The following is a 56,616-nucleotide window of genomic DNA, read 5'->3' as shown; positions in this document are numbered from 1 at the left end:
GGAGCGCATCCTCGTCGACATCCGACACCCGCACGACCGGCTCGACGCCTGCCGCCCGAAGGATGCGGAGCCGGGCAGGGGAGGCCGAACCGAGTACGAAGATCGGGCCGGGAGTACCCGGCCCGATCTCGGATTCGGATGTCATCGTCAGTAACGCAGGTTGGTGAAGCTTCCCGGACCGCCCCACTGCGGACGCAGCCGGTCGATCGGGTGGCCCCAGTCGTTCCGGGTCTCGGGCTCGGCCGAACCGCCGCCCGAACCGGCGCCGGCGAGGACGGTCACCAGCACGGCGAGGTCCTCGTCGGTCGGATTGCCGCCGACGACCGTCAGGAACGGACGCTCGGACTTCGTGGAGTCTTCGCTCACGGAATTCTCGCTCTCGGAACTGACCGCTGGTGTCACAGGGGGATGTTGCCGTGCTTCTTGGGCGGCAGGTTGACCATCTTGCGCTCGAGCAGCTTGAGCGCGGTGGCGATCTGACCGCGGGTGTGGCTCGGCGGGATCACCGCGTCCACGTATCCGCGGGCGGCCGCGACATACGGGTTGACGAGGGTGTCCTCGTACTCCTCCTGCAGCTGCAGACGCAGTGCGTCGACGTCCTCACCCTTGGCGGCCGCGTCCTTGAGCTGGCTGCGGTAGACGAACCCGACCGCACCCGATGCGCCCATGACGGCGATCTGGGCGGTGGGCCACGCCAGGTTCACGTCGGCACCCATGTGCTTGGAGCCCATGACGTCGTACGCGCCGCCGTAGGCCTTCCGGGTGATGACGGTGATCTTGCCGACCGTCGCCTCGCCGTAGGCGTAGAGCAGCTTCGCGCCGCGACGGATGATGCCGCGGTACTCCTGATCGGTACCGGGAAGGAAGCCCGGGACGTCGACCAGGGTGACGATGGGGATGTTGAAGGCGTCGCAGGTGCGCACGAACCGGGCGGCCTTCTCCGAAGCGTCGATGTCGAGGCAGCCGGCGAACTGCGTCGGCTGGTTGGCGACGATGCCGACGCTGCGACCGTCCACCCGGCCGTAGCCGACGATGATGTTCGTCGCGTACTCGGCCTGCACCTCGAGGAACTCGTCGTCGTCGAGGATGCGACGGATGACCTCGTGCATGTCGTAGGGCTGGTTCGGCGAATCCGGGATCAGCGTGTCGAGCTCGAGGTCCTCTTCGGTGAGGGTGTCCTCGATGGAACCGGCGGCCGGCTGCGCGACGGGCAGACGCGGGGCATCGGCGCGGTTGTTGCTCGGCAGGTAGCTCAGGAGTTCCTTGACGTACTCCAGGGCGTCCTCTTCGTCGGAGGCGACGTAGTGCGCCGTGCCCGACTTCGACATGTGCGTGTGGGCACCGCCGAGCTCCTCCATCGTCACCTCTTCGCCGGTGACCGTCTTGATGACGTCCGGACCGGTGATGAACATCTGGCTGGTCTGGTCGACCATGACCACGAAGTCGGTGAGCGCGGGGGAGTACACGTGACCGCCGGCCGCGGCGCCCATGATCAGCGAGATCTGCGGGATGACACCGGAAGCACGCACGTTGCGGTGGAAGATCTCGCCGTAGAGGCCGAGCGAGACCACGCCCTCCTGGATGCGGGCCCCGGCGCCGTCGTTGATGCCGATCAGGGGGCGACCGGTCTTGATCGCGAGGTCCATGACCTTGACGATCTTCTCGCCGTAGACCTCGCCGAGGCTGCCGCCGAAGACGGTGGAATCCTGCGAGAAGACGCAGACCTCGCGACCGTCGATGGTGCCGTAACCCGAGACGACGCCGTCGCCGAGCGGGCGGCGCTCGGCGAGTCCGAAGTTGGTGCTGCGGTGCCGGGCGAGGGCGTCGAGTTCGACGAAGGAACCCTCGTCGAGCAGGTGGGTGATCCGTTCCCGCGCGGTGAGCTTGCCCTTGGCGTGGGTCTTCTCGACGGCGGCCTCACCCACCGGATGCTTGGTCTCCTCGAGACGATTGCGCAGATCGGCGAGCTTTCCCGCCGTCGTGTGGATGTCGGGAGCGGCGGCGTCGTCGCGCGAAGCAGTGGTCATGACTGACGATGCTAACTACCCGAGTGTGAGCCACGTCAACCGGATCAACGTGAGATATCCCTCAGGTTTACGAGCGATCGGTCGGTGGGCCGGCGGGTCGACCGTGAAACCGGTGGTATCCGTTCGTGCGGAGGCGGCGGCCAGTAGTTTCGTCAGGTATGAGTCTCGACGCCGATCTGCTCCGCACCCGTCTCACCGGCACCCGCTGGCACCGGATCGAGGTGGTCGAGGCGACCGGTTCGACCAATGCCGACCTCGTCTCGCGCGCCTCCGGCGAATCCGTCGGGGGCACCGTGCGGATCACCACCGACCAGACCGCCGGACGTGGCCGTCACGCCCGCACCTGGACCGCGCCGGCCGGCACGCAGCTGGCCATGTCGGCCGCGCTCGACGTCGCCGACCACACCGAGGACCTGGGCTGGCTGTCGCTGCTGGCCGGACTCGCCGCCGTGCAGGGTGTCGACGACGCGATGGGGATCCGTCCGACGCTCAAATGGCCGAACGACGTGCTGATCGACGGCAAGAAGGTCGCGGGCATCCTCTCGGAATACACCCGCAGCGACCATGCCGTAGGTGGCCCGGGAGGCGTGGCGGTGATCGGCACCGGGCTCAACACCACGATGGCGGAGGGCCAGCTGCCGGTCCCGACCGCCACCTCGCTCCGGCTCGCCACCGGCCGCGACGTCCCCCTGACCGAGCTCGCCGCGTCGTACCTGCGGGCGCTCTCCGAGCTGCTCGACCTGTGGCCGCACGACCTGGACGGGCTCGCGGCGCGGTACCGCGACGACAGCGACACCATCGGCCGTCGCGTACGGCTGGTCCTGCCCGGCGATCGTGAGGTCGTCGGCACCGCGACCGGTGTCGACTCCTCCGGCCGGATCGTCGTCGACGCCGACGGTGAGCAGGTGGTGGCCGCCGCGGGGGACGTCACCCACCTGCGGCCGGAGTGACTTCGACTCGGCTCGTCGCTCCGCTCCTCGCCGGCTCAGCCGGCGGGGAACACTCGGCTCGTCGCTCCGCTCCTCGCCGGCTCAGCCGGCGGGGCGCTGGACGCTCTTGCCGGCCATCGCCGGGATGATCGTCAGCGAGGGCAGACCGATCACCAGATGCACGATCGCGGTCTCGATGCCCACCGAGATCTGGTTGTAGGTCAGGATCGGGATCAGCACGGCCGCCACCAGCAGCAGGCCGACGATCCACCGGTAGAACTGATCGGGTGACGGCGTGACCAGGTGCAGCACGTACCAGAGCGCACCCGCGGCGAGCGCGCACAGGAAGCCGACGACGCCGAACCAGAGCTCGCTGGCGGCGACCGGGTTCCACACGCCGAACTTGCCCGACTCGTTCACCTTCTCCACGAATGCGGAGATGATCCAGGCGACGAGCCATGCCGCGAGACCGGTCACCACGCCGGTCATGACCACACCGCCGGCGAACGTGACGGGGTTGATGTCCGGGCCACGACGGGGCTTGGCGGGTTGGCCGGGCCGGCCGTAGGCGCCCTGGCCCCCGTACGGATCCCCCGCATAGGGATCGGCGGCGTACGGATCGCGCGCATACGGGTCGTTCTGGCTGCTGTAGGCACGCGACTCGGGTGTGTAACCGGACTCGTAGCGCGCGGTCCGCGGGTCGCGGGGATCCTGGTAGCTCATGGCGTTCTCCTCCCCGACCGGTCGTGGGAGCCGATGGTCGGATCTGGTGTCGGTCGGATCTGGTGTCAGGGCCCTGGCATGCTCACGGCACGAGGACGGCGGCGGTCGGCGTGATTGGCAGTCTACTGCGGCACCCGGCCGTTTATGCTGAGCCGCATGGCCTATCCGCGGGAGAATCTGGCGTCGGGGGAACGCGTCGTCCTCCATCGGCACCCGCACTGGAAATGCCTGCTCGGGCCGTTCCTGTTGTTCGGGCTCCTCACCGCCGCCGCCGGCGTACTCCTCGGCGTCATCACGTCGTCGGGGTTGCGGTCGACACCGCAGACCGTGCTGCTCATCGCGGTCGCGGCGGTCTGGGCCATCGGCTTCTGCTGGTACTTCGTCCGCCCGCTGATGTCCTGGAAGACAACGCATTTCGTGCTCACCGACCGGCGGGTGATGTTCCGCAACGGAATCATCACCCGGTCGGGCATCGACATCCCGATCCGCCGGATCAACACCGTCGAGTTCCGGCACGGCCTCGTCGACCGGATGCTGCGCACCGGCACGCTGGTCATCGAGTCGGCCTCCGACGAACCGCTGTCCTTCGACGACATCCCGCAGGTGGAGAGGGTGCACGCGCTGCTGTACCACGAGGTGCTCGACGTCCACGACGACGACGATCATCCGTGGGACGGACACCGGCGCGATTCCCACGACCAGCCCGCCGACGGTCCCGTGCACCCCGGTGACCGGGCGGAGAACCGAGGGGTCCGCGACCGATGACGACCGTGCTGCTCGCCGAGGACGACGCCGCGATCGCCGAACCGCTCGCGCGGGCGCTGTCGCGTGAGGGTTACGGCTGCGAGGTGGTCTCGACCGGGGCGGATGCCCTGGAGAAGGCCCTCGATACCCGCTATGAATTGATGATCCTCGACCTCGGGCTACCGGTGCTCGACGGTCTGGAGGTGTGCCGGCGGGTACGGGCCCAGCGACCCGCGCTCGCGGTGCTGATGCTGACCGCACGCACCGACGAGGTGGATTTCGTGGTCGGCCTCGACGCCGGCGCCGACGACTACGTCGGCAAGCCGTTCCGCCTGGCCGAGCTGCTGGCGCGGGTGCGTGCCCTCCTGCGGCGTCGCCAGCCCGGCGACGTCGTCCTCGAGGGCGGTGCCCTGCGCCTGGACGCGCGGGCACGCCGCGTCCTGGTGAACGGACACGACCTCACCCTGGCCAACCGCGAGTTCGACCTGCTGCGCTTCCTCATGGAACGCGCGGGCGAGGTGGTGACGCGCGAGGAGATCCTCACCGAGGTGTGGGGTTCGGCCGACCTACGGTCGTCGAAGACCCTGGACATGCACATCTCGTGGCTGCGCCGGAAGATCGGCGACGACCGCCACGACCGTCCCCGCCACATCGTGACCGTGCGCGGCGTCGGCTTCCGGTTCGACCCCTAGTCGTCTCATGCGCCGTCGCCTGCTCACGACCATGATCGCCGTCCTGCTGGCGGTCGGCGGGCTGCTGGGCATCCCGCTGAGTGTCGTCGCGTGGTGGTGGGTCGCCGACAACGCGCACCAGGACCTCGACAACCGGCTGAAGGTCATCGCAGATCAGCTGATCCGGCAGGAGGGGGCCGACGGCCGGATCCCGCCGGAGTCCCTCGACCGTGAGGCGTTCCAGCTGCTGCTGCCGCCGAACGGCAGCCTGATCGTCACCTTCCCCGACCCCACCGGCACCCTGCAGCGCACGGTGGTCGGGGCGGACATCAGCGAGCCCCGGCTCTCGGAGTCCATCGCGCTCGGCGCAGCCGGGACGCTGACCCTGTCCATCCCGCGCGACGAGGTACGCAACGACCAGTTCACCGCCGCCTCGATCGTGGCCGTCATCGTCGTCGCGTCCGTCATCGGCGGCACGCTGGTCGCCGCGGTCACCGCGGGTCGGATCGTCGATCCGCTGACCGATCTCGCCGATCGGGCCGCGACCATGGGCCGGGGCGACTTCCGGACCCAGTGGAAGATGTACGGCATCGCCGAACTCGATCGGGTGTCGCGTGCACTGGCCGACGCGAACGCCGAACTCGCCCTGCGCCTCGAGCGCGAGCGAGAGGTCGCCGGTGACGCCTCCCATCAGCTGCGCAGCCGCCTCACCGCGATCCAGCTGCGCCTGGAGGAACTCTCCCTGCACGACGACCCCGCGGTCGTCACCGAGGCCGAGGCCGCCCTCGATCAGATCGAGCGGCTCTCCGCCGAACTCGACGAGCTGGTCGAGGCGTCCCGGGCCGACGAACCCGCGCCCGAGTTCGTCGACGTGTCGGACATGCTGACGACGCTGGTCGGGGATTTCCGGCACGCCTTCGAGGCGAGGGGCCGCGAACTGCTGGCGACCTTCGACGGCGTCCCGCACGCGCTGACCGCGAACCCGGGTCGTCTCCGGGAGGCGGTCAGTGTGCTGGTCGACAACGCCCTGCAGCACGGCCGCGGGACCTGCCGGATCCACGTCGGCACCCTGCCCGCGGGGGATCTGGTGCGCATCACCGTCGCCGACGAGGGTGACGGGGTCGCCGACGAGATCGCCGCACACATCTTCCGTCGGGGTTTCTCGGCCGGGCGACGGCCCGGCGCGGGCCGGAGCGGGGTCGGCCTGTCACTCGCGCGGGCATTGATCGAATCCGACGGTGGCCGACTCGAACTGACCGTCCGGCGACCGCCGGTGTTCGCGATCGTCGTGCCCGCGCGGCTCGTCACCGGACGCGATCAGCTCGGCACCGACCGGGGCGACTCCGAACTCGCCGACGAGATCGACGAGAACTCCGGCCGGTCCCCGCGATCGGGCGTCAGGCGTGACCGAGTTCCTCATCGTTGAGCTCGGCGAGCGAGGGGTGCAGGTCGGTCGATCCGGCGTCCCCGCCGCGCAACTGTTCTTCGGGGAAGGCGAACTTGCGCAGTGCCCAGAACCGGAACGCCATCTGCATGAGGTTGCCGATGATGTAGCCGAGCACGAAGTCGATGACCACGATCTCGGACACGCTCAGGTTGGAGCGCATGTCGAAGATGTTGTTGGCGACGAACAGTGGAGCGGCCTGGAGGATGACGCCGATACCGCTGATGGCGAAGAACAGCATCGCCTCGTGGTGACGTTCGCGGCCGCCGCGGTTCTTGAACGCCCACTCGCGATTGAGGATGTAGCTCAGGATGGTGGCCAGGACGCCGGCGATGACCTTGGCGATGACCGGCTTGGTCTCCAGGACCGTGAGGCTCAGGCTGTAGAAGATGGCGAGGTCGAAGACGAAGGTGGTCCCGCCGACCATCGCGAACTTGATCAGTTCGTGGTGCCGCATCACGAGCCGACGGACCGGCGCTGGGAGGCGGGCGATCATCTCGTCGATCAATGGCACAAGATCCGAGTGTACGAAACGAAACCGCCGGGACACGTGCCGGGCGGTTGTGCGAATGATGCCGCATACATGCCACGATGGTGCGCGTGAATTCACGCGAGCAGGTCGGCGGGGCCGTGTCCCCGTCGTCGCAGGTGCCGCCGGTCCCTGAGTCGGGGCGCCCGGGCGGCCGGGCGTCGGGGATGCCGACCGTGACGATGATCGGCGGTGGCCAGCTCGCTCGGATGACCCACCAGGCCGCCATCGCGCTGGGTCAGTGCCTGCGGGTACTGGCGGCCTCGGAATCCGATCCGGCCGCCCAGGTCAGCGCCGACATCGTCCTGGGGTCGCACGACGACCTCGACGATCTGCGGCGCGCCGCGTCCGGGTCGGTCGCGGTGACCTTCGACCACGAGGGTGTCCCGCTGGCGCACCTGCAGGCACTCGAAGCCGACGGCGTCGCGGTGCTGCCGCCGTCGAAGGCGCTGCATTTCGCGCAGGACAAGCTCGCCATGCGGTTCCGGCTGGCCGAGCTCGGCCTGCCCGTGCCCGACTTCGCCGACCTGTCCGGGGACCGGGCCGCGGCCCGGTCTCGTCTGATCGAGTTCGGTGAGGCCAACGACTGGGCCATCGTCGTCAAGGCGGTCCGCGGCGGTTACGACGGCCGCGGGGTGTGGCTCGTCGACGGCGCGGACGACGCTCTCGCGGTCTTCGACGAGTACCCCGACGACGCACCGGCGCTGCTCGCCGAACAGAAGGTGCCGATGCGACGAGAGTTGTCGGCGATGATCGCGCGGTCGCCGTTCGGTCAGGGTGGGGCGTGGCCGGTGGTCGAGACCATCCAGCGCCACGGGCAGTGCGCGGTCGTCCTGGCACCGGCTCCCGGGCTCGACGACGAGGTCGCCGCGCACGCACAGCAGATGGCGTTGCGGCTGGCCGACGAGCTCGGTGTGGTCGGTGTGATGGCGATGGAACTCTTCGAGACCGTCGACGGCGAGCTGGTCGTCAACGAGCTGGCGATGCGTCCGCACAACAGCGGGCACTGGACGATGGACGGCGCGGTGACCTCGCAGTTCGAGCAGCACCTGCGCGCCGTCCTCGACTATCCGTTGGGCAGCACGGCACCGAGTGCGCCGGTGACGGTGATGGCCAACATCCTCGGTGCGGCGGACGCACCGGCGATGTCGATGGACGAGCGGCTGCACCACCTCATGGCCCGGATGCCCGAGGCCAAGGTGCATCTCTACGGCAAGGGCGAGCGGCCCGATCGCAAGATCGGGCATGTGAACATCGTCGGGCGCGAAGGGGATTCGCCGGAGTCGGTACGGGAGCGTGCCGAACGCGCGGCCCAGTGGATGTCGCGGGCGACGTGGACCGACGGATGGGATGAACATTCATGAGTGAGACGCACGGCCCGCGGGTGGGCCTGATCATGGGCAGTGATTCGGACTGGCCGACGATGAAGGCGGCCGCCGAGGCCCTCGCCGAGTTCGACGTGCCGTTCCAGGTGGGCGTCGTCTCGGCTCACCGCACACCGCAGCGCATGCTCGACTACGCGGCAGGGGCGGCGGGCCACGGCATCGAGGTGATCGTCGCGGGAGCCGGTGGCGCCGCGCATCTTCCGGGCATGGTCGCGTCGGCGACCCCGCTGCCGGTGATCGGGGTACCGGTCCCGCTGCGGCATCTCGACGGACTGGATTCGCTGCTGTCGATCGTGCAGATGCCCGCCGGGGTCCCGGTGGCCACGGTGTCGGTCGGCGGCGCCCGCAACGCCGGGCTGCTCGCGGTCCGCATCCTCGCCGCCGCCGACGCCGACCTGCGCGCCCGGATGGTCGAATTCCAGCAGGGGCTCGAACAGATGGTTCTCGACAAGGACGCGGCACTCCAGCAGGAACTGTTGGGGGAGTAGCACTTCCGCCGATCAGATCGTCGGCTGCAGGCCGAGCTTCGCGGTGAAGAAGTCGATGACCCGATCGTAGGCCTCGCGGGTCGGTTGCCCGGGCTCGTCGCGGAGGTCCTCGGTGAGCACCGAATGTGGCCGCGGCAGCATCGAATCCGGGTTCGCGGACTCGTCGGGTAGTTCGATGCCGATGAAGGCATCGCCGAGGAGCTCCCGCAGGTACGCGAATCGGGCTCCCGGCACGAGGCGGTCGCCCTGGAAACGCAGACCCATCACCTCGAGGCCGCGTGCGCACCGCGCTTGCACCAGAGCGAGATCCGACTCGCTCACGTCGATGGCCCGCGCGCGTCCCGGCAACACCGCGAACGGCAATGAGGGCTGGGACAGCACCGGGGCGAGCATCCGCTCGTCGGTGGCCATCGCGAGTGCGAACCCGCCGGTGAAACACATCCCGACGGCACCGACCCCGGGGCCGCCGCACCGGTCGTGTTCGCGGGCGGCCAACGCCCGCAGCCACGACGCGACCGGTGACGTCTTGCCGGTGGCCAGGATCGTGAACTCGCGGGTGATGCAGGCCCGGGCGATGGTGCCGAGCATGTTCGTCGCCGAGCCGACCGCGCCGAGGTTGTCCGGGCGAGGATCACGGCCGTCGACGCCGAACAGCGACGGCAGCACCGCGGTGGCGCCCGCCCCGGCCACCCGGCGCGCGACGTCGGCGACCTTGGGGCTGATCCCCGGCATCTCGGCGATGACGATGACGGCGGGACCACTGCCGAGGCGATGCACCCGGCGGGTGGTCCCGTACAGGGTCACGTCCTCGGCGACGAAGTCGTCGAGCGGGTCGTCGGCCATCAGATCACGCCGCGTGCAGTGTGCCGAGGAGCGCGGAGTCGAAGAGTCGCGCCGGGATGCGGGCACCCCGGGCGATGTCCGGCGAGTCCGACGGCACCACCCGCGGACCGGTCACCCGGTAGTGCCGGTTCTTGCGGATCAGGCCGAAGGTCCCGGCGGCCTGCACGTTGCGGACCCAATCGGTGTGCCGCCCGTACGTGAGGATGATGGTGAGACGATCGCCGTCGACCCACGCCATCACCGGGATGGAGTAGTGCTTGCCGGACTTGCGTCCGACGTGCTCGACCATCGCGTACGGAGCCAGTCTGGGCGCCCATTGTCGCTGGATGGGGTTGGTCACTCGCTTGTTCAGCCGGGCCACCACGCGGGGGATTCGCATGTCCCCACTGTGCCCGATCGGCGGCGTGCCCGCGGGGTTCACGACAGGATCAGGGTGGCCTTTTCCATCTCGGCGATCGCCGCGAGCCGTTCCGGTGAGGCCGCGGAGACGTGGACGAGGCTGCCGCCCGCCAGCAGAGGTGCCAGGAGGTGAGCGATCACCCGGTCGCCCGCGTACCACGGCCGGGTGGACACCACGCGGGCGCCCGGTCCGATTCCCTCGCGCTCAGCCGTCGCCCGGGCGTCGTCGAGCACCTCGCCGATGGGGGCGCCCTCCAGGGTGGCCGATGCAGGGTACCGAGACGAGAACTGATCGCCGTGGACGCGGACGACGCTGCCGTAGTCGCCGACGCCGGGCGGCAGGTCGCGCAGCGGCAGCGCGAACGGATCGAGCGAGGCGACCACGATCTCGTCGACGTCGGGATGGCTGTCCAGGCGATCACGGCTGGTGAACACGACCATCGGGTCTTCGGTGGAGTCGAAGTGCACCTCGGCGCCCGCCCAGAGCGCGCCCAGCAGGATGCCGGCCGTCTGCCAGTGCTCCGGGAGATCGACCCCGACGACATCGCCTTCGGCGACCCCGATCTCGTCGCGTAGGTAGTTCGCGGTCTTGGCCGCCCAGTTGCCGAGGGTCGCCGCCGAGAGCTCGGTGCGCTCGCCGGTCGCGTCGTCGTAGTAGGTCAGCAGCGGACGCGAATGATCGGCGACCGCGGCGAAGATCGCGTCGGTGAGAGTGTTCGGAGTCAGTTCACGCACATGGGCCCCTCGTTGCCCGCGGTGATCGGCGGGCGCTTGTTGCCGACGCGCTCGCTCGCCGGCGTGTTGTCGGTCTGGTCGCCGGTGTCGCTGATCGAGCCCGGACCGGCGTAGGTGTTGGTGAGCACCACCTTCAACTGATCGTCGCCGAGTGCGGGATCGGCGACGACCTGGGCGCCGCCGAGATCCTTGGCGAGGAGCCGAGCGGCGTCGCTCTTCTCCTTGGCGTACACGATCGAGTCCTTCGTGTCGGCCTTGCCGCTGGAGGTGGCTCCGACCCGGAAACCCTTGTTGGTCAAGATGTTCGCGACGTTCGAGGCGAGCCCGTCGATGGTGCCGGCGTTGACCACGTCGACCGTGTAGTCGCCGCGCTGGATGCCCTGCGTCTGCTTCGGTGCCAGCAGGTCACCGGTGAAGGCCTGGACCTCGCGCGGGTCCACCTGGACGACGCTCTGCTGACCGTCCTCGCTCCAGCCCTGCTCGGTCACGATCGGGATGGTCGCGAACTTCACCCGGCCGCCGCTGAGGTCCTTCAACTGTTCGGCGAACCGGATGATGTCCCAGTCGTCGTCGATGACCACCGACCGCGACACCGCGTCCTGCAGCTCCGACAGCTTGCCCGGATCGGTCAGGGTGTTCGCCGAGATGATCTTCTGCGTCAGCGACGCCATGAACGCCTGCTGACGGGTGATGCGGTCGAGATCGCCGCGGGGGAGGCCGTGGCGCTGGCGCACGAAGCTGAGCGCCTTGGGCCCGTCGAGAGTCTGACGGCCGGCGCGGAACCGCGCGCCCGTGAAGGGATCCCGGACCGCGTTGTTCAAGCAGACGTCGATGCCGCCGGCCGCGTTCGTCAGCAGCACGAACCCCAGCAGGCCCACCTCCGCGTAGTGGTCGACCTGCACGCCGGTCAGGTTGGCGACGGTGTCCACCAACGCCTTCCGGCCCGCCAGGGTGCCCTCGGACTCGGCCTCGCCCTCCGACTTGCCATCGGTGACCGCTTGCGCGCGAACGGTTTCGCGCGTCGTGCCGTAGGCGGCGTTGATCTTGCTCATCCCGACACCGGGTACGTCGACATACGAGTCGCGGGGGATCGAGATCGCGGTCGCCGACGAGCCGTCGTCGGGGATGCGGATCAGCAGGATGGTGTCGGTGTTGGTCGCGACCTCGTCGCCCGACCGCAGGAGTCGGAGTTCCTCCGGCGACAGCGGATTGCCCTTGGCGTCGGTCCGCGAATCGGTGCCCACGAGGAGGATGTCGACGGCCCCGTCTTCGGCGCCACCGCCGAGATCGAGTCCGCCGAGCTGGGTGATGCGGGTCTGCAGGTCCGACATGGTGTTCCAGGCGTATCCGGTGCACAACAGCACCGCCACCGAGGCGACCGCGATGAGCGCACGACCCCAGCCGGCCCCCGGGGTGCGGGCACCTTTGCGTCGGCTGTCGGCCGGCGGCTTCGACGGTGGTTCGGGTGCCGACGACGTCGCCGCCGTGCGCCGGTCGCCGGACTTCGGTCCGGCCGATTTCGGTCCGGTCTGTTTCGGTCCGGTCGGCTTCGGGTCGGTGGACTGACGTGCGGTCGGCTTCCGCGGGCTCGTCTTGGGGTCGCCTGGCTTCTGCTCGGACGTCCGCTTCGCGGCCGGGGCCGGGCGGGTGTGGATCTCGCCGGAGGTGCGTCGGACGGGCCGCGGCTCGCCGGGGCGGCGCTGCCGGGTCGGGGTGGGTTCCACGGCTTCTGGCGTGGCTCGTCGATCGCCGGGGTCGCGACGTTCGGAGTTACGGGGGTCGGCGGCCGGCCGACGCCGGGGGTCGCGGGGTTCGCGTGGATCGGCAGCGCGACGTCGCGGGTCCGGCGGGGGCTGGCGTCGCGCTCGGGGTGGGGGATTGCCCGGTTCACCGGGGAGCGGTGCCGCGCGGCGCGGGGATTCGCGCCCATCTGGTCCACCGTCGTACGGGGGCCGGGCCGGGCGCCTGCGCGCGCCGGGCTCCGGGGCGCGCCGATCGCCGGACATCGGCTGACGCCCGTCCGGACCCGGCCGTGCCGGACGGCGCGGCTGCGCGCGCCGACGCGGGCCGTCGGATGGTGAATCCACTGGTGAGCGGTCCCTTTCGAGGTCGGCACATCGGGTCCGGGGTCGACGCGGCGAGCGTTACGCCTGAGGATGTCGATGCTGATGTGCAAGGCGGGTCGGCTGTTGTGTGCTGTCGCCAGGCTACTGAAGTGATTCGCGAATTCGAGAACGCAACGCCGGTCGTGTGAGTAGCCGTCGTCACGTGTGCCGGCGAGCGCGTCGCCGCGTGGGTACCGCCGGACTCCGGCACGATGGTGCTCATGCGTGTGACGCCGAGCAACCCCACCGTGTACATCGTCGGCGCCGGCGGGCAGCTGGGAACTGCCCTGCAAGCACGGTCGACCGAGGTTCCCGACGTCGTCGTGCGGCCGCTCACCTCAGCCGACGTCGACATCGCCGACCCGACCTCGGTGGCCGCCGCGCTGGGCGACCTCGGCCCCGACGACATCGTGGTGAACTGCGCGGCCTACACCGACGTCGACGGAGCCGAGGCCGACTCGGAAGGCTCGCGGCGGGTCAACACCACCGGGCCCGAAGTGCTCGCGCGCCGGACCGCCGACGCCGGCGCGTGGTTCGTGCACGTGTCGACCGACTACGTGTTCCCCGGGGCCGCCGCGGAGGGTTCCCGGCCGGTCGAGCGGAACGGATACGAACCCGACGACGTGAGCGGAACGCCCGCGACCGTGTACGGCCGCACCAAGCTCGACGGCGAACGCGCCGCGCTGTCGGCGGACCCGCGGGCCACCGTCGTGCGGACGGCATGGGTCTACACCGGCGGACCCGACAGCCGCGACTTCGTCGGCACGATGCGGCGGCTCGAACAGTCACGGGAGACGGTGTCGGTCGTCGACGACCAACTCGGGTCCCCGACCTACTCGTACGACCTCGCCGACGGGCTCTGGGAACTCGTCGTCGCGGGCCCGCGCGAAGACGTGTGTGGCGCGGTTCTGCATGCGACGAACTCGGGCACCGCCACCTGGTTCGACGTCGCCCGCGGGGTCTTCGAAGAGGTCGGGGCGCAGCCCGACCGGGTCCTGCCCACGACGACCGCCGACTTCCCGCGCCCGGCCCCGCGGCCGGCGTTCTCGGTGCTCTCCGGCCACTCCTGGGAGGCCGCCGGCCTCACCCCGCTCCGGCCGTGGCGACCCGCGCTGCACGCGGCGATCGCCGCGTCGGACGCCGACCCCGGTTCGTTACCCTGAGCGGCGTGCCAGTTCAGCCAGCCGTGGTGACGGTGACCTATTTCTCCGGCGATCACCTCGTGACCTTCCTGCGCAGCCTCGACGCCGTCACCGACGTCATGCCGCAGGTCATCATCGCCGACAACGGGTCCGACGACGGCGCGCCCGAGCGGGCCGAGCAGGAGTACGACACGGTCACGCTGGTCCGCACCGGCGGCAACATCGGCTACGGCGGTGCGATGAACCGCGGTGTCGCCGAGCTCGACCCGGATGTCGAGTTCGTGCTCATCTCCAATCCGGATGTCGAATGGAAGCCCGGTGCCATCGACGAGCTGATGGCCGCCGCGCAGCGCTGGCCGCGAGCGGGTTCGCTCGGGCCGCTCATCCGCGAACCCGACGGCTCGATCTACCCCTCGGCGCGGCGCGTTCCCGACCTCGTGTCGGGCACCGGACACGCGATCCTCGGCACGGTGTGGAAGTCCAATCCGTGGACCGCGGCCTACCGCGCGGACGACGAGACACCGTCGGAACGTCCGGTGGGGTGGCTGTCGGGCTCCTGCCTGCTCGTGCGGCGCGAGGCCTTCGACGCCATCGGCGGCTTCGACGCCCGCTACTTCATGTACATGGAGGACGTCGATCTCGGCGACCGCCTCGGCAAGGCCGGGTGGCAGAACGTCTATGTGCCGAGCGCGGAGGTCGTGCACACCAAGGGGCACAGCGCCGGTCGGCATCCGGAGAGGATGCTGCCCGCCCACCACCGCAGTGCCTACCGGTTCCAGGCCGACCGCAATCCGGGACCGTGGCGGGCGCCGCTGCGCCTGGCGTTGCGCATCGGCCTGGAGGTCCGATCCCGGCTCGCCGTGCGCGCGGCGCGACGCGCGTCGGCGAGCGAGAACTCCCGATGAATGCTGAAGTGAACACCAGTCACCTCGAGGAAGGACCCGATCCAGTGGACAACTACACCGTGCGTGAGTCGGTGGAAAGACCGTCCGTGGGGGGATCGGACAACATCAGGGAGGACGTCGAGGCCGTCGTCCTCGTCGGCGGGAAGGGAACCCGCCTGCGCCCACTCACCCTGTCGGCGCCGAAACCGATGCTGCCCACCGCCGGGCTGCCGTTCCTGACCCATCTGCTGTCCCGCATCCGGGCGGCCGGTATCCGCGACATCGTGCTCAGCACCTCGTTCAAGGCCGAGGTCTTCAGCGAGTACTACGGCGACGGTTCGAAGCTGGGCCTGCGCATGCGCTACGTCACCGAAGACGAGCCGCTGGGCACCGGCGGCGGTATCCGCAACGTCCTCGACGAACTGACCGCGAGCACGATCGTGGTGTTCAACGGCGACGTCCTCGGTGGCACCGATGTCGGCGACGTCATCGACAGTCACCGCGCCGCCGACGCCGACGTCACCATCCACCTCGTGCGGGTCAGCGACCCCCGCGCGTTCGGCTGCGTCCCGACCGACGCCGACGGCCGGGTCACCGCGTTCCTGGAGAAGACCCAGGACCCGCCGACCGACCAGATCAATGCCGGCACCTATGTGTTCAAGCGCGAGGTCATCGAATCCATCCCGGCCGGCCTGCCGGTGTCGGTCGAGCGTGAGGTGTTCCCCCGGCTGCTCGTCGAGGGCAGTCACGTCCACGCACACGTCGATCACGCGTACTGGCGGGACATGGGTACGCCCGAGGACTTCGTCCGCGGCTCGGCCGACCTCGTCCGCGGGATCGCGCCGTCGCCCGCCCTGGGGGACCGTCGCGGCGAGTCCCTCGTGCACGAAGGCGCGGGAGTGGGCCCGGGTGCCCTTCTGATCGGCGGCACGGTGGTCGGCCGTGGCGCCGAGGTCGGCCCGCGCGCCCGTCTCGACGGCGCGGTCGTCTTCGACGGCGCCGTGATCGAGGCCGGCGCGGTCGTGGAACGGTCGATCATCGGCTTCGGTGCCCGCATCGGGCCGCGTGCGCTGGTCCGGGACACGGTCATCGGCGACGGTGCTGACATCGGCGCCCGTTGCGAGTTGCTGCGCGGCGCCCGGGTGTGGCCGGGAATCGAGATCCCCGACAACGGGATTCGATTCTCGACGGACGTCTAGTCCAGCAGGAGCGCGGCCGACTAGCGGATCTTCGCGGCGGCGAGCACGCCGGGCCCGAGCGGGATGACCACGGGAAGCAGCTGCTCGTCGTCGGCGATCAGCAGGGCCGCCTCGCGGGCCGCCGCCGTCGGCGGTTCGGTGCGGGCCGGGTCGCCGACCGTTCCGTGCGCGGTCGCGTTGTGGACGACCACGACACCTCCCGGTCGCAACATCCGGACGGCCTCACGCACGAACCGGGGCAGGTCCAGCAGTGGTCCGTCCACGAAGACCAGGTCATAGGACGCGTCGGACAACCGCGGCAGCACCTCGACCGGCGTGCCGTTGATCAGCCGGGTGCGGCCCGGGGCGATGTCGGCGCCGGCGAACGACGCCCGTGCGGCCCGGTGATGTTCGGGCTCGGGATCGATCGTGGTCAGCACGCCGTCGGCCGACATGCCGTTGAGCAGCCAGAGGCCGCTCACCCCGGTGCCGGTCCCGATCTCCACGACGGCCCGCGCATCGGCCGCGCGGGCCAGCAGAGCCAGTAGCGCGCCGACCGCCGGGCTGACCGGTGTCGCGCCGAGCTCCTCGGCGCGAGCGCGGGCGGCGATGACGGCGTCGTCCTCGACGATGGCCGACTCGGCGTAGGCGATCAGGTCGGGGCGTGTGGACGGCGTTGACTCGGTCACGCGTCGAGGTTAGTCCGGCCCCGCGGCGGAACCCGATCCGGCACGCCAGACCTGGGCGAATCCGCTCACGGCGAGACCGCCGACGCATCCTCAGGCAACACTCAGGCGCCTCATACGGCGGCCACACTCCGATAGGAGAGGGTGAGAGCTGTTCCGGTTGGGACAGGTCCCGGGAGGTCGGTGTGAACTCCCTGGCAGCTCGGGAATACCCAGCCGGAATCATCCGTTCGTCTTCGGTGAGTGCTTGGGTCACCGGGTGCGTGTTTCACGAGAGAGGAACCGACCACCGACCATGACCGATCCCCGCGATCCCGCCGACGCCGTGCCCGCCGTTCCGGCGGGCACCGCAGGTTTCGACGCCACCGGCGACGAACTGCTCATGCCGTCCTGGGACGACCTGGTCCGCGAACACGCTGACCGCGTCTACCGTCTGGCCTACCGTCTGTCGGGGAATCAGCACGACGCCGAGGACCTCACGCAGGAGACCTTCATCCGGGTCTTCCGCTCGTTGTCGAACTACCGTCCCGGCACCTTCGAGGGCTGGTTGCACCGCATCACCACCAACCTGTTCCTCGACATGGTCCGTCGCCGCAGCAAGATCCGGATGGAAGCCCTGCCCGAGGAGTACGACCGGGTGCCGGCCGACACCCCGGATCCGCAGCAGGTCTTCGACGCGACGAACCTCGACCCCGACCTGCAGCGCGCCCTGGACTCGCTGGCTCCCGACTTCCGCGCGGCCGTGGTGCTGTGTGACATCGAGGGCCTGTCCTACGAGGAGATCTCCGCCACCCTCGGTGTCAAGCTGGGTACCGTCCGCAGCCGCATCCATCGCGGTCGGCAGAGCATCCGCGACGCACTCGCGGCCCAAGGACACACCAGTAGCCGTTCGGTCGCGCTCGGCTCGCACGCCTGAGGTCGCTGCCGGGAACCCTGCTCCGCCGAGCATCGTTGAGAGTCTCGGATACGCTGAGACGTTGCCTGTGTCACGGGACACGATGCGATCGGAGGCCGCAGCCCGCGGACGCCCGCGCGTTCGGGGGACGGCATCGGATGCCGCCGGTCGGTACCGTGGCAGACAGCAGCAGAGCCCAGTGGCAACACAGGATTCATCGTGCGGCGGTTTCGTCGTGGAGAGGGGTGAACGACGATGATGGACGGCGATCGCGGGCGTCCGACCGGAAGTGGCGGTGTCGAACCGCCGACTCCCAACCTTCGTCGCCGGCGGTCCTCCTGGACCCCAGCCAGGTGGAATACGAACACCTGGAGTCCGGCTCCCTCGTCGTTCCTGCCCAACCGCGGCTACCGCGCGCCGGGTACGGCCGGCGGACGCGGCTTCGCACCCACCGAGCACCTGGCCCCCGAGGCGGTCGCCGCCTTCGTCGACGGCGAGCTCGGGATGTCCGCGCATGCGCGGGCCGCTCATCATCTGGCGCTGTGCCCCGAGTGCGTCACCGCGGTCGAGGCGCAGTCGTTGGCCCGCACCCGACTCCGCGAGTCCGGCCGCGTGTCGATCCCGGACTCCCTCCTCGGTCAGCTCTCCCAGATCCCCACGCGTGAGATCGATCTGAGCTCCGAGCCACCCCGCCCGGCAGGGTTCGGGCCGACCGTGTCGCCCGATGCGCCGACCGACGGCATCCCCGCGGCCCGCGGCCGCGCCTTCCGTCGCCGGGGCCGGTGACCGTGGCCCCCGACGCCGATTCTCCCGATACCGGTGACGCACAGTTCGCGCGGCGCGCCGAACCGCCCGAGTCGCAACGTCTGACGCCGTCGCGGACCCGGCACTCGCCCGTGTCGCCGTCCACCGCGCAGGTGTTCGGCCGCCCGTCGGGTGTGCGCGGCTCGTTCGCCACCTCAGACGGCGACAAGCGGCCGCCCGAGCCGCAGATCGCACCCCCGGACCCGGTGCTCGCCGAGGCCTTCAGCCGGCCGGCCGGATCGAGCGACACCCTGCAGCGGGATCCGCTCGCGACCTACGGCCACACCGAGCAGCCGCAGGCGCCGGACGACCCGTGGCGCGACCCGGAGAGCCCGGCGCGGCTGGACGCACCCGCGCTGGCGTCCGCATCGTCGGACATCCCGACCGAGACCGGCCCCAAGCTCGGTGTCCGCGACATCCTGCTCGGCAATCGCCTGAGCTGGGTCGCCCTGGCCACGCTCGCGGTGATCGCGTTGCTGATCGGGCTCGTCGGCGGGCTGATGGGCCGGTACACCGCCGAGGTGGCCGCGCCGCTCACCAGTGACACGGTCGAGTTGTCCACTGAGGACACCGGCGGCGACGCCGGACCGCGGTCGTCCGTGGCCGAGGTGGCCCGGGCGGTGGAGAAGTCGGTCGTCGCCATCGACGTCCGCGCGGCGGGCGCCTACGCCACCGGGTCGGGATTCGTCATCGACAAAGAGGGTTACATCCTCACCAACAACCACGTCATCTCGATGGCCGCGAACGACAAGAGCGCCAAACTGGAGGTCGTGTTCTTCGACCGTCAGCGGGTCCCGGCGCGCATCGTCGGTCGCGATCCCAAGACCGATCTCGCCGTGTTGAAGGTCAACAATGTCGAGAACCCGACGGTCTCGGTGCTCGGTAGCTCGGGCGACCTGCAGATCGGCGAAGAGGTGGTCGCCTTCGGATCTCCATTGGGGCTCAACCGAACCGTGACAAGCGGCATCGTCAGCGCGACCGACCGTGCCGTGGCGCTGACGCCCGACGCGGAGTCCGACACCGACGCGGTGATCGACGCGATCCAGACCGATGCCGCGATCAACCCGGGCAACTCGGGCGGTCCGCTGGTCAACGGCGAAGCCCAGGTGGTCGGCATCAACACCGCCGGGCGCCTCGGCGCCGGGGGCGGCAACATCGGGCTCGGATTCGCGATCCCCATCGACGAGGCCAAGCCCATCGCGGAGGCGCTGATCCGCGACGGCCGCGTGAACCACCCGCAGATCGGCGTCAACGCCAGTTCGGTGCGCAACGAGCGCGTGCTGGGCGCACAGGTCCGCAACGTCGTCGCCGGCAGCCCCGCCGAACGCGCGGGCATCCGGGAGAACGACGTGATCACCTCGTTCAACAATCGCCCGATCGAGAGCGCCGACGAGCTGAACGTCGCGATCCGAACCGCCAGCATCGGCGAGTCGGTCCCGTTCCAGTACTGGCGGGCGGGTCGCACGTTCAGCGGTACCATCACTCCGGCGAGCGACTAACCACACCACCGCACAGGTCAGGACGAGGCACATGTTCAGCAGCATCGGATGGGGCGAGATAGCGATCCTGGTGGTCGCGGCACTCGTCATCCTCGGCCCCGAACGTCTCCCCGGTGCCGTCTCCTGGACGATGCAGTCGGCCAAGAAGGTCCGTGATTACGCGACCGGTGCGAGCAATCAGCTGAAGGACGAGCTGGGTCCCGAATTCGACGACCTGCGCAAGCCGCTCGCCGACCTCAACGAACTGCGGGGTATGACGCCGCGGTCGATCGTCACGAAACACCTTCTCGACGGCGATGATTCACTGTTCCGGCTGAACGAGAGCGCCACCACGGTCGACCGGAAGACCACCCCGGCGGCGCCAGAGATCAAGCCCGTGTCGGCGCCCCTGTCGTTCGAGAAGCAGGAGAGCGGGAATCAGGACTCCGCCGGCCCGGCGGGATCCGCGGCGTCGGACCGCCGGTCGCGGTCGGGGTCGCGTCCCGCCGCGGCCGACTGGGACGCGACCTGACCGGTCAGGAATTCCGGATGGTGTCGAGTCCCAGACTCATACCCGCCAGGCCGCGCTTACGCGCCGCGAGCTTGCCCGCGATGGCGCGCAGGGCGGAACCGGACGCCGATTCGGGTGCCGACAGCACCACCGGGACACCGGCGTCGCCGCCTTCGCGTAAGGCCGTCTCGAGCGGTACCTGACCCAGCAGGTCGACCTGGGCGCCCACCGCGCGCGTGAGGCGTTGCGCCACCTGCTCGCCGCCGCCGGACCCGAACGGTTCCATGCGGCTGCCGTCGGGCAGTTCCAGCCACGACATGTTCTCGACGACGCCGAGGATCTTCTGCCGCGTCTGCAGCGCGATGGCCCCGGCGCGCTCGGCGACCTCGGCCGCGGCCTGCTGGGGTGTCGTCACCACCAGGATCTCCGCGCCCGGGATGAGCTGCGCGATCGAAATCGCGACGTCACCGGTGCCCGGCGGCAGGTCGAGGAGCAAGACGTCGAGATCGCCCCAGTAGACGTCCGCGAGGAACTGCTGCAGGGCTCGGTGCAGCATGGGACCGCGCCAGGTCACCGGCGTGTTGCCGTCGGTGAACTGTCCGATCGAGATGAAGCGGACGCCGTGGTTGCTGGGCGGCATGATCATGCGTTCGACCTGCGTGGGTTTGGCGTCGCTCCCGAGCATGCGGGGGACCGAGTGGCCGTAGATGTCGGCGTCGAGAACGCCGACGGTGAGCCCGCGTTCGGCGAGCGCCGTGGCGAGGTTGACGGTCACGCTCGACTTGCCGACGCCGCCCTTACCCGACGCGACGGCGTAGACACGGGTCAGTGAGCCGGGCTGGGCGAACGGGATGACCGGCTCGGCCTTGTCCCCGCGGAGCTTCTTGCGCAGCTCGGTGCGCTGCTCGTCGTCCATGACGTCGAGTTCGACGCGGATCGCGCCGACGCCCGGGACGTCGGCGACTGCTGTTTCCACGCGCTGCGAGATCTCGGTGCGCATCGGGCACCCCGATGTCGTGAGGTACACCCCGACGTCGACGCTCGCGTCGTCGTTGATCGTGACCGACTTGACCATCCCGATGTCGGTGATGGGCTTGCCGATCTCGGGATCCTTGACCTTGCCCAGAGCGGCGCGAACTGCCGATTCCGTGGGCGCGACTCCTGTTGTCATCTGGCCCAGACTACCGGCGGCGCCGACGGTTCCGGGCGCAGGTCCTCCGGTGGCGCCGTCAGCGGACGGGAACCGGGGTGCTCGCCCCTCCGGGCCTCTTCGGACCGGCGTTCCCCGCCGGTCCCTGTTGTACCGCCGGGGCCTCCCTCTTGGTGGGCGGGGGAGCGGGCTGGCCCGGGAACAGCGGCGGGATCGACGGCAGGCAGACGATGATGCACGGCGGCGGCGGAGGGCTCGGCCGCCGCGTGGTGGAGGACGACGACGACGACGAGGACGACCCGGACTCCGGCTGCCTGGGCTTGCTGGACGAGCTCGAGCTGCTCGACGGCTTGCGCTTCATCTCCGGGATGGGGTCGGTCGGCATCACGCCCGTCGCGTAGGCCCCGGCCCAGCCGAGGACGTTGGCGACATACTCCATCGAGCGGTTGTACCGCAGCACCGCCGACACGCGAGTGCGCTCGTTCATGATGTCGGTGACGCCGGCGCAGAGATACCGGCCGGCCGAGTACGTGGCGTCGAAGATGTTGTTGGGGTCGGGTTTCCCGTCGCCGTTGGCGTCGGAGCCCCACGCTGCCCACGTGCTCGGGATGAACTGCATCGGGCCCATCGCCCGGTCGTGTCCGGCGTCACCGTCGATGCGTCCGCCGTCGGTGTCCTTGATGACCGCGTTGCCGGCCAGCGACCCATCGAGGACCGGCCCGGCGATCGGGTTGATCGTCGTGCCGTACTGATCGACCGAGCCGTTGCTCGCATGATTGGACTCGATGCGTCCGATGCCGGCCAGCAGGAACCACGGCAGTTTGCAGGCCGCGCTCTCGGCGGCGACGCGGTTGGCGGCCAGCTTGTAGGCCTGGAGTACGACGCCCGGGATCCCCAGTGGGCCCGAAGGGAGGTCGCTGGCGAGCCGGAACTGCGGCGCCGGCAGCGCGGTCGCGGGCTTCTCCGGCGGCGGCGCGAAGCCGAGGAGTGCACCCGGCGAACCCGCGACGAGTTCGGCCACGATCACGGGTGCATCGGGCTCGACGACGGCCGACGCGACGTTGCCGCCGGAGGCGCTCGACGTCGCGGTCCCCAGGACCAGCGCACCGACCAGACCGCCGCCGACGACCAGCGTCGCGGCGCGTTGTGGGAACGAGGACGGACGGCGCGGACCACGGCGACGGCGGACGAGGTCGAGGGGCCTCACCGGAGGCCTCCTGCACATCGTGCGGCCCCGGGCCGCTGCCCGGTCCTGTTCACTCCGTTGTCAACACACACTTCTGCCCCCGAGAACGCGGCGATGCCCACCCGCGGCCCAGGTCCAGAGCCGCTCTCATAGATGTGTCGGAGGATCTCGTCGCGTCGTGACAGACGCCGAAATCCGGTCCGAACTGTGACCCACCATACATATGGGTCTGGCGTCCCAGACACGAACCCGGCTTTTGGTGTCAGTGATCCTTGGAACCGCGGCGGCCGGATTCGTCGCCGGCGGGGGCGCCGAGCCGTTCGGTGAGTTCGTCGAGCAGGTCGTCGAGTTCTTTGCGCAGGTAGTCGCGCGTGACGGTGTCGCCCACCGCGAGACGGACCGCGGCGAGCTCCCGGGCCAGGAACTCGGTGTCGGCCTTCGTCTGGGCGGACCGCATCCGGTCCTCTTCCAGCGACACCCGGTCGCGGTTCTCCTGCCGGTTCTGGGCCAGCAGGATCAGCGGCGCCGCGTACGCCGCCTGCGTGGAGAACGCGAGGTTCAGCAGGATGAACGGGTACGGGTCCCACTGGATCGACACCGCGACCAGGTTCAGCACGATCCACACGATGACGATGACCGTCTGGATCGCCAGATATCGTCCGGTGCCCAGGAATCGGGCGATCCGCTCGCTGTACATCCCGACGACGTCGGAGTCGAGATTGAACGAGATCGTGCGGCGGGTGCTGGGGGTGTCGAGCTTGCGTCCCGGTTCGCTCATCGGATCCGCACCTGGGGGCCGCCGCCCGATGCCGGTTCCGGGCCGCTCCCGACGCCGTACCCGTCGGCCTCGACGACGTCCTCGGGTTCGGTCTCACGCCAGTCGCGCGGCAGGATCTCGTCGAGCAGGTCGTCGACGCTCACCGCGCCGAGCAGGTGGCCGGCCTCGTCCACGACGGGGCCGCAGACCAGGTTGTAGGTCGCGAAATATCTCGTCATCGTCTCCAGGGAGTCCTCGGGATGGAGTTGGGCGAGGTCGGTGTCCAGGATGCCGCCGACCAGGTGCGCGGGCGGTTCCCGGAGCAGGGCCTGCAGATGCACGCATCCGAGATACTTGCCGGTCGGCGTCGAGGTGGGCGGGCGGACGACGAACACCAGACTCGCCGCGGCCGGCGTCAGGTCGGGGTTGCGGACCCGGGCGAGGGCCTCGGCGATGGTGGTCGATGCGGTGACCACGATCGGCTCCGAGGTCATCACGCCGCCCGCGGTGTCGGGGGAGTGCAGCAGGAGTCGGCGGAGGGGCTCGGACTCCACGGGGTCCATCTCCTCGAGGAAGGCCTCGGCCTCGGTGTCGGGCAGTTCGCCGAGGAGGTCGGCGGCGTCGTCGGGGTCCATCGCCTCGAGGATGTCGACGGCGCGGTCGCGTCCGAGCGCGGCCAGCACCTCTTTCTGGTCGTCGGGCGGCAACTCCTGCAGCACGTCGGCGAGCCGTTCGTCGTCGAGGGCCGCTGCGATCTCGTCGCGACGTTTCGCGGGCAGTTCGCGCAGGGCGTTGGCCACGTCGGCCGGGCGCATGCCCTCGAACTGCAGGAGGGCCTGCGCGACTCCTTGTCCGGGCAGGTTCAGCGAGCTCTGGGTGATGCCCTGCACGCTGGACCACTCCACGACCTGAGTCTCGTGGCGCCGGCGCAGGCCGCGACGTCCCGCCCGGATCGCGACGCGGGAGACGACCCAATCGCGGGTCCGGGTCTTCTCGATCCCGAGGTCGATCACCGTCACGTCGGCGTCGGCGAGCTCGGGGAGATCCGGATCGACGACCCGGACGTGGGTGTCGAGGACCTGTCCGATGGCGAGTGCCTCGCCGGGCCGCAGGTGGAGCCGGCGCAGGCTGACGGTGCCGGTGTTGAGGGCCACGGCCTGGGGCTCGATCGCGGTCACCCGCAGCATCGGCACGAAAATCCTACGCCGAGTGGTCAATTCGACCGCGAGGCCGAGGACGCGCGGTTGCTGCCCGGACATGCGGATCGAGATCACCACGTCGCGGACGCGTCCGATGGACTCGCCGTCGGGACCAAGGACGGCCAACCCGACTAATCTGGCCACGAACACCTTGCTCACCGACGACATGGGAGTAAGGGTAGTGCCATCGGTGCAGCGGAGGCCGACGGCAGACACGAACGCCCACCGGTGGGAGACCAGTCCCACTGTCGGGTCTCACCGCGACGTTCAGCACTGGAGTCTGACAACAGGGAAGGCCCCGATATGACCAATCCCATGCGCCCGAGCCGCGAGACGCCGGGACTCCCCACCCCGCCCAAGGGCTGGCCGATCGGTTCGTACGGAACCTACGCCGAGGCCCAGCGCGCGGTGGACTTCCTCTCCGACGAGAACTTCACCGTCCAGGACGTCACCATCGTGGGCGTCGATCTGATGCAGGTCGAGCGGGTCATCGGCCGGCTGACGTGGGGCAAGGTGATCGGCGGCGGGTTGGTCTCGGGTGCCTGGCTCGGCTTCTTCTTCGGCTGTCTGGTGGCGCTCGTCTTCGCCGGCTCGCCCATTGCGCCCATCCTGGTGGGCATCGTCGGCGGCATGGTCTTCGGTGTGATCTCCGCGACCATTCCGTACGCGGCGACCCGGGGCCAGCGGGATTTCGCGTCGACCATGCAGCTGGTCGCCGGCCGCTATGACGTGCTGTGCGACCCGAAAAGCGCAGAGAAGGCGCGCGACATGCTCGCCCGTCTCACCTTCTGACGTCGCCTCCCGCGGTCGGACACGGAGCGATCACAATCGCCCGCGGAATGGCACGCCCATGCCGAATGTGTTGCATGTCACGAATCCTCACGTATAGCGTTGCTCTTCGGACGCTCACGGCGGAGCACCGCTGCGGCGCCGCGTACGACATCGAGGAGGCTGCGTGCGGAGCAGGGTCAGCACGGACGGATCCATCAGCACCGACGGATCTACCAGGCGCGTGAGACGAAAGGTCCTCGCCGCGGCGGTGGCAGCGGTGGCCATGCTGCCCGTGCTGTCCGCGTGCGGCTCGGGATATGAAGCGGGCGTACTCAATTTCTATCCGCCGGCCGACGGTGCGGACACCTTCGCCGAGATCGGCGACAAATGCTCGGCCGATTCCGGTGGTGCGTACAAGGTCGTGACCACCCCGTTGCCCAAGGGCGCCGACGATCAGCGTTTGCAGCTCGCACGGCGCCTCGCGGGCAACGACAGCGGGCTGGACCTGATGGGCATGGACGTGGTGTGGACGGCCGAATTCGCCGACGCGGGTTGGATGGTGCCGGTCCCCGACGCCATGGCCGCCGAGGTGTCGGCGCGCACCCTGGGCGGTCCGCTCGACACCGCGGTCTGGAAGACCGACGACGACGAGCGGGAACGGCTCTACGCCATCCCGTTCTCCACGAACACCCAATTGCTCTGGTACCGACCGGATGTGCTCGTCGAAGACGTCGACCGCCGGCGCCCGGCGTCGACGTGGAACGGCATGCTCGAGGACGCGCTCGTCAGCGGTCGCAACGGCGGACCGACCTACATCATGGTGCAGGGCAGGCAGTACGAAGGCCTGATGGTGTGGTTCAACTCGGTACTCGCCAGCGCCGGTGGGCAGATCGTCGACCCGGACGACCCCGACAAGGTCACCCTCAACGACACCCCCGAACACCGCGCCGCGACGGTCCGCGCCCTGGAGACGCTGAAGCGGGTCGCCACCGCGCCCGGTGCCGATCCGTCGCTGACCAACTCCGACGAGGGCGCCGCACGGCTCGGCATGGAGAGCGGTGAGGCCCTGTACCAGGTGAACTGGCCGTTCGTCTTCGCCGGGATGCGCGAGAACGCCGTGGCGGGCAGCGTCGCCTTCCTCGACCTCACCGAATACGCGAACCTGTACGCGGACACCGCGAATCCGCCGACCCCGGCGCAGGTGGTCCCGCTCAACCGCGAGATGCGGCGGGTCTTCGATTTCGCGCCCTATCCGGGCTTCGAGGGACTTCCCACCAAGACGACCCTGGGCGGCATCAACATCGCCGTCGCGAGCACCTCGCAACAGCAGGACCTCGCCTACCAGGCCGCCGAGTGCATCACCAGTGAGGCATCGCAGAAGGCGTTCTCGTTCAGTGCGGGTCCGCCGCCGGTCATCGAGTCCATCTACGACGACGCCGATTTCCGCCTCGCGTACCCGATGGCCGACGAGATCAAGCGGCAGCTCGAACCCGAGCACGCTGCTCTGCGGCCGAAATCGCCCGACTATCAAGCAATCTCGACGCTGCTGCAGGCCAAGTTGAGCCCGGTCGGCGCCTGGGAGCCGGAGGCCCTGGTCGACGAGCTCGCCGAAGCGGTCCAGAAGGCCATCGACGGGGAAGGGCTAATCCCGTGAGCGACAACGACACTCCGCGTAACGACGCCGAGAACGCGGGCGGCAACCCCGACGACGCGGGGTTCCGTGCCGGGCGACACGCCCTCCCGGAGGATGCGCCACCGCAAACCGGTCCGATCCCGATCGTCGGTGACACACCCCCGGTGCAGTCCGATCAGGTGTGGACCGCTCCGCCGGGAGGTCGGCACGAGGTGACCGCGGCGTCGTCGCACACCGACCGGCCCACCCCGGATCCCGCGCCCGCCTCGCTGTCGAAGCCGGCGACCGGGACGGGCGGGGGTACCGCGGTGATCGATCGGCCCCGGGCCGACACGCCGCCGGCCGCCCCGCGCAGGCGCAGCGAGGGCAAAACCGCCGAGCGCCGGCTGGCCTTCTGGCTCGTGGCGCCGGCCGCACTGATGATGCTCTTGGTCACCGGATACCCGATCGTGTACGCGGTCTGGCTGTCGCTGAACAAGATGAGCCTCTCGGCGCCGGGGGAACGCGAGTTCGTCTGGTTCGCCAACTACGCCACCGTCCTCACCGACAACTACTGGTGGACGGCCTTTGCCGTCACGGTCGGCATCACGGTCGTGTCGGTACTCATCGAACTCGTGCTGGGCATGGCGATCGCGCTCGTCATGCACCGGACGATCTTCGGGCGGGGCACCATCCGCACCGTCGTCCTGATCCCGTACGGCATCGTCACCGTGGCGGCGGCGTTCTCCTGGTACTACGCGTGGACGCCGGGCACCGGATATCTCGCCAACCTGCTACCCGACGGCACCGCACCGCTCACCGAGCAGTGGCCGTCGCTGGCGATCATCGTCCTCGCCGAGGTCTGGAAGACGACGCCGTTCATGGCCCTGCTCCTGCTGGCCGGCCTCGCGCTCGTCCCGGACGACCTGCTCAAGGCGGCCCAGGTCGACGGCGCCGGGGCGTGGACGAGACTGTGGCGCATCATCCTTCCGCTGATGAAGCCGGCGATCCTGGTGGCGCTGCTGTTCCGCACACTCGACGCGTTCCGCGTGTTCGACAACATCTACGTCCTCACCAGCGGGTCCAACAACACCTACTCGGTGTCGATGCTGGGTTACGACAATCTGTTCGGCGCCTTCAATCTCGGCGTCGGCTCGGCGATCTCGATTCTGATCTTCATCTGTGTCGCGATCATCGCGTTCGTGTTCATCAAGGGGTTCGGCACCGCCGCACCGGGTTCCGACGACGAGGGGAGGTAAGCCGTTGAATGCGAGCGGAAAGTCCAAGGCCTGGTGGTCGATCGCCAACATCCTGGTGATCCTGTATGCACTCATCCCGCTGCTGTGGATCATCAGCCTGTCCTTCAAGCCGGCGAGCAGCGTGACCGACGGGAAGTTCTGGCCGAGTGAGTTCACCCTCGACAACTACAAGAGCATCTTCGAGACCAGCGCCTTCACCTCGGCGCTGATCAACTCGATCGGCGTGGGTCTGATCACCACGGTGATCGCGGTGCTCCTGGGGACGATGGCGGCCTATGCGGTGGCCCGCCTGGACTTCCCGGGCAAGAAGCTCCTGATCGGTGCCGCGCTGCTGATCGCGATGTTCCCCCAGATCTCGCTGGTGACACCGTTGTTCAACATCGAGCGGGCCATCGGGTTGTTCGACACCTGGCCCGGCTTGATCCTGCCCTACATCACCTTCGCGCTGCCGCTGGCGATCTACACCTTGTCCGCGTTCTTCCGCGAGATCCCGTGGGAGCTGGAGAAGGCCGCCAAGATGGACGGCGCCACCCCGTGGCAGGCCTTCCGCAAGGTCATCGCCCCGCTCGCCGCCCCGGGCGTCGTGACGGCGGCGATCCTGGTGTTCATCTTCGCCTGGAACGACCTGCTCCTGGCACTGTCGCTGACGTCGACCGAACGGGCGATCACCGCGCCGGTGGCGATCGCGAACTTCACCGGCAGTTCGCAGTTCGAGGAACCGACCGGGTCGATCTCGGCCGCCGCGGTGGTCATAACCATCCCCATCATCATCTTCGTGCTCTTCTTCCAACGTCGAATCGTGGCCGGCCTGACCTCCGGCGCCGTGAAGGGATAACCCATGGCAGACATCGTTCTGGACAACGTCTCCAAGCAGTATCCCGACGGCTCCACCGCCGTACACGGGGTCGACATCGAGATCGCCGACGGCGAGTTCGTGATCCTGGTGGGCCCGTCGGGATGCGGTAAGTCGACGACGCTCAACATGATCGCCGGACTTGAGGACATCTCCGGCGGCGAGCTGCGGATCGGCGGGGAGCGGGTCAACGAGCGCGCACCCAAGGACCGCGACATCGCGATGGTGTTCCAGAGTTACGCGCTCTACCCGCACATGTCGGTGCGCGAGAACATCGCCTTCCCACTGACTCTCGCGAAGATGCCGAAGGATCAGGTGGCCGCGAAGGTCGACGAGGCCGCGCGCATCCTCGACCTCGGGCAGTACCTCGACCGCAAGCCGGCCAATCTCTCCGGCGGTCAGCGGCAGCGCGTGGCGATGGGCCGGGCGATCGTGCGCTCCCCGAAGGCGTTCCTGATGGACGAGCCGCTGTCGAACCTCGATGCGAAGCTGCGCGTGCAGATGCGTACGGAGATCTCACAGCTGCAGCAGCGCCTGGGGACCACCACGGTCTACGTGACCCACGACCAGACCGAGGCGATGACCCTCGGTGACCGGGTCGTCGTGCTGCGCAACGGGTATGTGCAGCAGATCGGTACGCCGCAGGAGCTGTACAACAATCCGACCAACGTGTTCGTGGCCGGTTTCATCGGCTCCCCGGCGATGAACTTCCTGTCCGGTCGCCTCGGCAGCGAGGGTATCGAGACCGCGATCGGCACCATCGTCCTCGACGACCATCGTGCGGTGGTCTCCCGTGCCGGAGACGTCGGCAGTGGCGGCGACGTGCTCATCGGCATCCGGCCCGAGCACCTCGAAGACGCGTCGCTCGTCGACTCGACGACCCGTGGACACGGCGGGACCTTCGCCGCGAACATCGACGTGCTCGAGTCGATGGGTTCCGACATCTACGCCTACTTCGGCGTCGGGTCGAGCCGGGCGTCGAGCGACGCCCTCGCGGAGTTGTCCGCCGATTCCGGAACCGATCTCGGCGGCAACCAGTTCATCGCCCGACTGTCCCCGGACTCGAAGGTGAGCCGCGGCGGTTCGGCGGAGCTGTTCTACGACGCGTCGAAGATCGCGGTGTTCGACCAGAGCTCGGGGCAGTCCCTGCGCGTCCGCTAGTGTCCCGCCTGTCCCTGCAGGCGTCGGCTCAGCGCCGGCGCCTGCGGGAGTGGTCGAGCAGTTCGTCGAAGACGTGTTCGTCCCAGATGTGCCTGCGCACAAGCCGATACCGTTCGCAGGCCACCCACATGTACAGCTCGGCGTCGCTGTCGAGGTCGGGCCGGATGCCCGCCCGGCGCGCCATCCGCACGACCGGCAGGAACTCCTCACCGAACCAGCGCCGAGCGGTCTCGGTGCGGTTGAGGAACTCGCCGATCTCCTGGCTCAGGCGGAATCCCCACGCCTCGACGTTCTCGGCGAGTTCGGCGTAGTCGAACGGGAAGCTGAGTCGGATGGCCTCGGCCTGGGACCCCTCGAGCGGCACGCGTGACAGGAAGATCCGACGATGGTCCTTGAGGACCAGGTCGGAGGTCGCGGTGATGCCCTCGGGGGAGATGCGCGTGTGGATCAGGGTGACGTAGGCGTCGATCGTGACCCAGTTCCGCGCGATCGCGATGGACACGCGGTGATGGCCGTCGATGACGAAGTGCATCGATCCGATCCGGTACAGCTGTACCGGAGGGACGGATTCGCCGCGGCGTTGCGCGGCCGCCAGCCGCTGCCAGCGCTCCCGGCCGCGCGACGAGGTGGGCCGGAAGTAGCGGTCGAAATCCTTGGTGCGGTCGACACTTCCGACGATCGAGGACACCTCGACGACCTGCAGTCCGAGTGAGGTCTCCCCGGTCCGTCCGAGCGCGGCGACGACCTCGTCGAACGGGAGGATGGTGTTCACGTCGGCGGGCTGGCGCATGAACCACTGCGCGAGCCGCGCGCGTTCGGCCTGGCGTCGCATCCGGGCGAAGTCGTTCTCCGCGTCGGCGTCGGGAAATCCGGTGTCACGCGCCATGTCTGCGCCTCACGATCTCGACCTCCCGGGTGGCGGGATCGAAGTCGAACTGGCAGTAGCCGACGACGTTCATCGAGGTCGTCGAGGAGCCGATGGGCAGGTCAGCGGGTTGTTCGCCGTACGGATGGACATGGCCGTGGACCAGCAGCGCCGGTTGCAGTGACCGGACCAGCGGGTGGAAGCAGTCGAAACCCCGGTGCGGCAGATCGTCGCGGTCGCCGACGCCGCGGGCCGGGCTGTGCGTGAGCAGGATGTCGGCACCACGGGGAGGTGACAGCGCGGTGGTGCATCGCAACCGGAGGGACCGCAACCGCTGCTGGGTGTCGGTGTACTGGTTGGTGCCGTTGTTGTAGCGGCGACTGCCGCCGAGGCCGCTGATACGGAGTCCGGCGACCGTCACGGTCCGGCCGTCGGCGTTGACCGCACCGCACGGTCCGGGGTCCTCGACGGGGAGCCCGGCGCGCGTCCAGCCGGTGCGGCCGCGGCGGTACCCGCGCAGGTCCCGGTCGTGATTGCCGGGCACGAACACGCACGGCGCGTCGCACAGCGACGACAGGATCTCGAGGTACTCGAACGGGAGGTCACCCGCACCGAGGATGAGGTCGGGACGGGACTCGATCCCCACCCCGAAGGTGAGGGAGTCCACCACCTCGTCGGCGACCGCCAGAACCCGGACCATTGCTCCAGGCTAGAGGAGCACCCCGGGCCCGTGCGCCGGAGTCGGTAGCCTGTCGGATGTGAGCGAAGCCGTGACTGAGGTCGTCGGACGATTTCTCGAAGACCGGCTGGGGGCGACCCCCCAACGCGCGTCGGTGACGTTCCTCGGTGTCGAACCGATCGACGTCCTGCGGTTCGTGCCCGACGAGGCCGGAGATCGGGGCGAGGTGGTCTACGTGACGTCGGGGTGCGCACGGCACCCGATGTCCGATCCCACCGACCTGCACGCCGATCCGGTCCGCGGCCCCCGTGCCGAACTCGTCGTGCGCGTGTCGTCGGGAACGCCGCTGCCCGGTCTGCACAAGCGCATGGCGACGCTGGCAGCCGCGCCGGCGGTCGAGGGCCTCGTCATCGCCGCCGATGCACTCGTCGACCTCGGCGAACCCTTGTGGGACGGTTCGCCGTTCACCGCGGTCCTGCTCGAGGCGGACGAACTGGGGATGGTCGAGCTGCCCACGCCCATGGACCCGGTCAGCATGCTCCGGGCGGTGCCGATCACCGCCAACGAGGCCGCGTGGGTCCGATTGAAGGGTGCCGACGCACTCCGCGAGGCCTGGCGTGAGGCGGGTATCGATGTGCGGCGGCCGGATCGGGCCTCGGCAACCCCGGCCTGACCGGCCGGCGGATTCCCGGCGGACTCATCCGCGTCGAGGTTTCGGAACGTATGACAGAGGGAACTTCTGACCAACTGAGCACGGTCCGTCTGAGAAGTGAGGGTGCATGGAGTCACGGGGAGCAGGGACCATCGGCACGACGGACGGGCGGTGCCCGGCGTGACCATCACCTCATCGTCGCTTCCCACAGCGACCGCAGCGCGACCCGAGCTCGATGTCTACTTGCCACAGCAGGACACTCAGCTGTTGATCGACACTCTCCGATCCCGCGGCGTCTCGGGGGCCCGCGTGCTCGATCTCTGCACCGGCAGCGGGGCCATCGCGATCGCGGCCGCCCGGGCGGGTGCGTCGCACGTGACCGCGGTGGACGCATCGGCGGACGCGGTCGCCTATGCCCGGCGCGCGGCAGCCGACGCCGGCGTCCGGATCGAGGTGGCGCACGGTGATCTCCGGTGCCATCAGGGTCGCTACGACGTCGTCACCTGCAACCCCCCGTATGTTCCGACCCCACCGGAGTCCGAGTCGGAACTGCATCCGGCCGGCCCGTCTCACGCCTGGGACGCCGGACTCGACGGCCGGGCCGTCCTCGACCCGCTGTGCGCACGCGTTCCCGAATTGCTGGTGCCCGGCGGCGCTTTCGTGTTGGTCCACTCGGAATTCGCGGACGAGGAAGCCTCGCTGCGCGCCCTGCGCGCCGGGGGACTGACCGCAGAGGTGGTGGCCGAGCGGGTCATCCCGTTCGGTCCGGTCCTCACCGCACGCGCGGGCTGGTTGGAAGAGTGCGGCATGCTCGAACGCAACCGTCGCATCGAGCGTCTCGTCGCGATCGTCGCCGTCGCCCCGGGTGGTCCCGCCTCGGCCGGAGCGTCGCGGTGAGCGGGGACAAGAAGCCGAATGCGGTGCGGGTGATCCGAGGCGGACCCGTCCTGGTGTCCGGTCCCGTTGACATCGAACTCCCCGACGGCGCCCGGGTGCAGTCGGATCGGTTCATGGTCGCGGTGTGTGCGTGCGGTCGGAGCAAGAACTACCCCCTGTGCGACACCAGCCATCGCAAGAAGCGCCGCCGCGCGACCTGACGGCTCACGAGTGCCGCCGCGCGACCTGACGGCTCACGAGTGCCGCCCGAACGAGCGCCTTGCCCGGATCAGATACCCGGGAAGGCGCTCTTTCCGTCGTCCCACGCGGACAGCACATGCCGGTCGAGGGCGTCCTCGACGAACAGGAAGGCGCGGATCCCGAAGATCACATCGGCTTCGGTGTCCGGCTCGGTGCGGATGAGATCGCCGACGACATCGGTACGCAGGATCTGCTCGTGCACGGCATCGGCCTCGACGTGTTCGCGATAGAACCGCCGGCACGCCTCCGGGGCGTCGAGCTGCTCCAAACCGGCCAGCAGGCGCTGCGAACCGGGCGGCGAGGTGATCTCGGTGGCCGCCAGATGCCCGACCGCCGCGCCCCGGTAGCGCCGGTGTAGTCCGAACAGCGACATCAGATTGACCGGCGTGAGGGCGACGCCGGGCACGGTGTCGAGGTAGCCGAGGTAGTCGGCGCTGAGATCGGCGGCGCGGAGCAGATCGGCGAACAGCTCCTGATGCACGGCGTCGCCACGCCCGCCGCCGAACTCGTCGAATTCGACGGCGACGTAGGCGGCCTTGGCGTGCCCGCGCAGACGTGGGATGGCAAAGGCGTGCGGGTCGGCCTCCTTGAGGTGGTACAGCGAGCGCAGGGCGAAGAGCTGCCGGTACTGCTCCCACGTCCCGGCGTCGCGGAGCCGGTAGGAGGCGCCGTCGCCGTCGGGGTTCTCGATGCACAGCTCGTCCATCTCGTGCTCGGCGGAATCGTCGGCGGTCATCGCCGGTACGTCGCGATGCAGGGCGGCGAGGAATCGCTGTTCGAGCGTGGCCCGGACCGTGAGCAGGGCCGGACTCCATTCCCATCCGGCGTCGGCGTCGACGAACCCGACGTAGTGCATCTCGTAGCAGAGGTACAGCGCGAGCTGCAGATCGTCGCCGTAGGGGTCGGCGTCGACGACCCTCGGGTCGTCGGCCGGCAGGTCGAGGACCGATGCGGACGCAGGGTCACCGCGGAGGAGGTCGATCACCATGGCCGAGAGCGGTCCGCGCGCACCGGGCAACAGGGGGCGTCGGAAGGCCGTGTCGTGCGCCGTCGGATCGTCGACCATCGGGTCAGCTGACACCTGGGAGTCCTCCTGTCGGGTACGGGCGTCGGGCACCGCGGTGCGCGGCGGACGCCGGCTCTCCTGGGTAACCGGATCGGGGACGGCACAAACCATCACCGGGTGGTAGTGACCGTCGTCCCAGCCTAGGCCCGGTTGTCGGATCCGGCGATCTCCGCGCGCAACTGCTTGTCGAGCGAGACACGCACCAGCGCCGCTGCCAGCACCTCGGGCCGGCCGTCGGCGAGATCGGCGAGCCGTGCCGGGTCCTCGGGTAGTCCGAGGTCGCGGGCGGCGGCGAGCGCGCGTTTGTCGAAACGCGGCGCGACCCACTCCCACACCGATTGCACCTCTCGCAGGAAGATGTCGGCCCCGACCGGACCGATGCCGGTGAAATCCTGGAGCAGTTCCGCCACGCGGGTGGGGTCGGAGTCGGCGTCGTCGGCGAGCCGACGGAGATCGCCGTGGTAGTCGTCGAGGACCTTCTGCGCCGCCTCGCCGAGGCGGGTGGCGGTGCTCTCGTCGTAGCGGACGTAGTGGCCGCGGCCGAGCGCGTCGACCAGCTTCTGCCAGTTGGCGCGGGCCATCTTCTCCGGGGTCCGGTAACCGGCGGTGAACAGTTCGCGCGCGGCGGCCACCGCGATGTCCGCGGAGATCCGCGTACTGAGGAGCAGGGCGAGCACCAACAGCTCGAAGAGCGGTGACGGCGAGTTCTTCAGCGTGATCCCGGCGTCCTGCGCGTAGGTGCGGCCGGCGCGGTCGATCAGTTGTCGCGCCGCGTCCTCGGCGTGGTCCGTGCGGGTCATCGAAGCCGGTTACCCACGCCGGTGCGTGGGCAATCCCAGCCGCGGGTCACAACCAGTGACTGCGCCGGAACACGACGAACAGCGTCGCGCAGAGGGCCACGAGACAGCCCAGCACGACGGGATAACCCCACTCCTGGTGCAGTTCGGGCATGTGGTCGAAGTTCATGCCGTAGATCCCGGCGACCATGGTCGGCACCGCGGCGATCGCGACCCATGCCGAGATCTTGCGCATGTCGGTCGACTGCTGGATACCGACCTTCGCCGCCGCGGCCTGCAGGAGGGAGGTGAGCAGTTCGTCGTACTCGAGGACCCGGTCGATGACGGTCGTGAGGTGGTCGGCGACGTCGCGGAACTGGCGTCGGATCTCTTTGGGCACCAACGGGTTACCGCTTGCCGTGAGACTCTGCAGCGGGGCCGCCAGCGGTGTCACCGCACGACGGAGTTCGAGCACCTCGCGCCGTAGGAGGTAGACGGGATCGATGTCGAGTGCGTGACCCTGCCGACCGAACACGACCTCCTCGATCGCCGCGACATCGGCGTCCATCCGGTCGGTGACGGCGAGGTAGCTGTCGACGACCTTGTCGGCGACGGCGTGCAGCACCGCGGTCGGGCCGAGGGCCAGACGCTCGGGGTGCGTCTCCAGGCGACGGCGCAGTTCCGACAGTTCGGTGTGCTCGCCGTGGCGCACGGTCAGTACGAAGTCCGGCCCCGCGAAGACCATGATCTCGCCGGTCTCGACGACCTCGCTCGCCTTGGCCATCGTCTCGTGCTCGATGTACTGCACGGTGCGCAGGACGAGGAACTGGGTGTCGTCGTAGACCTCGAGCTTCGGCCGCTGGTGCGCGTGTACCGCGTCTTCGACGACGAGTTCGTGAAGGCCGAACGTGGCGCCGACGTCGGCCATCTGAGCGTCGTCGGGGGCGTGGAGTCCGACCCATACGAAGCCCTCGCCGGCGGCCCGCACCCGGGCGAGACCTTCGGTGTAGCTCACCCGTCCCGGTTGCCGGTGGCCGTCGACGTACACCGCGCAATCGACGATCGCCCGCGCCACGGGGACGCGGATCTCGGGGAGCGGGCGGCGCTCGCGGCGCGGTGACAACCCGCGCGGACCAGGCCGGGGGATCGAGGGCACGAGTGCCGATGCTACCCGGCGGGCCCCGTACACTCTCCGAACGTGTCCTTCGACGTCACGGTGTACACGACGACGTTGATCACGCTGCTCGTCATCATGGACCCGCCTGGCCAGATCCCGCTGTTCCTCAGCCTGGTCGGTCAACGCTCGCCGGAGTACCGGCGGCGCGCGGCCTGGCAGGCGCCGCTCGTCAGCCTCCTGGTGATCAGTGTGTTCGCCGTCGCCGGCAAAGCCATCCTGAACTATCTCCACATCGGGATCCCGGCGCTGCAGGGCGCCGGCGGTTTGTTGTTGCTGCTCGTGGCGCTGCAATTGCTCACCGGCCTCGGCAACGCCGGCAAGCCCACGGCCGCCGACGACGTCAACGTCGCGCTGGTGCCGCTCGGCACCCCGCTGCTCGCCGGACCGGGTGCCATCGCCGCGGTCATCGTCGGTGTGAGCGGCGTCGACGCCGGATCGGGTGGTTATCTGGCCATCGCGGCAGCCATCGTCAGTGTTCACCTGGTGGTGATGCTGGTCCTGCGCTATTCGACGGCGCTCATCCGCATCCTGGGCATCGGCGGCATCACGCTACTCGCCAAGATCGCGGGCCTGCTCCTCGCCGCGATCGCCGTGCAGCTCATCGCCGACTCCGTCATGGGATTCATTGCCGAGGGAGCGTGAGCCGACCCGGGGACCCGCCTCGTTCGGACGTGGGACGTGCTGCGGATACGGTGGCGGGGTGACTGAACGTCGTGTCCGCAAACGTCTCATCACGGTGGCCGGTCTGATCGTCGTCCTGGCGGTGGTCATCGCCGGGTGCGCCGACGACTCGTCGTCCCCACCACGCGGGGTGGTGATCGGCTCGTCGGAGGATCCGGCGATGCGCGTGATGGCCGAGGTGTACGCGGGTGCGTTGCGCAATTCCGGATCGGTGGTGTCCGGTGACCAGCTCCGTGGCGACGCGCCGGCGCTGCTGGACGAGATGGACCGCGCTGCGCTCGATCTCTTCCCGGCTTTCACCGGGGAACTGCTGACGTTGTTGTCCCCGTCGTCTACCGCGATCGGCGCCGAGGACGTCTACAACGACCTGAACCGCTCACTCCCGCAGGGGGTTTCGGTCGGCGATGAGACGCCGGTATCGGCGGCGCCGCAGATCTTCGTGTCGACGGCCCTCGCCGGGGACGTCGGCGCCACCGGACTCGAGGACTGCGGCCGACTGCCGGCGGGCCTGCCGATCGTGGCCGTCGCCGAACCCGATGACTCGACGATGCGTGCCTTCGCCGACGCCGGTTGTGCCTTCGGTCCGGTCGAGGTCACCGCCACCGGAGAGGAGGTGCTCCGACGTGCCGCCGACGGCGGCGCGGTCGGACTGCTGACCCCCCTCGAGATCGCCGGCGAGGACGCCGACGGGGCGTCGTCGGAGGTCCAGGCGCTCCGCACATCACCGGGTGGCGGCGACACCGCGGACGGTGCCGCGGCTGCCGAACCCGCGGACGAGTCGGGTCCGCGGGCGGAGGTGCTGGTCCCGGTGTTCCGTTCCGCGGCGCTGAACCGCGATCAGGTGAAGGCCATGAACAAGGTGGCGGGCGAGATCACGACCGCCGATCTCGCCACCATGGCGGCCGAGGTCGACGGCGGTGCGGACCCGCGCGACGTCGCGCTGGCCTGGCTGGGCGAACACGGGCTGTAGGGAAGACACGACAACGCCGTGCTCATTCGGCCCGCTCGCTTCGCTCCCGGCGCCGTGCTCATTCGGCCCGCTCGCTTCGCTCCCGGCGCCGTGCTCATTCGGCCCGCTCGCTTCGCTCCCGGCGCCGTGACACCGACACGCCCCGACCGCGTGTCGGTGTCACGACCCGTGTGTGACCCCGGCGCCTAGCGCGCCTTCGACAGCGCCCAGCCCGTGAGCTTCGCCGACACCCACTGGTACTTCGAGGCGACGAGGCGCACCGAGAGGTCCAGGATCTTGGCGTCGGTGCCGACCAAGATGCGTGCCTTGTTCTTCCGGACGCCCTCGATGATCACCTCGGCCGCATCCTCACTCGTCATCCGGGCGAGGTAGCGGTCGAAGAACGCGGCCGTGGCCTTCTGGTCGTGATCCCCGGACACGGTGGCGTTCCGGGCGATCGCGGTCTTGATCCCGCCGGGATGCACACACGACACCTCCACCGGGTGCTTGGCGATGATCATCTCCTGCCGCAGCGCCTCGGTGAATCCGCGCACCGCGAACTTGGCGGAGTTGTAGGCGGCCTGGCCCGGTTCGGCCAGCAAGCCGAACAACGACGAGGTGTTCACGATGTGCCCGTCCCCGGACGCGATCACGTGCGGCAGAAACGCCTTGGTGCCGTTGACGACTCCCCAGTAGTCGACGTCCATCACCCGTTCGATGTCCTTGAACTCGGTGCGCTCGATCTCACCGTGGTGGGCGATGCCGGCGTTGTTGAACACGACATTGACCACGCCGAAGTGCTCGGCGACGGTGTCGGCGTAGGTGAGTACCGCTTCGCGCTCGGCGACGTTCAGCAGCTGCGAATGCACCTCGGCGCCGGCCTCTGTCACCAGCTTCTCGGTGACGGCCAGGCCGTCGGGGGTGACGTCGGAGATGGCCAGCCGCGCACCGCGACGCGCGAGCTTGACGGCGATGTCACGGCCCATTCCCGAACCGGCGCCGGTGATCACGACGACCTTGCCGCGAAAGTCCTTCATGTCTTGTCTCCTGTGGGTGGGTTCGGTCAGGCGTTGGCGGTGGCGGGCGACGCGATGTCGTCGCCGGTGGCGGAAGCGGCCGGCACCGCGGGTGCGGCGGATCGCCGGGCACCGCGGGTCACATCGTAGGCGGCGACGTCGAAGGAACGGGTCGTCTGCCGGAACGCGAAGGTGAAGCCCGGCCACAGCGTGGTGATGTTGCCGTTGGCGTCCTTGTACCAGGAGGCACACCCGCCGTTCACCCACACGCTGTTGCGCAGCTTGTGCTGGATTCCGGCGTTGAACTCCTGCTGGGCGGACAGCTTCACCTCGGTCCGGGTGATCCCCAGCGCGCGAGAGGTTTTCAGGTAATCGACGAGGTAGTTCAGCTGCGACTCGATCATGTACACCATCGAGGTGTGGCCCAGCCCGGTCGACGGGCCCACCATCAGCATCATGTTCGGGAAGCCGTGGACGAACGAGCCCTTGTAGCCCTGCATACCGATCTCGTTCCACACCTGCGCGAGGCTGCGGCCGTCCTTGCCGATGATCTTCTCGAACACGGGGGAGTCGGTGACGTGGAATCCGGTGGCGACGACGATCACGTCCACCTCGCGGACGGTGCCGTCCTTCGACACGATCCCGGTCGGGGTGATGCGGTCGATGCCGTCGGTCACGAGATCGACGTTCGGGCGGGCGAGGGCCGGGTACCAGTCGTTGGACCGCAGGATGCGCTTGCAGCCCACCTGGAAGGTCGGGGTGGCCTTGCGCCGCAGCTCGGCGTCGCGGCCGATGCCGCGCAGGATGTTGGCGCGGCAGAGCAACTCGACCGGCTTGAGGGCCTTGGGGGAGTAGGTCAGACCGAACGCGACGACCTCGTTGGCGGCGTAGATGCCACCGCGGACCGCGGATTGGTACCCGGGGATGTTCTTGTAGGCCCAGTGCTCGACGGAGCTGTAGGCGCGCTCGGTGCGGGGGACGATCCACGGTGCGGTCCGCTGGTACACGTCGAGGCGCCCGGCGACCTTCGCGACCTCGGGAACGAGCTGGATCGCCGACGCGCCGGTCCCGATCACCGCGACGCGCTGCCCGCCGAAGTCGTGGTCGTTGTCCCAGCGCGCGGAGTGCACGATCTTGCCCTCGAAGGACTCGATGCCCTCGATGTCGGGGAGGTTGGGCTCGCAGAGCGGGCCGACACCGCCGACCAGGACTCGTGCCCGCACTTGATCGGTCTTGCCGTCCTGCAGGGTGTCGATGATCCAACGGCCCTCGTCCTCGTTCCATGCGGTCCGCGTCACCTCGGTGCCGAAGCGCGCCTTCGCGCCGATTCCGAACCGGTCGGCGACCCCGTTGATGTAGTCGTGGATCTCGGGCTGGTGAGAGTAGGACCGCGACCAGGTGGGGTTCTTCGCGAACGAGAAGGAGTAGAGCTGCGAGGGGACGTCGCAGGCCGCGCCCGGGTAGGTGTTGTCGCGCCAGGTCCCGCCGAAGTCGCTGCCGCGATCGAGGAGGACGAAGTCGTCGAAACCGTTCTGCTTGAGACGGACCGCGGCGCCCAGACCCGAGAAGCCGGCACCGATGATGGCGATCTCTACATCGTTCGTTGTCATGGTGTCACCGTAAGGTGGTACTGAACACGTGTCAATAGCTATTGAACAACCCTCAATAGAGGGTAGGCTGGCCGCGTGGCCAGTAGACGAGGATGTGCGCGGTGTCGGTGATCAACGGCAAGACGATCAGCGGCGAGACGACCGGCGACGACGGAGGTGACCACCGGCGCGCGCCGCACAAGCGCACGCGCATGAGTCCCGAGGCACGTCGTGACCAGCTCATCGACTACGGGCTCGCGATGGTCAGGGACCGGCCGTTGGAGGAGATCACGATCGACGCAATCGCCGATGCCGCCGGGGTGTCGCGCGCCCTGCTGTTCCACTACTTCGCGTCGAAGCAGGAGTTCCACGTCGCGATCGCACAGGCCCAGGCCGACCGGATGCTCGCCCGCACCGAGCCGGACGAGTCCCTCGGCGACCCGATCGCGATCCTGGCCGCGTCGATGGCGGCCTTCGTCGACTACGTGAGCGAGAACCGGACCGCCTACACCGCGCTGATCCGCGGCGCGTCGAGTTCGGACGCGGCGATGCGGGAGGTCGTCGACCGCACCCGCGAGGTGATGGTCGGCCGGGTTCTCGACCATGCCCCCGTGTTCGGGGTCGAGGTGACGCCGATCGTCGAGATGAGCGTGCACGGTTGGATCGCGTTCGTCGAGGAGACCACGATCCGCTGGCTCACCGCCGAACCGATCGACGCCGAAGCGCTCACCCGGGACGAACTGCTCGCCCTGATCACCGCCGCGCTTCCCGCCCTGCGGCGGCGACGATCCAGTAAAGGCCGGGGACCGGGTTCAGATCCGCTGACCGCCGACCGGTCCCGTGCGGCGGGTGCCGGTTGGGACCGAACGACCGCGCAGGAGCAGGCCGAGACCGACCATCCCCTCGCGACCTCTCAAACCTGGTGATCAGAGACCGACCACGTGCGCGGTGTCCGCGCCTCCGTCCAGCTCCTGGATGTCGTTGTCGTCGGCCGCCGCCAGTTCGACGCCCGCCCGCAGGGTACGGATCAGCTCGTCGGTGAATCGGCGGATGGTGCGGTGCGCGGTCAGCGTGTCGGGGTGCCGGGCCCGCAACGCGAGTCCGTCGTCGGTGCGCGAGATCCAGAACTGCGCGTCGTCGGCGGTGGTCGCGTTCGAGATGTGGTGGGCGTCGATGGTCCGGTGCCGGTCGGCGCCGGGCAGCAGCCGGTAGTCGACATAGGACACCATGAAGATGTCCGAGCGTGTGCGACGGAGTCCGCCCATCGCCTCGATCACCTGTGGGACGGGAACCTCGCCGATCGTGACCGCGCGACGGAGTTCGGGCCCGGTACGCCGGATCGTCTCCAGCAGATCGCCGGTGCCCACGACCCGCAGCGGGGCATTGGTGGTGAACCATCCGACTGCGTTGCGCCACCTCTCTTCCCGTCGCGTGTGCATCGGGAACAGAAGGGGCAGTTCGGGTCCGCCGCCGCAGCGGCGCACGGCGTCGGCCATCGCGGCCAGCGTCCCGCCGAACACGCTCGCGCCGCTGCGCCGGCACAACTCGGCGAACTGCTCCGTCTCCCGCCGGCCGAGGAGTGCGCGCACCTCGGTGGCCTGTGGCGCGGTGGCGCCGGGTTCGACCCCGAGATCCAGCGGGAAGGTGGGCAGTGTGCCGTCCCGGTCGTCGAAGAACCGGAGCCATCGGCGCATCCGCGGGTCGGACAGTGCGACCGGGGGCGCTGTTGACTCCGCGGCGCAGAAGTCGACGAAACTCCCGCTCATCGCGAGGGCGGTGGTATCGAAAAGCTCTCCGTGGCAACGGAATCCGTCGTACAACCGGTGCAGGTCGTCGATGACGATGGAGATCGAGTAGGCATCCACATGGCAGTGGTCGAATCCGCAGATGATCGTCGACGCGTCGTCGCGGTCGATCGCCGCGAACAGGAACGCGGGGTAACCGAAGGGGTGGCACGCGCGATCGAGGGTGTCGCGAAGCCGGTCGCGTAGGACGGTGTCGGCGGTCGTGTCGACCACGCTGCCGAGGTGCAGGACGAGGTCGTCCGGATCGTAAGCGTGTCGCCGGATTCCCGCGGGACCCGCCGAGAACGACGACCGCAGGGTGCCGTGCCGGGCGATGAGCGCCCGGTAGGCGGACCCAAGCGCCGCACGGTCCACGCGCCCGCGGACGGTGAACGCGGCGGCCAGCCACGTACTCGAGTCACCGGCCGTGGCCAGGTGCACGGTCTGGTTGAACGACGGTGGTACGTCGGATATCTCGGGCCGGGCGGCCGAGACGTCCACGGTCCAGGTCAACAGTTCGCCGGCGGGTGGGTGGTAGCGATCGATGGTGGTGACGTGCACGCCCGCTCACGCTCCTCTGCGTAGCGCCGAGTCGGTGGCCGGGGCAGCTCGCCCGGAACCGGCCGCCGGTGCCTGGATCCGCCGGTCGCCGGTGGCGGCGATGTCGGTCATGATGTCGCGTAGGCGCTCATAGTAGGGACGGGCCACCGACTCGGCGAAGCGCGTGCCCGGGATCTGGCTCCCCAGGTAGAGCTCGTCGTGATCGCGATTGATCCACGCCGACGCATTGGCCGTGCGCCCCTCCCCGGTGAACAGCGCACCGCGCCGGAAGGCCTCGCGCGAGGTGCCGGGAAACCAGCGAAAGTCGATGTACGACAACAGGTTCGGTGCGGTGATGATCGCGTCCGGGGTGGCCCCGGCGGCGGCGATGGCGGCCAGTGCGGCGGCGACCGGGACGGCGGCCAGGTCACGAGCGCGGCGACGGGCCGCATGGGCCGCCGGGATCAGTTCGGAGAACGTCGACGCGCCGGCGAGGGAGAACTCGACCGGGGCGAAGTTGCAGAACCATCCCTGCGACGTCGCGTACCCGTCGAGCGCGGCACGCGTGTTGAAGACCGTCATGCCGTAGTAGTCGTCCGCGCCGGCCAGTTCGCGGTCGGCGACGGCGATGGCGGCGTAGATGCCGTCGACGAACCGACCCCCCGCCGCCCGGCAGACGGTGTCGAAGGCGACGATGCCGGCACGATCGAGCAGTGAGACCTCGACCCCGGCCACCTGCGCTGTCTCTCCCGGCCCCAGCCCGAGGTCCAGTGGGAAGCGCGGCATCTGCAGGTCGTGCCGTCGGAAGATGTCCTGCCACGCCCTGGTCTGGGGTGACCCGGCCAGATGCTCGGCGGTCACCTCCGCTTCCGCGGCCGCATAGGCGAAGTAACTCCCGGCGGCCAGCATTGCGGGGTCCGGGTCCGGGTGGCCGTGCCCGTCCGGCCGGATCAGTTCGGCGTAGATCTGCGCGATCTCGTCCAGGGCGAGGGCCTGTGAGGCGCCGTCGGAGAGCGCGTGATCGCACGCCAGGAAGATGGCGAAGCCGCCCGGGCGGCGGACGACTCCGAAGGAGAAGCCGGGGAAGGAGTCGCTCGGGGTCTCGCGGTCGAATCGGTCGACGAGATAGGGGTGGATGTCCTCGGTGCTCGCCAGTTCGCCGTCGACGTGTGCCTCGAACTCGATGTCGGACGGGTCGACGACATGGGCGGTGACCTCTCCGTCGCGGCATTCGAACCAGGTGCGTAGCACCTCGTGTCGCCGGACGAAGAGCGTCAGGGCGGTCCCGAGTGCCGCGGTGTCGAGGTCGCCGTCGATCTCCGTGCCCGATCCCAGGTATCCGCGATGGGTACGGCCCGCGGCCCGGGCCACCGCAGCACCGCGGACGTGGTTCTGGGCCAGGAAGGTCACCGGAGCGGTGTGGGCGGGCGCCGCCGCCGCGGCCGCGCGGCACGCCTCGGTCGGATCGAATCGCACGGCGGTCCCCGGTTGTGGGCGCCAGTTGCCCATGGCCGTGATTCTCATCGGGTCCTCTCGTCGGTCATGCGGGGCGGGCGCCGTCGATCGCGGTGGCGCCGGCGAAGTTCGCGTGGGTGTAGGAGGACAGGGGCAGTCCGGTGCCGGTGGTGGCGAGTGCTCTCAGGACGGTCGCGTACGACGTGAGGAGGTCGCGGATGCTCGAGTCGGCGGGGTCATGGCCGGGATGCCGGGCGGACAGGGTGATCCCGCCGGGTACACGCGCGATCCAGAGGTAGACCTCGCGGTCCGACCGTGAGCCGCCCCGCAGGATCTGCGCGCGAGCCGCCTCCCATTCGGCCGCCCCGGGGACGTGGCGGATGTCGAGATACGACACCACGAACTCGGGTTCGCCGCCGGTACCGAGCAGTTCGACGATGCGCTGGTAGGGGAAGGACGGCAGATGGCGCACGGTGTCGATGGCGGCCGCGGTCGCGTCGAGCGCGTCGTCGAACGTGTGGGCGGCGGTGAGGTCGACCTCGAGCGGCGCCAGACCGACATACCAGCCGACCGACCCGGCATACCGTGCCTCGGATCGGGTGTGCATCGGCATCGTGAGCCGCAGCGTGTCCCGGCCCGTGAGTGCGCGGAGGGTGACCGCGAGGGCGGCGAACACCGCGGTCTGGGTACCGTGCCCGCGCGCACGCGCCGCCGAGGTCACGAAGGTCGCCTGGTTGTCGGTGGCGACGTACTCGGAGATGCCGCGCTGGCGCGGGGTGCGCGCACGGTCCCGGGTCTGCAGGTGCGGACGGACCAGCGGGAGGTCGAAGCCCGGGGACTCGGCGGAGCTGTCCAGGAAGGCGCGCCATCGTGCGACGACGGGGTGATCGACGGTGAGTCCGAGTCCCACCGCCCGATCGTGGACGCTGAAGTCGAGGTGGCTGCCGACCTCCGCCATCTCGGTGGACGAGCCGTGCCGTGGGGAGAGGTAGAGCCGGCGGATCTCGCTCATGCTCAACAGGATCGAGTACGCATCCATCACCACGTGGTCGGCGGCGAAGGCGACGGTGAAGCCGCGCTCGGACTCGATCGTGGCCACGATGCAGTGCGGCCACCGCGTCGGCGCGAGCCTGGTGTCGAAGACCGCGGTGAGCAGCTCGCGGACGTCGTCTCCCGAGTCGAATCCGCCGACCGCCTCGGCGTCGACGCCGAGATGCGCACCGCGGTAGGTGCGGCGGCCGTCGTGCGGGTCGTCGGCTGTCGGGTCCGAGGTCGAGCGGAGGGCTTCGTGCCGGGTGATCCACCCCCGCAGGCAGGCATCGAAGTGCTCGTCGTCGAGATCATCGTCGATCTCGAAAATGGCCCCGAGCCAGGAGGTCTCGTCGGAGTCGTAGGCGGTCGACCGTCGTATCGAGGCGGACTGGTCGTAGGTGAACGGTCGCGGATCGGTGTGCCAGCCCGCGGAATCCGCGCGTGTGGTCGGTGTCCAGATCGTCACCGTCCCGGGCGGGACGGGATAGTCGGACAGTTCGGTGAACTTCATTCGCGGTCGTCCATGCGTCGGTCATCCGTTCTCGGGCCGCGACGCCATGCCATGCCTTCGCCGGCAAGGCCCCCCGGCCCATGAGTTCTGATCTGAGACAACAGGAATCGCCCGTACCCCGATGCACGCGCACGACCTTGTCCGACGACGTCCCGGAGGTCTCTCCGGTCGAACGGACCGCATCACGGCCGCCTGTGTCTGAACCGAGCCTAAGCGGTCACATCGGACATGTGCAGCGGCAGGAGTCCGTGAGCTTCATCACGGGGACGGTGTCCAGGTGTGCACGGACGCACCGCCGGTTTCGGAATCGCGCTGCGAGACAGAGGTTTTTAATCCGAATTGGGTGTTCGGACCTGCGGTCAAGGGCGTTTCGTTGCGTTCATGTAAAGAACTCATGACGAGCGGCTGCCGCACAGGGGTGGCATCGGAGGGAATGCGCGGTCAGGCCGGGTTGCGCCGAAATGCATTGCCGGGCAGCACGGTATGCCGGGACAGGTCACGTTGCGGCACCCGGAGAGCTCACCTACCGTGGGCCGAGAAGGGTGCCGGCAGCGGATCGAGCGGGCCCACTCGAAGTCGAATACACGCATCGGGGGTGCCATGTCCACGACCGTCCCGGCCATCGAGGCCCACGGTCTGACCAAGCAGTACGGCGGGACGCGTGCGGTCGACGCCGTCGACCTCCACGTACCCGCGGGCGGGGTGTTCGCTCTGCTCGGAACCAACGGTGCGGGCAAGACCACCACCGTGCGCATGCTCGCGACCTTGCTGCGCCCGGATGCCGGGGGCGCCCGGATCTTCGGGCACGACGTCGTCGCGGAGGCGACGGCGGTTCGATCGCTCATCGGGGTCACGGGGCAATATGCCTCGGTCGACGAGGATCTCACCGCTCGCGAGAACCTGATGATCTTCGGTCGTCTGATCGGGTCGTCGCGCCGCCGAGCCCGGGTGCGTGCCGACGAACTGCTCGAGGAATTCGGGCTGGGGGCGGTCGCCACCCGCCGGGTGGGGCACTTCTCCGGCGGGATGCGCCGGCGCCTCGATCTCGCGGCTTCGCTGATCACCCGGCCACGCCTGCTGTTCCTCGACGAGCCGACCACCGGACTCGACCCACGGACGCGGGCGCAGATGTGGCAGACGGTTCGTGAGATGGTGGCGCGCGGTTCGACCGTGCTGCTGACCACCCAATATCTCGACGAGGCCGATGAACTCGCCGATCACATCGCGGTCATGGATCGCGGCCGGGTGGTCGCCGACGGGACCGCCGACGAATTGAAAGCCGGAGTCGGCGACATGAGTGTGAAACTCGAATTGGCCGATGCGGACGATCTGATCGCCGCGGCAGAGGTGTGCGCGCCGTTCACCGCGAACGGCGAGGCGACGATCGCGCGCGGCGAGGGCATCCTCGTGCTGCCCATGTCCGACATCGACCCCCTCGCCGACATCCTCGGTGCGCTCCGCGCGCGCGGGCTCGGGCTGACGTCGGTCAACGTCGTGCGCCCGACCCTCGACGAGGTGTTCTTCGCGCTGACCGACGGGGGCGACCCCACGCGATCGGCACCGATGGCCGCACGGGCGGATTCGGCAGGAGCCCGCGCATGACCACCGGTTCCCTGCAGCCGAGCGCACTCGCCGCCGGCGACGCCCCGGCCGAACCCCACGACCGCGTTCGGCCGACCGCCGCGGTGATGCAGTCACTCACCATGACCCATCGTGGCCTGCTGAAGATCAAACACAACCCGCAGCAGCTGTTCGACGTCATCGTGCTGCCCATCGTGTTCACGGTCATGTTCTCCTCGATCTTCGGCGGCGCGATCGCCGGGAACGTGGTGGGCTATCTGCCGCTGCTCATTCCCGGCGTACTGGTCCAGGTGTGTGTCGCGGCGTCGGTGGTCACCGGCGTCCAGCTGCGCGAGGACCTCGATCGCGGGGTGTTCGACCGGTTCAAGTCGCTGCCGATCGCGCGCATCGCGCCGCTGGCCGGCGCCCTGGTGGCCAACACGTTGCGGTACGTGGTGGCCTCGGCCATCACGGTCTGCGTCGGGGTGATCATGGGGTACCGGCCGGCGAGCCCCGTGGGGGTCGCCATCGCCTGTGCCCTGATCGTGGTGGTGGCATTCTCGCTGAGCTGGATCTTCGCGCTGCTCGGCGTCCTGCTCGACAAGGCGTCGACCGTCCAGGGCGTCTCGATGCTCGTGCTGATGCCGATCACCTTCGTGTCGAACGCCCTCGTCCCGATCGACACCATGCCCGGATGGATGCAGGCCTGTGCGTCGGCGAATCCGGTGTCCCATCTCGTCACGGCAGCGCGCGGACTGGCCGCGGGCGAAGACGTGGGAACCGACATCGCCTACACGCTCGTGGGCGCGGCGGCCGTCCTCGCCGTCGTGGTGCCGGTGACCCTGCGGACCTACATGCGGCGGACCTGAGTGTCCGCACCGAACCGATCAGCGCAAGGAGTAGCCATCATGGGCACGCCGCTCACCTTCTCGGTGGTCGTCCCGGTCTTCGACGAGGAGGACACGATCGGCGACTGTTTGACCCGCCTGGCCGCACAGTTCGACCAGATCACCGAGATCGTGGTGGTGGACAACAACTCGACCGACGGCGGCCGGGCGGTGATCGATGCCTGGTGTTCGGCTGATCCCCGTGTCCGGGTGATCGACGAAGCACGACAGGGGTTGGTCTACGCGCGCAACGCCGGACTCGACGCCGCGACCGGTGATCTCATCGCCCGCATCGACGCCGACACCCGGGTGCCGCCGGACTGGGCGCGGACGATCGTGGAGTTCTTCACCGCGGATGTCCGCGGTGACTGGGCGGCCCTGTGCGGGCGCGGGGAGGCCTACGACGTGCCGCTCGCCGGCAGGTTCGACCGGTGGAAGACCCGGCTGCACCCGCTGAACAAGTTGCGGAGCGAGAAGTCCGTGTCCGAGGTGCCTGTCCTGTACGGCTCGAACATGGTGCTGCGCCGTGCGACCTGGGTGCGGATCCGGGACCGTGTCAGCATGCGACGCAACATCTTCGAAGACGTCGACATGGGACTGTGTGTCGGTGACGCCGGGGGCCGTAACGCGTTTCTCCGCTCGCTGACCGTCGGGGTGTCACCGCGCCGGATGGAGACCGGCATGGTGCCGTTCGTCCGCTACATGAGTTTCCTGCCGCGAACGTTCCTGCTGCACCGTCGCTTCGGGTTGGCAGCGGGTTCGGCGGCGGTGTACGTGCCCGCTATCACGGTCGCGCATGCGCTACGACTTGTCGTGTTGCGGTCCTACGACTCCCGGACCGGGCGCGTCGACCCGCGAAACCTGTTGCGGGGCGGTGGTTCCGATCGAGTCCTCCCGTAGGGTCGGGCGGTCGGTCGGCGTTCCGGGATCAGCCGGCGCCGCGCACCGTCGTGACGCGCACCGTGTCCTCGACGATGTCGGCCGCCGTGTGTACGGCCTCGTCGGGGGCGATGAGTCGACTGCGGAGCTCGGCGGACCGTCCCCGGACCTCGGTGTCCAGGATCGTGTCGAGGGCGCCGATCAGCGACTCCGCTGTCACCCGAGCCATCGGCAGCGTGGCCCCGACCGCGGCCTTGCTCACCGCCCGGCCCCAGATCGGCTGATCGGCGCCGACCCACGTGATCAGCGTCGGCAGGCCGGCACGCAACCCGGCGGCCACCGAACCCGCGCCGCCGTGGTGGACCGCGGCCCGACACCGCGGCAGCACGGTGTCGTGATCGACGTGTCCGACGACGCGGATCGCATCCGTGAGTCCCGATGCCTCGGATTCAGATGTGGCAGAGCCGGATTCGGTCGACATGAAACCGCTCCAGCCGCCCGACACCAGCAGGCGGATCCCGAGTCGCCGCGCTGCGGTCCGGAATGCATCGGCCAGACCGTCGGGGTCGGCGGGCAGCATGCTGCCGAAGCCGACGTACACCGGGGCGTCGCCGGCGTCGAGCCAGTCGGCCAGCGTCCCCGCTCCCGAGGCCCCGTCGAGTCCGGCGTCGCCCACCCCGGCGCGTTGCGCGGCCGCAAGGGTGAAGAACCCGACCAGCGGCCGGCGCCGGCCCCACTGGGTCGCGAGTCCGTCGAAGAGGGCCGGATCGTAGGCCTGGATCTCGGGAACGCCGGTACGGCCGATGAGTTCGGAATACGGGTGGTTCAGCGGCGACAGTCCGAGATCGGCCCGCAGCGTGGTCTCCGCCGAGCGGGTGGCGAGCCACAGGGCGCGTTCGGCGACGCGCCAGCTCAGGTCGTTGACGATCGCCGGGGCGTCGATGCCCAGGTGCGCGAGCAACGACACCGAGCTGTTGCGCCGGATGGGGCAGTAGTGCAACGGGATGTGGGGGATGCCGAGGACCGCCGAGACATTGTGGGCGCGTTCCTGACCGGCGCTGCTCGCGATGATCGCATCCGCGCCGTCGGCGAGTTCGAGCAACCGCTGCTGCATCGCCCGGCCGTCCCGCACCGACATCGCCGACACCGCACGCAACCGGGTCCGGGGGTTCTTCGACCGCATGTCCTCCCGGACCATCTCCGAGTCGAGCAGGGCACGGGTGCTCGACCCGTACGACTCGGTGGGAACCCCTGCGCCGCTGCCGAAGTCGACCAGGTCGGGTGGCAGCGCGAGAGTCGCCGTGTGGCCCCGGCCCACGAGCTCGGCGGCCAGGGCGACGGCCGGCTGGGCATCGCCGCGACTGCCGTTGACTGCGATCACGAACCTCAACGTCGAACCCCTCACGTCTGGGTGCGGTCGGATGGGCGACCCGTGCCCGGCGGTGGCGGATCGGGACCGATTCTAAACACGGTCGGCCACCGCGGCGCGCGGCCGGAGACCGGGATCACCACCCGGCCGGGAACCAGGATCACCGGGCGGTCGGCATGAGGATCTCGTTCGTGATCAACGGAACCCGCGGGGACGTCCAACCGGCGACGGTGCTGGCCTGCGCGCTCGCGCGGCGCGGACACGACGTCCGTCTCGGGGTGCCGCCCAACATGATCGGGCCGGCTCTCGATTGGGCAGACGGCATCACCGGGCTCGAGGTCGTGCGTCTCGGCTTGGACACCCGGGCCCACCTCGAGTCGGTGGCGCGAGCCCGGAAGCAGGCCGGCCGTCATCCGCTGCGACGGCTGCGCGTGCTGCTGTCGCTCCGGAACGCCGGGTGGGACCAGCTCGTCTCCGACATGGCCGAGGTCGTCGACGGTGCCGATGTCATCGTCACGGGATTGATCACCGAACAGCCCGCTCTCGCCTTCGCCGAGTCCGCCGGCGTCCCCCTGATCTCCCTTCATCACGCGCCGGTGCGGCGTAACAGTCGGGTCGCACCGGTGCCCGGTCACCTCCCGGGCGGACCGCGTGCCGTCCGGACGCAATGGGTCGCCTACGACGCCGCGTTCGCCGTCCTCACCCGACGGCGAGAGCGCCGGCTGCGCATGCACCTCGGGTCGCCCGGGTCGTCGGCGTCCTACGCCGCCCGACTGCGGGCAGCGCCCGGCCTCGAATTGCAGGCCTACGACCCGATGTTCGGCGTGGAGCACGAACGCAGGTGGACCGCCGACTCCGCGGTTCGTCGTCGTCCGACGGTCGGTTTCCTCGGATCGCCGGCAGACCAGCCCGTCGCCGGGTCCGACGCGCTCACGTCCTGGCTCGACGCCGCGGACGCCCCGATCTATGTCGGATTCGGGAGCATGCCGCTGCGGGGAGAGGCGGCCACCTTACGCGTCGTCACCGAACTCGGTCGGCGGCTCGGTCGACGAGTCCTGGTGTGCGCCGGCTGGACCGAAATGGACGCCGAGGTCCGGGCCGAGATCGCATCCGAGGCGGTGCGGATCGAGTCCCAGGTCGATCACCGCACGGTCTTCGGCCGATGCGCGGTGGTGGTCCACCACGGCGGCGCCGGAACCACGGCGGCCGTTCTGCGCGCGGGCCGGCCGTCGGTCGTCTGCTGGTACGGCGCGGATCAGCCGTTCTGGGGCGCCGAACTCGAACGCCTGGGGGTCGGCGTGGCGATGCCCATGGCCCGCGCGGGACGGGACCTGGACGTGGACCGGTTGACCGACGCCGTCGCGTCGATGCTCGATCCCGCAGCCGCCGAGCGGTCCGGACGGCTCCGCGACGCCCTGGTGGCCGAGGATGTGGCGCTCGGGGACGCCGTGCGCGAGATCGAGCGTTCGGTGACAAGCTCGAGCACGGGGCCACGGCTCCCACAGGGACCACACAGTCACAGCGCAACGAAGGTGGACGTATGACGACGACGAAGTCGCCCATGGCCGAACAACCCGACGCCGGGCGGGCACCGGGTCTGCGTGGCCTCGCAGCCCGGCTCCGCGACGAGCGGGCGGCGATCCGAGGCGAGCGCCTGACCTCCGAGGACGCCCCGTTCTGGTTCGTCACGCCGGCACTCGGCTGGTCGGTGGTGCTCCAGCTCGTGTGGGTGTTCGACGAGGAGGTCTCGATCGAGACGCTGACCGCGATGAACGCCGCGTTCGCGCGAGGGCGCCTCAACCGCATGCTCGTCGTACCGGATGTCGTCGGAGCCCGCCCGCGGTGGGTTGCCGCGCCCGACGCACCCGGGCTGGCCGCCGACAGCCGACCGGTGCCGGAGGCGGAGATCGACGACTGGGCGACCGCCGAGATGTCCTCGGTTCCCCTCGACGCCGAGGGCGGGCGGTGCTGGCGCCTGCGGTCGGCGCCCACCGCGTCGGGTGGAACGGTGGTGTCCCTCTGTGCCCTGCACGTCGTCACCGACGGTCGCGGCATGCTCGCGGCGGCCGCCGAGGCCGCCTCGGCGTCGGAGGTGCCACTGGCTCGCGACGCGGACCGGGCGTCCGGGGCCGATCCGGCGGCGACGACGCGTCCGCCGGTCTCGTGGCGGCGGCAGCGGATCGGCGACCTCGCCGACGCCGGGTCGCAGGCCGGCGCGGTCCTCGCCGGGCTCGTGCGGGCGGCACTCGAGCAGCGCAAGGCCGGTGGCCCCGAACCCGACCCGCGTCCGGTCCGCGCGCCGATAGCCGAACGGTCGCCGGCCGCCGACTTCACCTGGGCGACCGCGACGGTCCCCGCGACGGACTTCGACCGGGTCGCCGCCGAGCACGACGGCACCGCGAACACGCTGTTCATCGCGGTGGTCACCGGCTTGCTGCGCTCCAGTGGCCATGCGCCGCTGCCGAATCCGATCAAGGTCGGGGTCCCCGTCGACCGTCGTGAGAGCGAGGCGGACACCCGGTCCAACCCGATCGCCGGTGTGTCGGTGTACCTCACCGACGAGCCGGTCGCCGGTGGCGATCTCGGCGGCATCCGGGCGGCGTGCAAGGCGGCTTTCGTCCGGCTGTCGGAGGGTCGCCGGGCACCGCACATCCACCTGCGGCCGTTGGCCTGGTTCCTGCCGCCCGCGGTCATCGTGAAGCTGGTCAGCGCGGGCAACGGGATCCCCGACGCGGTGATCTCCAACCTCGGCGACATCCCCCCGGAGGCAACGGTGCTCGGCGGGCGGTCGGCGCGCAAGGTCGCATTCCGCGGCATGGCTCAGGGCGTCGACGCCTCGGTCGGCCAGCGCTTCGGTGACGGCGTCCAGTCGTGGCTGGTCCGCACCCGTGATCAGGTGACCTTCACCGTGCTCGGTTGCGACGAGACGAGTTTTCCCTCCGATGCCGTGGTCGCGGACCTGCTCGACCGGGAACTGACGGCCTGGGGTCTGCCCCATGAGATCTGGTGATCATGACACCTCGTGAAGCTGAGGAGCACACGTGACGGCAACGGCAACCGACACCCGTCCCGCCGAGGTACTCCGCGTGACCGGCCCCGACGAGTCGTACCTGCTCGTCGCGGAACTGTTCGGGATGGGTGCGCCCATCCAGATCACCTGGGTCTTCGACGACGACCCGGGGGACGCGGCGATCGAGTCGTTGTGCGCCGGACTCGCGGCCGGGCCGCTGCATCGTGCGGTGTCGCGCCGTCGGGTCCCGTTCGCCCGGCACCGCTGGGTGCGATCGACGATGCCGGTCCGACCCGGGCCGGTGGCGGTCGTCGAGGCCGACGCCGTCGGGGAGTGGGCCGACGCCGTCCTCCGCGCGAGCCGTCTCGATCCCGTGCGGGGAACCGGTTGGCAGCTCGACTCGGCTCGGATCCGCGGCGGCGGGCGCGCGGTGTCCCTGCTCGCCTCCCACATGATCACCGACGGTCACGGCCTCTACCGGCTGGTGGCCGACGCCGCGGCGGGCCGCACCGCCGGTCTGCCCGCTCCCGTCAGCGGACACTCTTGGGAGGCGGTCCGCGCCGACGCCGCCGACGCCGCCGAGTCGGTGCGCGCAGCCGCCCGATCAGCGCGAATCCTGATCCGCGAGGCCCGGGCGGCGCGAGGCACCGACACCGGGTCCGCCGACACCCGATCCGCGCCGGAATCGTCGCGTACCACGCGTCCGGCGAGACCACGGTCCGCGCCCGAGCCGGACACGACGCTGGCGACGGTCGACGTCTCGGCAACCGAATGGGCCGCGCGCGCCACCGAGCACGGCGGTACCGGCAACTCCCTGTTCACCGCCTTGCTCGCCGGTATCGTGCACCGTTCGGGTCGCCCGCTCGACGGTCCGATGAAGGTGTGCATAGCGGTCAGCAAGCGGGACGGCGACGACGACAACCGCGCCAATGCGTCGGGCGGGGTGTGGATCCGCCTTGCCGACCCCGTCGAACCGGACACCGACCTCACCGCCATCCGGTCATCGAGCAAACGGGCCTTCGTCGACTACGCCGAGTCCGGGGCCGATCAGGCCGCCGACAACCTGCAGCCGATCGTGCGCATCCTGCCGAGACGACTCATCGGTCGGTTGATGCGCGGAATCCCCGGACCCGACACCACCGTGTCGAATCTCGGGGCCACGCCCGACTCGGCGATGCGGATCGGCGGTCATACGGCGTCCCGGTTCGCCATCCGCGCGGTGATGCAGGGGATGCCCGCCCAGGAGCGGCGCGAACGCGGCCCGGCGGTCGCCGCCTGGGCGGTCACCTACGGCGACACCGTCACGCTCACGTTCTTCGGCATCGACCCCGACGATTTCGGCGATCCCGTCCGGCTGCGCACACTGATCGCCGACGAGTTGACCGCCTGGCGGATCGGACATCGATTCTGGTGACGCCGGCACACATCGCGATCATTCTGTATGGCAGCCGGGGCGACATCCAGCCCGGTATCTGCCTCGCCCTCGAACTCCAGGTGCGCGGCCACCGCGTGAGCGCCCTCGTCCCGCCGAACCTGGCCGGCCTCGCGCGGGCCACCGGCGTCCGCGACGTCCACGAGATCGGTCTGGACTCCGACACCGCGTGGTCGTCGGAGGACGCGCGGTCGGCGCGCAACAGTCGTAACCCATTGGCGCGGATGGCGTTTGCGTTGCGGACGGTCCGCGGCGGATTCGACGCCCTGGACGCCGCGCTCGAGCGACTCTTCATCGCGGGTACGGCGCCGCTGCACGACACCGACCTCCTCGTCGTCGCGCCGCTGTGCCAGGACCGCGGGCTGGCGGTCGCCGAACATCTGGGCATCCCGCTGACCGTGCTGAGATACGGCCCGATGTCGGAGAACGGACTCCTCGGCGCCGTACCGGGACTCACCGACAGATGGTCGCCGGAGTGGAAGCGGCGCTCCTGGCGCCTCGCCGACCGGTTGACCTGGGCCGCGACCGCATGGAACGAGAATCGGTTCCGGCGCCGACTCGGGCTCGACCGGGCTCGGCGACCGCTGCCGGTGCGGCTGAACGCCTCCGGGATCCCCCAGATCCAGGCCTACGATGCGGAGATGGTTCCGGGCCTCGCCGCGGAGTGGGACGATCGCAAACCCGTCGTCGGATTCTTCGACCTGCCCGCGGGAAGCCGGGCGGGTATCTCCGAGATCGACGCCGGGGCAACCGATCTCGGCCGATGGCTGGCCGCCGGCGAAGCTCCGCTGTTCGTGACGTTCGGCAGCATGCCGATCCTCGACCCGGAGGCTCTGATCGCCCGCTGGCGGACAGCCGCCCGTGCCCAGGGGGTGCGCTGCCTCATCGCCATGGGAGATCCGACCGGAGTCGATCCCGACGACCCGGACGTGTTCTACGTCGCGGGTGTGGACCACGCGTCGGTCCTGCCGCGATGCGCGGCCGCAGTCCATCACGGCGGCGCCGGCACCACCGCGGCGAGT

General features: G+C 69.7%; 55 protein-coding genes and 1 pseudogene (2 of these 56 running past the window's edge). 31 read left to right on the top strand and 25 right to left on the bottom strand.

The genetic code is table 11. The annotated features are described in order from the left end of the window. The 3 genes in view from B1818_RS04355 to B1818_RS04345 are tightly spaced (at most 32 nt apart) and all read right to left on the bottom strand, a layout consistent with a single transcriptional unit that may run on beyond the window. Positions 1 to 145, bottom strand: partial view of a nucleoside triphosphate pyrophosphatase gene (locus tag B1818_RS04355; protein ID WP_078112035.1) — the 5' portion only. It extends 524 nt beyond the left edge of the window; the window shows 145 of its 669 coding nt (coding positions 1-145); it begins with the start codon at positions 143 to 145; the stop codon falls past the left edge of the window. 2 nt (positions 146 to 147) lie between these two features. Further along, the gene (locus tag B1818_RS04350; RefSeq protein ID WP_171011626.1) at positions 148 to 366 is read right to left on the bottom strand and encodes an acyl-CoA carboxylase subunit epsilon; all 219 of its coding nucleotides are present in this window, start codon (positions 364 to 366) and stop codon (positions 148 to 150) included. Positions 367 to 398: 32 nt separating this feature from the next. Further along, positions 399 to 2,027 carry an acyl-CoA carboxylase subunit beta gene (locus tag B1818_RS04345; RefSeq protein ID WP_058252695.1) on the bottom strand — a complete coding sequence of 543 codons (1,629 nt, stop codon included), beginning with the start codon at positions 2,025 to 2,027 and terminating at the stop codon, positions 399 to 401. A gap of 158 nt (positions 2,028 to 2,185) precedes the next feature. On the opposite strand from B1818_RS04345, the gene B1818_RS04340 reads away from it, so the two are divergent. Beyond that, the gene (locus B1818_RS04340) at positions 2,186 to 2,977 is read left to right on the top strand and encodes a biotin--[acetyl-CoA-carboxylase] ligase (RefSeq protein ID WP_078112034.1); all 792 of its coding nucleotides are present in this window, start codon (positions 2,186 to 2,188) and stop codon (positions 2,975 to 2,977) included. 81 nt (positions 2,978 to 3,058) lie between these two features. Here B1818_RS04340 and B1818_RS04335 read toward each other — a convergent pair whose 3' ends face one another. After that, positions 3,059 to 3,679, bottom strand: a complete 621-nt coding sequence (locus B1818_RS04335; protein ID WP_055475047.1) for a hypothetical protein — start codon at positions 3,677 to 3,679, stop codon at positions 3,059 to 3,061. A 144-nt stretch (positions 3,680 to 3,823) separates the two neighbouring features. Here B1818_RS04335 and B1818_RS04330 point away from each other — a divergent pair, with 144 nt between their 5' ends. Genes B1818_RS04330 through B1818_RS04320 form a run of 3 tightly spaced genes read left to right on the top strand, consistent with a single transcriptional unit; the run spans position 3,824 to position 6,520 of the window. Further along, a complete protein-coding gene (locus B1818_RS04330; protein WP_078112033.1) occupies positions 3,824 to 4,444 on the top strand; it encodes a PH domain-containing protein in 621 nt (206 codons plus the stop codon). Next, a complete protein-coding gene (locus B1818_RS04325; RefSeq protein ID WP_078112032.1) occupies positions 4,441 to 5,115 on the top strand; it encodes a response regulator transcription factor in 675 nt (224 codons plus the stop codon). Before B1818_RS04330 ends, B1818_RS04325 begins: the two co-directional genes overlap by 4 nt. A gap of 7 nt (positions 5,116 to 5,122) precedes the next feature. Continuing rightward, positions 5,123 to 6,520, top strand: a complete 1,398-nt coding sequence (locus B1818_RS04320) for a sensor histidine kinase KdpD (RefSeq protein WP_078112031.1) — start codon at positions 5,123 to 5,125, stop codon at positions 6,518 to 6,520. On the opposite strand, the gene B1818_RS04315 is transcribed toward B1818_RS04320, so the two are convergent. Then, positions 6,492 to 7,052 (bottom strand): GtrA family protein, encoded by a 561-nt coding sequence (locus B1818_RS04315; protein ID WP_197282748.1) that lies wholly within the window; start codon positions 7,050 to 7,052, stop codon positions 6,492 to 6,494. The two genes, B1818_RS04320 and B1818_RS04315, sit on opposite strands and share 29 nt — an antisense overlap. Positions 7,053 to 7,234: 182 nt before the next feature. Here B1818_RS04315 and B1818_RS04310 point away from each other — a divergent pair, with 182 nt between their 5' ends. Continuing rightward, positions 7,235 to 8,431 (top strand): 5-(carboxyamino)imidazole ribonucleotide synthase, encoded by a 1,197-nt coding sequence (locus tag B1818_RS04310; protein WP_176455888.1) that lies wholly within the window; start codon positions 7,235 to 7,237, stop codon positions 8,429 to 8,431. Beyond that, positions 8,428 to 8,940, top strand: a complete 513-nt coding sequence (purE, locus tag B1818_RS04305) for a 5-(carboxyamino)imidazole ribonucleotide mutase (protein WP_078112029.1) — start codon at positions 8,428 to 8,430, stop codon at positions 8,938 to 8,940. The genes B1818_RS04310 and purE overlap by 4 nt, the downstream gene beginning before the upstream one ends. 12 nt (positions 8,941 to 8,952) lie before the next feature. On the opposite strand, the gene B1818_RS04300 is transcribed toward purE, so the two are convergent. From B1818_RS04300 to B1818_RS04285, 4 genes are read right to left on the bottom strand one after another with little or no spacing between them, the layout of a single operon-like run. Continuing rightward, on the bottom strand, positions 8,953 to 9,783 hold the full coding sequence (locus B1818_RS04300; RefSeq protein WP_078112028.1) for a dienelactone hydrolase family protein: 831 nt from the start codon (positions 9,781 to 9,783) through the stop codon (positions 8,953 to 8,955). A gap of 4 nt (positions 9,784 to 9,787) precedes the next feature. Beyond that, positions 9,788 to 10,162 carry a nitroreductase family deazaflavin-dependent oxidoreductase gene (locus tag B1818_RS04295; protein WP_078112027.1) on the bottom strand — a complete coding sequence of 125 codons (375 nt, stop codon included), beginning with the start codon at positions 10,160 to 10,162 and terminating at the stop codon, positions 9,788 to 9,790. 38 nt (positions 10,163 to 10,200) lie between these two features. Next, entirely contained in the window at positions 10,201 to 10,917 is a 717-nt protein-coding gene (locus B1818_RS04290; RefSeq protein ID WP_078112026.1) for a TIGR03089 family protein, read from the bottom strand. Continuing rightward, the gene (locus B1818_RS04285; RefSeq protein WP_254859557.1) at positions 10,905 to 13,004 is read right to left on the bottom strand and encodes an LCP family protein; all 2,100 of its coding nucleotides are present in this window, start codon (positions 13,002 to 13,004) and stop codon (positions 10,905 to 10,907) included. The genes B1818_RS04290 and B1818_RS04285 overlap by 13 nt, the downstream gene beginning before the upstream one ends. A 230-nt stretch (positions 13,005 to 13,234) precedes the next feature. Here B1818_RS04285 and rfbD point away from each other — a divergent pair, with 230 nt between their 5' ends. The 3 genes from rfbD to B1818_RS04270 are packed head-to-tail and all read left to right on the top strand — an operon-like array spanning position 13,235 to position 16,247. Beyond that, a complete protein-coding gene (gene rfbD / locus B1818_RS04280) occupies positions 13,235 to 14,185 on the top strand; it encodes a dTDP-4-dehydrorhamnose reductase (protein WP_058252705.1) in 951 nt (316 codons plus the stop codon). Positions 14,186 to 14,190: 5 nt separating this feature from the next. Further along, a complete protein-coding gene (locus B1818_RS04275) occupies positions 14,191 to 15,069 on the top strand; it encodes a glycosyltransferase family 2 protein (RefSeq protein ID WP_175404348.1) in 879 nt (292 codons plus the stop codon). 44 nt (positions 15,070 to 15,113) lie between these two features. Continuing rightward, positions 15,114 to 16,247, top strand: a complete 1,134-nt coding sequence (locus B1818_RS04270) for a sugar phosphate nucleotidyltransferase (protein ID WP_058252707.1) — start codon at positions 15,114 to 15,116, stop codon at positions 16,245 to 16,247. A 20-nt stretch (positions 16,248 to 16,267) separates the two neighbouring features. Here the strand turns inward: B1818_RS04270 and B1818_RS04265 are convergent, their stop codons facing one another. After that, positions 16,268 to 16,915, bottom strand: a complete 648-nt coding sequence (locus tag B1818_RS04265) for an O-methyltransferase (protein WP_055475035.1) — start codon at positions 16,913 to 16,915, stop codon at positions 16,268 to 16,270. A 292-nt stretch (positions 16,916 to 17,207) separates the two neighbouring features. On the opposite strand from B1818_RS04265, the gene sigE reads away from it, so the two are divergent. The 4 genes from sigE to tatB all read left to right on the top strand — a co-directional run bounded on the left by sigE (position 17,208) and on the right by tatB (position 20,621). Then, positions 17,208 to 17,828, top strand: a complete 621-nt coding sequence (gene sigE, locus B1818_RS04260) for an RNA polymerase sigma factor SigE (RefSeq protein WP_055475034.1) — start codon at positions 17,208 to 17,210, stop codon at positions 17,826 to 17,828. 234 nt (positions 17,829 to 18,062) lie between these two features. Then, positions 18,063 to 18,593, top strand: coding sequence for a hypothetical protein (locus B1818_RS04255; protein ID WP_055475033.1), 531 nt, complete (start codon positions 18,063 to 18,065; stop codon positions 18,591 to 18,593). After that, the gene (locus B1818_RS04250; RefSeq protein WP_058252708.1) at positions 18,590 to 20,110 is read left to right on the top strand and encodes a S1C family serine protease; all 1,521 of its coding nucleotides are present in this window, start codon (positions 18,590 to 18,592) and stop codon (positions 20,108 to 20,110) included. Before B1818_RS04255 ends, B1818_RS04250 begins: the two co-directional genes overlap by 4 nt. Before the next feature lie 31 nt (positions 20,111 to 20,141). Then, entirely contained in the window at positions 20,142 to 20,621 is a 480-nt protein-coding gene (gene tatB, locus B1818_RS04245; protein ID WP_058252709.1) for a Sec-independent protein translocase protein TatB, read from the top strand. A 4-nt stretch (positions 20,622 to 20,625) separates the two neighbouring features. Here the strand turns inward: tatB and B1818_RS04240 are convergent, their stop codons facing one another. From B1818_RS04240 to B1818_RS04225, 4 genes are all read right to left on the bottom strand, one after another. Then, the gene (locus tag B1818_RS04240) at positions 20,626 to 21,771 is read right to left on the bottom strand and encodes an Mrp/NBP35 family ATP-binding protein (protein WP_055475030.1); all 1,146 of its coding nucleotides are present in this window, start codon (positions 21,769 to 21,771) and stop codon (positions 20,626 to 20,628) included. 58 nt (positions 21,772 to 21,829) lie between these two features. Then, positions 21,830 to 22,957, bottom strand: a complete 1,128-nt coding sequence (locus tag B1818_RS04235) for a lytic transglycosylase domain-containing protein (RefSeq protein ID WP_078112024.1) — start codon at positions 22,955 to 22,957, stop codon at positions 21,830 to 21,832. Positions 22,958 to 23,198: 241 nt separating this feature from the next. Continuing rightward, a complete protein-coding gene (locus B1818_RS04230; protein WP_055475028.1) occupies positions 23,199 to 23,714 on the bottom strand; it encodes a DUF1003 domain-containing protein in 516 nt (171 codons plus the stop codon). Further along, positions 23,711 to 25,060, bottom strand: a complete 1,350-nt coding sequence (locus B1818_RS04225) for a CBS domain-containing protein (RefSeq protein ID WP_078112023.1) — start codon at positions 25,058 to 25,060, stop codon at positions 23,711 to 23,713. Before B1818_RS04225 ends, B1818_RS04230 begins: the two co-directional genes overlap by 4 nt. Before the next feature lie 135 nt (positions 25,061 to 25,195). On the opposite strand from B1818_RS04225, the gene B1818_RS04220 reads away from it, so the two are divergent. From B1818_RS04220 to B1818_RS04200, 5 genes are all read left to right on the top strand, one after another. Beyond that, positions 25,196 to 25,684 (top strand): general stress protein, encoded by a 489-nt coding sequence (locus B1818_RS04220; protein ID WP_055475026.1) that lies wholly within the window; start codon positions 25,196 to 25,198, stop codon positions 25,682 to 25,684. 220 nt (positions 25,685 to 25,904) lie between these two features. After that, positions 25,905 to 27,317, top strand: coding sequence for an extracellular solute-binding protein (locus B1818_RS04215; RefSeq protein WP_176455882.1), 1,413 nt, complete (start codon positions 25,905 to 25,907; stop codon positions 27,315 to 27,317). Then, a complete protein-coding gene (locus B1818_RS04210; protein WP_078112022.1) occupies positions 27,314 to 28,534 on the top strand; it encodes a sugar ABC transporter permease in 1,221 nt (406 codons plus the stop codon). The genes B1818_RS04215 and B1818_RS04210 overlap by 4 nt, the downstream gene beginning before the upstream one ends. A 4-nt stretch (positions 28,535 to 28,538) precedes the next feature. Continuing rightward, positions 28,539 to 29,369, top strand: a complete 831-nt coding sequence (locus B1818_RS04205; RefSeq protein WP_055475025.1) for a carbohydrate ABC transporter permease — start codon at positions 28,539 to 28,541, stop codon at positions 29,367 to 29,369. A gap of 3 nt (positions 29,370 to 29,372) precedes the next feature. Next, positions 29,373 to 30,548, top strand: coding sequence for an ABC transporter ATP-binding protein (locus tag B1818_RS04200; RefSeq protein ID WP_055475024.1), 1,176 nt, complete (start codon positions 29,373 to 29,375; stop codon positions 30,546 to 30,548). A 28-nt stretch (positions 30,549 to 30,576) separates the two neighbouring features. On the opposite strand, the gene B1818_RS04195 is transcribed toward B1818_RS04200, so the two are convergent. Continuing rightward, positions 30,577 to 31,434 (bottom strand): hypothetical protein, encoded by an 858-nt coding sequence (locus B1818_RS04195; RefSeq protein ID WP_055475023.1) that lies wholly within the window; start codon positions 31,432 to 31,434, stop codon positions 30,577 to 30,579. Next, positions 31,424 to 32,113, bottom strand: coding sequence for a metallophosphoesterase (locus tag B1818_RS04190; protein WP_058252714.1), 690 nt, complete (start codon positions 32,111 to 32,113; stop codon positions 31,424 to 31,426). The genes B1818_RS04195 and B1818_RS04190 overlap by 11 nt, the downstream gene beginning before the upstream one ends. A 58-nt stretch (positions 32,114 to 32,171) precedes the next feature. On the opposite strand from B1818_RS04190, the gene B1818_RS04185 reads away from it, so the two are divergent. From B1818_RS04185 to B1818_RS04175, 3 genes are all read left to right on the top strand, one after another. Beyond that, complete coding sequence (locus tag B1818_RS04185) at positions 32,172 to 32,765, top strand: suppressor of fused domain protein (RefSeq protein ID WP_058252715.1); 594 nt, start codon at positions 32,172 to 32,174, stop codon at positions 32,763 to 32,765. Between the two features lie 159 nt (positions 32,766 to 32,924). Further along, complete coding sequence (locus tag B1818_RS04180; RefSeq protein ID WP_078112198.1) at positions 32,925 to 33,641, top strand: HemK2/MTQ2 family protein methyltransferase; 717 nt, start codon at positions 32,925 to 32,927, stop codon at positions 33,639 to 33,641. Further along, positions 33,638 to 33,841 (top strand): CDGSH iron-sulfur domain-containing protein, encoded by a 204-nt coding sequence (locus B1818_RS04175; protein WP_058252716.1) that lies wholly within the window; start codon positions 33,638 to 33,640, stop codon positions 33,839 to 33,841. Before B1818_RS04180 ends, B1818_RS04175 begins: the two co-directional genes overlap by 4 nt. A 68-nt stretch (positions 33,842 to 33,909) precedes the next feature. Here the strand turns inward: B1818_RS04175 and B1818_RS04170 are convergent, their stop codons facing one another. From B1818_RS04170 to B1818_RS04160, 3 genes are all read right to left on the bottom strand, one after another. Next, complete coding sequence (locus tag B1818_RS04170; protein ID WP_078112021.1) at positions 33,910 to 34,947, bottom strand: iron-containing redox enzyme family protein; 1,038 nt, start codon at positions 34,945 to 34,947, stop codon at positions 33,910 to 33,912. A gap of 140 nt (positions 34,948 to 35,087) precedes the next feature. Beyond that, positions 35,088 to 35,747 (bottom strand): hypothetical protein, encoded by a 660-nt coding sequence (locus B1818_RS04165; RefSeq protein WP_058252718.1) that lies wholly within the window; start codon positions 35,745 to 35,747, stop codon positions 35,088 to 35,090. Between the two features lie 46 nt (positions 35,748 to 35,793). Further along, positions 35,794 to 36,879 (bottom strand): magnesium and cobalt transport protein CorA, encoded by a 1,086-nt coding sequence (locus B1818_RS04160; protein WP_058252770.1) that lies wholly within the window; start codon positions 36,877 to 36,879, stop codon positions 35,794 to 35,796. A gap of 42 nt (positions 36,880 to 36,921) precedes the next feature. Between B1818_RS04160 and B1818_RS04155 the strand changes: the two genes are divergently transcribed. Further along, a complete protein-coding gene (locus B1818_RS04155; RefSeq protein ID WP_058252719.1) occupies positions 36,922 to 37,542 on the top strand; it encodes a MarC family protein in 621 nt (206 codons plus the stop codon). A gap of 58 nt (positions 37,543 to 37,600) precedes the next feature. After that, positions 37,601 to 38,551 (top strand): glycine betaine ABC transporter substrate-binding protein, encoded by a 951-nt coding sequence (locus B1818_RS04150; protein WP_058252720.1) that lies wholly within the window; start codon positions 37,601 to 37,603, stop codon positions 38,549 to 38,551. A 185-nt stretch (positions 38,552 to 38,736) separates the two neighbouring features. On the opposite strand, the gene B1818_RS04145 is transcribed toward B1818_RS04150, so the two are convergent. After that, positions 38,737 to 39,567, bottom strand: coding sequence for an SDR family oxidoreductase (locus B1818_RS04145; protein WP_058252721.1), 831 nt, complete (start codon positions 39,565 to 39,567; stop codon positions 38,737 to 38,739). Between the two features lie 26 nt (positions 39,568 to 39,593). Further along, a complete protein-coding gene (locus tag B1818_RS04140; protein ID WP_058252722.1) occupies positions 39,594 to 41,156 on the bottom strand; it encodes an NAD(P)/FAD-dependent oxidoreductase in 1,563 nt (520 codons plus the stop codon). 191 nt (positions 41,157 to 41,347) lie between these two features. Here B1818_RS04140 and B1818_RS04135 point away from each other — a divergent pair. Beyond that, a pseudogene (locus B1818_RS04135) lies at positions 41,348 to 41,911 on the top strand (TetR/AcrR family transcriptional regulator); the annotation flags it as partial. Positions 41,912 to 42,061: 150 nt separating this feature from the next. Here B1818_RS04135 and B1818_RS04130 read toward each other — a convergent pair. Genes B1818_RS04130 through B1818_RS04120 form a run of 3 tightly spaced genes read right to left on the bottom strand, consistent with a single transcriptional unit; the run spans position 42,062 to position 46,457 of the window. After that, positions 42,062 to 43,480, bottom strand: coding sequence for a condensation domain-containing protein (locus B1818_RS04130; protein WP_058252723.1), 1,419 nt, complete (start codon positions 43,478 to 43,480; stop codon positions 42,062 to 42,064). A 6-nt stretch (positions 43,481 to 43,486) separates the two neighbouring features. After that, positions 43,487 to 44,983: a condensation domain-containing protein gene (locus tag B1818_RS04125; protein ID WP_058252724.1), complete on the bottom strand. Its 1,497-nt coding sequence runs from the start codon at positions 44,981 to 44,983 to the stop codon at positions 43,487 to 43,489. Positions 44,984 to 44,999: 16 nt separating this feature from the next. Further along, positions 45,000 to 46,457 carry a condensation domain-containing protein gene (locus tag B1818_RS04120; RefSeq protein WP_058252725.1) on the bottom strand — a complete coding sequence of 486 codons (1,458 nt, stop codon included), beginning with the start codon at positions 46,455 to 46,457 and terminating at the stop codon, positions 45,000 to 45,002. 600 nt (positions 46,458 to 47,057) lie between these two features. Here B1818_RS04120 and B1818_RS04115 point away from each other — a divergent pair. From B1818_RS04115 to B1818_RS04105, 3 genes are read left to right on the top strand one after another with little or no spacing between them, the layout of a single operon-like run. Next, positions 47,058 to 48,059 (top strand): ATP-binding cassette domain-containing protein, encoded by a 1,002-nt coding sequence (locus B1818_RS04115; protein WP_058252726.1) that lies wholly within the window; start codon positions 47,058 to 47,060, stop codon positions 48,057 to 48,059. Further along, complete coding sequence (locus tag B1818_RS04110) at positions 48,056 to 48,886, top strand: ABC transporter permease (protein WP_058252727.1); 831 nt, start codon at positions 48,056 to 48,058, stop codon at positions 48,884 to 48,886. Before B1818_RS04115 ends, B1818_RS04110 begins: the two co-directional genes overlap by 4 nt. Positions 48,887 to 48,925: 39 nt before the next feature. Then, positions 48,926 to 49,804: a glycosyltransferase family 2 protein gene (locus tag B1818_RS04105; protein WP_058252728.1), complete on the top strand. Its 879-nt coding sequence runs from the start codon at positions 48,926 to 48,928 to the stop codon at positions 49,802 to 49,804. Between the two features lie 28 nt (positions 49,805 to 49,832). Here the strand turns inward: B1818_RS04105 and B1818_RS04100 are convergent, their stop codons facing one another. Next, complete coding sequence (locus tag B1818_RS04100; protein WP_231742518.1) at positions 49,833 to 51,164, bottom strand: glycosyltransferase; 1,332 nt, start codon at positions 51,162 to 51,164, stop codon at positions 49,833 to 49,835. A 179-nt stretch (positions 51,165 to 51,343) separates the two neighbouring features. Between B1818_RS04100 and B1818_RS04095 the strand changes: the two genes are divergently transcribed. The 4 genes in view from B1818_RS04095 to B1818_RS04080 are tightly spaced (at most 31 nt apart) and all read left to right on the top strand, a layout consistent with a single transcriptional unit that may run on beyond the window. After that, positions 51,344 to 52,696, top strand: coding sequence for a glycosyltransferase (locus B1818_RS04095; protein ID WP_254859556.1), 1,353 nt, complete (start codon positions 51,344 to 51,346; stop codon positions 52,694 to 52,696). After that, positions 52,693 to 54,162: a hypothetical protein gene (locus tag B1818_RS04090; RefSeq protein ID WP_058252731.1), complete on the top strand. Its 1,470-nt coding sequence runs from the start codon at positions 52,693 to 52,695 to the stop codon at positions 54,160 to 54,162. The genes B1818_RS04095 and B1818_RS04090 overlap by 4 nt, the downstream gene beginning before the upstream one ends. 31 nt (positions 54,163 to 54,193) lie before the next feature. Beyond that, entirely contained in the window at positions 54,194 to 55,576 is a 1,383-nt protein-coding gene (locus B1818_RS04085) for a hypothetical protein (protein WP_058252732.1), read from the top strand. Then, on the top strand, positions 55,573 to 56,616 hold the 5' portion of the coding sequence (locus B1818_RS04080) for a glycosyltransferase (protein WP_058252733.1). Its footprint extends 255 nt past the window's final position; only the first 1,044 of its 1,299 coding nucleotides appear in the window; it begins with the start codon at positions 55,573 to 55,575; its stop codon lies off the right edge, out of view. Before B1818_RS04085 ends, B1818_RS04080 begins: the two co-directional genes overlap by 4 nt.

This window comes from Gordonia sp. IITR100 (assembly GCF_002009645.1).
In the GTDB taxonomy this organism is placed as follows: Bacteria; Actinomycetota; Actinomycetes; order Mycobacteriales; family Mycobacteriaceae; genus Gordonia; species Gordonia hongkongensis.
This window is presented reverse-complemented; position numbering and strand designations above follow the sequence as displayed.

Bases quoted from the DNA above. Each gene is read 5' to 3' on its own strand.
- B1818_RS04300 (WP_078112028.1), bottom strand. From the start codon at position 9,783: ATGGCCGACGACCCGCTCGACGACTTCGTCGCCGAGGACGTGACCCTG.
- B1818_RS04090 (WP_058252731.1), top strand. From the start codon at position 52,693: ATGACGACGACGAAGTCGCCCATGGCCGAACAACCCGACGCCGGGCGG.
- B1818_RS04230 (WP_055475028.1), bottom strand. From the start codon at position 23,714: ATGAGCGAACCGGGACGCAAGCTCGACACCCCCAGCACCCGCCGCACG.
- B1818_RS04170 (WP_078112021.1), bottom strand. From the start codon at position 34,947: ATGGTCGACGATCCGACGGCGCACGACACGGCCTTCCGACGCCCCCTG.
- B1818_RS04225 (WP_078112023.1), bottom strand. From the start codon at position 25,060: ATGTCGTCGGTGAGCAAGGTGTTCGTGGCCAGATTAGTCGGGTTGGCC.
- B1818_RS04330 (WP_078112033.1), top strand. From the start codon at position 3,824: ATGCTGAGCCGCATGGCCTATCCGCGGGAGAATCTGGCGTCGGGGGAA.
- B1818_RS04165 (WP_058252718.1), bottom strand. From the start codon at position 35,747: ATGACCCGCACGGACCACGCCGAGGACGCGGCGCGACAACTGATCGAC.
- B1818_RS04255 (WP_055475033.1), top strand. From the start codon at position 18,063: ATGATGGACGGCGATCGCGGGCGTCCGACCGGAAGTGGCGGTGTCGAA.
- B1818_RS04195 (WP_055475023.1), bottom strand. From the start codon at position 31,434: ATGGCGCGTGACACCGGATTTCCCGACGCCGACGCGGAGAACGACTTC.
- B1818_RS04335 (WP_055475047.1), bottom strand. From the start codon at position 3,679: ATGAGCTACCAGGATCCCCGCGACCCGCGGACCGCGCGCTACGAGTCC.
- B1818_RS04120 (WP_058252725.1), bottom strand. From the start codon at position 46,457: ATGAAGTTCACCGAACTGTCCGACTATCCCGTCCCGCCCGGGACGGTG.
- B1818_RS04110 (WP_058252727.1), top strand. From the start codon at position 48,056: ATGACCACCGGTTCCCTGCAGCCGAGCGCACTCGCCGCCGGCGACGCC.
- sigE (WP_055475034.1), top strand. From the start codon at position 17,208: ATGACCGATCCCCGCGATCCCGCCGACGCCGTGCCCGCCGTTCCGGCG.
- B1818_RS04240 (WP_055475030.1), bottom strand. From the start codon at position 21,771: ATGACAACAGGAGTCGCGCCCACGGAATCGGCAGTTCGCGCCGCTCTG.
- B1818_RS04125 (WP_058252724.1), bottom strand. From the start codon at position 44,983: ATGAGAATCACGGCCATGGGCAACTGGCGCCCACAACCGGGGACCGCC.
- B1818_RS04220 (WP_055475026.1), top strand. From the start codon at position 25,196: ATGACCAATCCCATGCGCCCGAGCCGCGAGACGCCGGGACTCCCCACC.
- rfbD (WP_058252705.1), top strand. From the start codon at position 13,235: ATGGTGCTCATGCGTGTGACGCCGAGCAACCCCACCGTGTACATCGTC.
- B1818_RS04310 (WP_176455888.1), top strand. From the start codon at position 7,235: ATGCCGACCGTGACGATGATCGGCGGTGGCCAGCTCGCTCGGATGACC.
- B1818_RS04200 (WP_055475024.1), top strand. From the start codon at position 29,373: ATGGCAGACATCGTTCTGGACAACGTCTCCAAGCAGTATCCCGACGGC.
- B1818_RS04325 (WP_078112032.1), top strand. From the start codon at position 4,441: ATGACGACCGTGCTGCTCGCCGAGGACGACGCCGCGATCGCCGAACCG.
- B1818_RS04295 (WP_078112027.1), bottom strand. From the start codon at position 10,162: ATGCGAATCCCCCGCGTGGTGGCCCGGCTGAACAAGCGAGTGACCAAC.
- B1818_RS04340 (WP_078112034.1), top strand. From the start codon at position 2,186: ATGAGTCTCGACGCCGATCTGCTCCGCACCCGTCTCACCGGCACCCGC.
- B1818_RS04105 (WP_058252728.1), top strand. From the start codon at position 48,926: ATGGGCACGCCGCTCACCTTCTCGGTGGTCGTCCCGGTCTTCGACGAG.
- B1818_RS04345 (WP_058252695.1), bottom strand. From the start codon at position 2,027: ATGACCACTGCTTCGCGCGACGACGCCGCCGCTCCCGACATCCACACG.
- B1818_RS04115 (WP_058252726.1), top strand. From the start codon at position 47,058: ATGTCCACGACCGTCCCGGCCATCGAGGCCCACGGTCTGACCAAGCAG.
- tatB (WP_058252709.1), top strand. From the start codon at position 20,142: ATGTTCAGCAGCATCGGATGGGGCGAGATAGCGATCCTGGTGGTCGCG.
- B1818_RS04190 (WP_058252714.1), bottom strand. From the start codon at position 32,113: ATGGTCCGGGTTCTGGCGGTCGCCGACGAGGTGGTGGACTCCCTCACC.
- B1818_RS04140 (WP_058252722.1), bottom strand. From the start codon at position 41,156: ATGACAACGAACGATGTAGAGATCGCCATCATCGGTGCCGGCTTCTCG.
- purE (WP_078112029.1), top strand. From the start codon at position 8,428: ATGAGTGAGACGCACGGCCCGCGGGTGGGCCTGATCATGGGCAGTGAT.
- B1818_RS04320 (WP_078112031.1), top strand. From the start codon at position 5,123: ATGCGCCGTCGCCTGCTCACGACCATGATCGCCGTCCTGCTGGCGGTC.
- B1818_RS04145 (WP_058252721.1), bottom strand. From the start codon at position 39,567: ATGAAGGACTTTCGCGGCAAGGTCGTCGTGATCACCGGCGCCGGTTCG.